We start from the raw sequence: 55,529 nt of genomic DNA on the forward strand, positions 1-55,529 counted from the left end.
ATGGTGGGGTTCCCGAGCGGCCAAAGGGAGCAGACTGTAAATCTGCCGTCACTGACTTCGAAGGTTCGAATCCTTCCCCCACCACCATCTCTTGCCCCTCCAAAAATCTAATTAAATAGCCCTCGCATCAATAAACTCAATTTATCTCCCCTTATCGCCGCTTTCACCTTGATGTTTTATCTCCTCACTCCCAGCAGTAACTTGAACTCCGGCCGACAATTCGCTATACCACTGGCTTCTTTAGTGCAGTAAGGAACAGGTGGATGCGAAACAATATTTGCGTTTTTTGTGGCGCCAGCGAAGGTGTCAATCCCGCTTATGCCGAGCAGGCTCGCCAACTGGGGCAATTGCTGGCCGCACAGGGACGCCGTTTAATCTACGGCGGCGGCAAAAAAGGACTGATGGGGATTGTGGCGGACGCGGTGTTGGCGGCGGGCGGTGAAGCTGTCGGCATTATCCCCGAGCGCCTGGTTGAAGCGGAAACGGCGCATCGCGGCCTGACTGAATTGGAAGTGGTGCCAGACATGCATACGCGCAAAGCCCGTATGGCGGCGCTGGCGGACAGTTTTATCGCCCTGCCCGGCGGCATCGGCACGCTGGAAGAGCTGTTTGAAATCTGGACCTGGGGGCAAATCGGGTATCACAACAAACCGGTCGGCCTGCTGAACGTCAACGGTTTCTACCGCCCACTGAGCCAGTTCCTCGAACACGTCGCCGATCAGGGCTTCATGCGCCACGACTATCTCGGTACGCTGCACATCAGCGAATCGGCGCAAACGCTGCTGCAACAGTTTGACGACTATCAACCCAAAAATTACGACCGCTGGGCGAAATAATGCCGGCTGCGCAGTCAGCGGGCTCGCCGCTGTCTGCGTTACATTTCCCGCCAAACTCTGCTACTATCACAGCACATTTTTCTCGTGAAAACGGCACCGCTCATGAAGTTTGTCTCTTTTAATATCAATGGACTGCGCGCGCGTCCGCATCAGCTGGCGGCAATTATCGAACAGCACCAGCCCGACGTGATCGGTCTGCAGGAAACCAAAGTTCACGATGACATGTTCCCATTGGAAGAAGTCAGCCAGCACGGCTATCACGTGTTCTATCACGGGCAAAAAGGCCATTACGGCGTGGCGCTGCTGACCAAAGCGGAGCCCCTGGCCGTGCGCCGCGGCTTCCCGACCGATGAAGAAGACGCGCAGCGTCGCATCATCATGGCCGATCTGGCTACGCCGCAGGGCACGCTGACGGTGATCAACGGCTACTTCCCGCAAGGTGAAAGCCGCGACCACCCGATCAAATTCCCGGCTAAAACACGCTTTTATCAGGATCTGCAAAACTACCTGGAGCAGCAGCTGTCGGCGGAATCCCCGGTGCTGATCATGGGCGACATGAATATCAGCCCCAGCGATTACGATATCGGCATCGGCGAAGACAACCGCAAACGCTGGCTGCGCACCGGTAAATGCTCCTTCCTGCCGGAAGAGCGCGAATGGATGGATCGCCTGCTGAACTGGGGCCTGGTCGATACCTACCGCCACGCCAACCCCGGGCGCAACGACGAGTTCTCATGGTTCGACTACCGCTCCAAAGGGTTCGACGACAACCGCGGCCTGCGTATCGATCTGCTGCTGGCCAGCACCCCGCTGGCTTCGCGCTGCATCGCCACCGGCATCGATTACCAAACCCGCGGCATGGAGAAACCTTCCGACCATGCGCCGGTCTGGGCGGAATTTACGCTGTAACCCCATCACCCCGGCGTCCGCCGGGGTTTTACTCTGTGAAGCCAATGAAAATTATCGACGTGGTAGCCGCCATTCTGGAAAAAAATGGCCGCATTTTGCTGGCCCAGCGCGGCGCAGACAGCGATCAGGCCGGTCTGTGGGAGTTTCCCGGCGGCAAAGTTGAGCCGGGTGAAAGCCAACCGCAGGCGCTGGCGCGCGAACTGGATGAAGAATTGGGGATTTGCGCCCGTATCGGCAACTATGTGGGCTGCAATCAGTGGCAGCAAGGCGAACGCCTCATCCGGCTACACGCCTGGCGAGTCGCGGAGTTCTCCGGTGAATTGCAGCTGCATTGTCACTCAGCGCTGGTGTGGGTCACGCCGCAACAGGCGCAGGAATATACCCTGGCCCCGGCCGACGTTCCACTGCTGGCGGACTATATCGCCGCGCAAGGCGATGCACGCTGAGCGCGGCGATAGGTTACATGGTCACTTCTTCAATCGCACCCAAATCAAGGGGTTGGTGCCGATGGTGTTAGGCTCACGCACGCACTGCAGCACTTCTCCTTCGACTTTGAGCACCGCGCCTTCGGAATAGTTTTGATTCTGGTAGACGCAACAGCGGTTGCAGGGTTGCGCCGGTGGCGAATTGGCGCCGTTTTTCGCCGTCCCCCAAATCTCCGGCGAAACCGGCAACACCACGTCCACATCGCCCCGGTTGGCGGCCGCCAGGCCGCAGTAGGCCAGGGCAGCGGCAGCCAGCACCCCATTGAGTCCGTGCTTCATTCACTCTTCTCCTGCGCCTTGCCGGCGCTTTTCCTGCGTTTTTTGCCTCCGCTGGAAGGCGGCGGCGGCAACCCACGGAACGCCATGCTCGCCCGGCTCTGCTTGGCCTGATAAATCAGCTCTTGCAGCGTGCCGACCAACGGCTGCATAAAGTCCTGATAACGGCAGGATTTCTCGCTGATTTGCGTCAGCGTTGCCTCCCAGTTTGCCGTCATATCAGGACGCGCAGCAAGATCCGGCAGCGAGTGAATCAACGCGCGCCCGGTTTCGCTGGAGTGAATATAGCGTCCCTTCTTGTACAGAAACGCCCGTTTGAACAGCAATTCGATGATCCCCGCTCGCGTCGCTTCCGTACCTAAACCATCGGTCGCCCGCAGGATTTTCTTTAGCGCTTTATCTTGTACGAAGCGCGCAATGCCGGTCATGGCCGACAACAGACTGGCGTCGGTAAACGGCCGCGGGGGCTGCGTCTGGCGCTCCACCACCTCACCGCGCTCACACAGCAGCTCATCATCTTTAGCCACCACCGGCAGCGGTGCGCCTTCGTTTTCTTCGTCGCGCTCCTTGCTGCCCAGCAGCGTACGCCAACCGGCTTCCGCCAGGAAACGCGCCTTGGCGATAAATTTGCCGCCGGCGATATCCAGCTCAATCACGCATTTGCGGAATACCGCATCCGGACAAAACTGCATCAGATACTGGCGCGCCACCAGCCCATACACGTTCCGTTCATCCTGAGTCAGATTAATCTTGCCGGCACGGGCGGTGGGAATGATAGCGTGGTGCGCATCGACTTTTTTATCGTCCCAGCAACGGTTGCGGCGATCGCTGTCGATCACCGGCTGCGGATACAGCTCAGGCTGGTGCACGCTGATGGCGTTCAGCACCGCGTGACGGCCGGCGAAATGTTCTTCCGGCAGGTAGCGGCAGTCGGAACGCGGATAGGTGATTAATTTATGGGTTTCGTACAACCGCTGGCAAACGTCCAGCACCTGTTGGGCGCTGAGGTTATAACGCCGGGCCGCTTCGATTTGCAGCGTGGAGAGCGAAAACGGCAGCGGCGCGGTATCTGATTCCCGTTTATCGTTATAGGACGTGACCAGCGCCGGCTGGCCCTCGATGCGCTTGACCACGTGCTCCGCCAACGGCCGGTGCAGCAAGCGCCCCTCTTCGTCCTGATAAGGCTCGCACGACTCGCTGGGCTGCCACAGCGCCACGAAACGCTCTTCTTTCGGCGTAACGATGTGCGCCTTGACCTCAAAGAAGTCTTTCGGCACGAAGTTTTCGATCTCTTCATCGCGCCGCACCACCAACCCCAGCACCGGCGTCTGCACCCTGCCCACCGACAACACGCCGTCATAACCGGCGTTGCGGCCCAGCAGCGTATAAGCGCGGGTCATATTGATGCCGTACAGCCAGTCGGCGCGTGAGCGCGCAAGGGCGGACACGCACAGCGGGATGAAGTCACGGTTGTCGCGCAGGCGTTCAACCGCGCGTTCCACCGCCTGCGGGTTGAGATCGTTGATCAGACAGCGGCGCACGTTCTGGCGTTTTTCCGGCGTCAGATCCAGGTAGTCCAGCACCTCATCCACCAGCAGCTGCCCTTCACGATCCGGGTCGCCGGCGTGAACTACTTCATCGGCTTCAAGCAGCAACTTTTTAATGGCGTTGAGCTGTTTACTGACCGAAGGCCGCGGCTGCAACCGCCATTTTTCGGGAATGATCGGCAGATCCGCCAATGACCAGCGCGCATAGCGGCTGTCATAAGCGTCAGGCTGAGCCTGCTCCAACAGGTGGCCGACGCACCAGGTCACCACATCGTTGCCGCCGCAGGCGATATACCCGTCGCCGCGGCGATGCGGCTTGGGCAATACGTCGGCAATGGCGCGCGCCAAACTCGGTTTCTCGGCTATGAACAGTCGCATTATTCACCGTTTTTCTGGCTGAACGTCATCAAGAATTCTCTTACTTCTGCATAGTTCCCACGGAAGACAATCCGCTGGGCTTTCTTTTCCAACTGATAGCAATACATCGGATCGTAGTACTGCTGCAACAGGGGCGCCAGCCACTCGCGGTGCGCCTCGCCCTGGCCGCTGAGCCGCTGTGTCCGCAGCGCCGCTTCCAGTCGTTGCGTTAGCTGCTGGAAGCGTTCCAGCCCCAGGCGGCGGCGTATGGCGAACAGGCCGTGGTGCAGATAGTCGTCGTACTGTCGCCAGCCCTCTTCCATGCCATAGGCCTGTTCGAACTGTTCGCGCATGCCGTCGATATATTCCGCCTGCAAACGCGCCAGGCGAATGTCGAACGGATCGTCGATCACCGCCACCGGCGCCTGCTGCATCCCATTGAACAACGGCAGCGGCAAATTGTTGCTGCCGATGATCCGCCCTTCGTCTTCCAGCACCCAACGGCGGCTGCCACCATGCTGTTTTTTCAGCAATAACACAGCCAGACGATTCTCAAAATCGATCTGCGAGCTCTGGCCCGCCAGCGTTCGACCAAAAGATGAACCGCGATGGCGCGCCGCACCTTCCAGATCGACGCCGTCGGCCAGTTCGTTGACCAGCAACGTCTTGCCGCTGCCGGTATTGCCGCCCACCAGGGCCATCGGCAATGCTGCGCTTTGCGCCAGCACGCCGAGCAAATAATTGCGCAGCGCCTTATAACCGCCAATGATACGCGGGTACTCGACGCCGGCCTCATGCAACCATTGCTGCACCAGCTGCGAGCGCAGACCGCCGCGGAAGCAATAGAGATAGCCTTCGGGCCGCTGCGCACAGGCCGCCAGCCAGGCGGCGGTGCGCTGTTCGCGCAGTTTGCCGTTCACCAGACTGTGGCCGAGCGCTATCGCCGCTTGCTGCCCATGCTGTTTATAGCAGGTGCCCACCGCCTGCCGCTCGCTGTCGATCATCAGCGGCAGGTTCAGCGCCTGAGCGAAGGCGCCCTGCTGAAACTCGATCGGCGCGCGCACGTCAATCAGCGGCACGTCCTGCAGGAAAATGCGTTGGTAATTGTCGCTGTCCGGCCTTCCTTGCATGTTGGACACTACACGACCTCGATCAGCGGCTTATCGGCCGATGCCACATGCAGCTCGCCGATGGCGTTGAGCGTAATGCCATGCTGTTCGGCAATCGCCAGCACCTGCGCTTCCGCCTCCGGCAATACCGCCAACAGCAAACCGCCGGAGGTCTGAGGATCGCACAGCAACTGGCGCTGCAGATCGCTCATCTCTCCCACCAGATGGCCATAGCTGTCGAAGTTGCGCCCGGTACCGCCCGGCACGCAGCCCTCGGCAATATACGCCTCGACGTCCGGCAGCTTCGGCACCCGATCGAACCAGACCGTCGCCTGCAGGCCGGAACCCTGACATACCTCGCTCAGGTGGCCCAGCAGGCCAAAACCGGTGATGTCGGTCATCGCCGTGACGCCCGCCACCTCGGCAAAGTCGGCGCCCGGCTTGTTAAGGCGGCACATCACGTCCGTCGCCAGCCCATGATGCTCGGGGCGCAGCTTGCTTTGCTTCTCGGCGGTCGTCAGCACGCCGATGCCCAGCGGCTTGGTCAGATAGAGTTTAGCCCCGGCCCGCGCGGCGCTGTTCTTCTTCACCCGCTCGGTATTGACCACGCCGGTGACCGCCAGGCCGAAGATAGGTTCAGGCGCATCGATGGAGTGGCCGCCGGCCAGCGCGATCCCCGCCTGCTGGCAGGCGAAACGCCCACCGTCGATCACCTGCTGCGCCACCTCCGGCGGCAGTTTGGCGATCGGCCAGCCGAGAATGGCGATCGCCATGATCGGTTTGCCGCCCATGGCGTACACGTCGCTGATGGCGTTGGCGGCGGCGATGCGGCCGAAATCGAACGGATCGTCGACGATCGGCATGAAGAAATCGGTGGTGCTGATAATGCCGACGCCGTTGCCGATGTCATATACCGCCGCGTCGTCGCGGGTTTCATTGCCGACCAGCAGACGCGGATCGACAAATTTCTCCCGCTCGCTGTGCAGGATGGTTTCGAGAACTTTCGGTGAGATTTTGCAGCCGCAGCCAGCGCCATGGCTGTACTGGGTTAAACGGATCGCTGGCGATGTCATAGTCCACTCCCTTCGATAACGGCACTCAAGATAACATAGGGTAGCGCTTGCCGAGGGGATTGATAAGAGCGGGCCGCCGATAAGCGAACGGCCTGCTCAGAAACCATGCAATTTTGCGGGGTTTGGCGCATTTTCGCCGCGCCCCGTCGGATAATACTTAGAAATAGCTGACGAAAGGCGTGCTGTCCGGCGGCGTCACTTTAGTGGCGGCCTTCAGCTGCGGCGTGCCCAGATAGAGGAAACCGACGATCTCGTCCTGCTCGCGGCAACCGAAGGCTTCACGCACCAGCGCATGCTCGGTCCAGGCGCCGGTGCGCCAGATGCCGTTAAAGCCCTGCGCCAGCGCCGCCATCTGCATCGCCTGCACGGCGCAACCGGCGGAAACCACCTGCTCCCAACGCGGCACCTTGGTCTCTTCAGTGCAATGCGCGATGACGGTGATGATCAGCGGTGCGCGGAACGGCGCCTTGGTGGCTTTTTCGATCGCCGCTTCATCCAACTGATCCTGCTTCGCCGCCGCCTGCAGCAGCTGACTGAAACGCTCCAGGCCCTGATTCTCGATCATCACGAAACGCCACGGCTGCAGCGCGCCGTGATCGGGCGCACGCAGGCCCGCGTTGATGATGTTTTGGCGCACTTCCCCCGCCGGCGCCGGTTCCGCCAGGCGCGAAGCCGAGCGACGATTCAATAAAAGATCCAGAGCATCCATCGTAAACTCCTGATAACAATTTTCATTCCGGCCACGTTAACATAGCTAAACGGCGAGTTACAGCCTCGGCGATAGCGTCTGTGTGCCACGATTTAAAGCTGACATTTACCCGGCCGCTCATTAGGATAACGGAACATTCTCGACTCTTGTTGGAGAGCACATGCGCACATTGTGGCAAATTATTGCCGGCATTTTCCGGTGGACATGGCGTCTGCTGAATTTTATCAGGGAACTGATCCTTAACCTGTTCCTGGTCCTGCTGATCCTGGTTGGGGTCGGCATCTATCTGTCCTTCCAAAGTTCCTCCACCTCGACGGCCCCGGCGCGCGGCGCGCTGTTGGTCGATTTAAGCGGTGTGGTGGTCGATCAGCCTTCGGTAAACAACCGAGTGCGGCAATGGGGGCGTGAACTGTTGGGCGCCTCCAGCAGCCGCCTGCAGGAGAATTCGCTGTTCGACGTGGTGGACAGCATCCGCAAGGCCAAAGACGACAAAAACATTACCGGCATGGTGTTGCAGCTAAATGACTTCGCCGGCGCCGATCAGCCCTCGCTGCGCTATATCGGCAAAGCGCTGCGCGAGTTCCGCGACAGCGGCAAACCGATCTTCGCCATCGGCGACAGTTACAATCAAACGCAATACTACCTGGCCAGCTACGCCAACAAGGTCTACCTCTCGCCGCAGGGCGCGGTCGATCTGCACGGTTTCGCCACCAACAACCTGTATTACAAGTCGTTGCTGGACATGCTCAAGGTCACCACCAATATCTTCCGCGTCGGCACCTATAAATCGGCGGTCGAACCGCTGATCCGCGACGACATGTCCCCGGCGGCGCGCGAAGCGGACAGCCGCTGGATTGGCGGCCTGTGGCAGAACTATCTGGAAACCGTGGCGGCCAACCGGCAGCTGACGCCGCAGCAGCTGTTCCCCGGCGCCGCCGGCGTGCTGAGCGGCCTGCAGGCGGCAGGCGGCGACACCGCCCGCTATGCGCTGGACAATAAGCTGGTGGACGAGCTGGCGTCGCGCACCGCGATCGAAAATCAGCTGGTCAAAACCTTCGGCTGGGACAAACAGGCGAACGATTTTAACGCCATCAGCATCTACGACTACCAGCCGAAGCCGGACGCCAACCAGGGTGGCAAGATCGCCGTGGTGTTCGCCAACGGCGCCATCATGGACGGCCCGCAGACGCCGGGCAACGTCGGGGGCGACACCACCGCCGCCGAGCTGCGTCAGGCCCGTCTGGATCCGGCCGTCAAAGCCGTGGTGTTCCGCGTCAATAGCCCTGGCGGCAGCGTCAGCGCGTCCGAAGTGATCCGCTCCGAGCTGGCCGCCGTGCGCGCCGCCGGCAAACCGGTGGTGGTGTCGATGGGCGGCATGGCCGCGTCGGGCGGTTACTGGGTCTCGACGCCGGCCGACTACATCATCGCCAGCCCGAGCACGCTGACCGGCTCCATCGGTATTTTTGGCATCATCAATACCTACGAGAAAACCCTGGATACGCTGGGCGTGCACACCGACGGCGTAGCGACATCCCCGCTGGCCGATATCGCGGTCACCAAGGCGTTGCCGCAGGAGTTCTCGCAGATGATGCAGCTGAATATCGAAAACGGGTATAAGAACTTCCTCGATCTGGTCGCCAAATCACGCAAGATGACCCCGCAGCAGGTTGACCAAATCGCGCAGGGCCACGTGTGGCTCGGCAGCGACGCCAAGGCCAACGGCCTGGTCGATCAGTTGGGCGATTTCGACGACGCGGTGAAGAAAGCCGCTGAGCTGGCGAAACTGCAACAGTGGCAGCTCGACTGGTTCGTCGACACCCCGAGCCTGAGCGATATGGTGCTCAGCCAGTTCGGCGTTTCCATTCACGCCATGCTGCCGGCGGCGATTCAGGCCATGCTGCCTGCCCCGCTGGCCTCGGTCGCCAATGCGGTGAAAGAGCAGCCGGGTTTGTTCAATAACTTGAACGATCCGCAGAACCGCTACGCGATCTGTCTGACCTGCGGAGAAGTCCGCTAACAAATAATTCTGCAGCCCGGCCTCCGCCGGGCTTTTTTTCTGCCGCCATGTCCCTATAATTCAGCCCATCTTATCTTTGTTAAAATCATAACCATGCAAAAGAAATCCATTTACGTCGCCTACACCGGCGGCACCATCGGCATGCAGCGTTCCGAGCACGGCTATATTCCGGTTTCCGGCCACCTGCAGCGTCAGCTGGCGCTGATGCCGGAATTCCATCGGCCGGAGATGCCGGATTTCACCATTCATGAATACGCGCCGCTCATCGATTCCTCGGACATGACGCCGGAAGACTGGCAGCACATCGCCGACGACATCAAACAGAACTACGATCGCTACGACGGCTTCGTGATCCTGCACGGCACCGATACCATGGCGTTCACCGCCTCGGCGCTCTCCTTCATGCTGGAGAACCTGGCCAAACCGGTGATCGTCACCGGCTCGCAGATTCCGCTGGCGGAGCTGCGCTCCGATGGCCAAACCAATCTGCTGAATGCACTGTACCTGGCGGCCAACCATCCGGTGAACGAAGTCAGCCTGTTTTTCAACAACAAGCTGTTCCGCGGCAACCGCACCACCAAAGCGCACGCCGATGGCTTCGACGCTTTCGCTTCACCCAACCTGCCGCCGCTGCTGGAAGCCGGTATCCACATTCGTCGCCAGCACGGCATCGACAGCCCGGTTTGCAACGGCGCGCTGCAGGTACATGACATCACGCCGCAGCCGATCGGCGTGGTCACTATCTATCCGGGCATTTCCGGCGCGGTGGTGCGTAACTTCCTGCTGCAGCCGGTCAAGGCGCTGATCCTGCGTTCCTACGGCGTCGGCAACGCGCCGCAGAAGGCCGAGCTGATCGACGAGTTGCGTGCGGCCTCCGAACGCGGCATCGTGGTGGTCAACCTGACGCAGTGCATCTCCGGGCGCGTCAATATGGAAGGCTACGCCACCGGCAACGCGCTGGCGCACGCCGGGGTGATCAGCGGTTTCGACATGACGGTGGAAGCCGCTCTGACCAAGCTGCACTACCTGCTGAGCCAGCCGCTGACGCCGGAACAAATCCGCGCCCTGATGCAGCAAGATCTGCGCGGCGAGCTGAGCATCAACGGTTAACCTACCGATCTTTGGAGCGGCGATGAAAACGGCCCTGTTGTTGATCGATCTGCAAAATGATTTCTGCCCCGGTGGCGCGCTGGCGGTCACGGAGGGCGACGCCGTCATCCCGGTCGCCAATCAGGCGATCGCCGCCTGCCTGGCGCGCGGCGAACCGGTGGTGGCCAGCCAGGACTGGCATCCCGCCAATCACCGCAGCTTTGCGGTGAACTCCGATGCGCAAGTCGGCACCCTCGGTGAACTGGAAGGTTTGCCGCAGGTGTGGTGGCCGGTGCACTGCGTGCAAGGGAGCCTCGGCGCCGATTTTCATCCTCAACTGCAGCGGCAACACATCAATGCCGTCTTTCGCAAAGGGCAAGATACGAACATCGACAGCTACAGCGCGTTCTTCGATAACGGCCACCGTGCGCAGACCGAACTGCACGGCTGGCTGCAATCGCAGGGCATTCAGCGGCTGGCGATCATGGGCCTGGCGACCGACTATTGCGTGAAGTTCAGCGTGCTGGATGCGCTGAGTGCCGGCTATCCGACGCAGGTGATCGTCGACGGCTGCCGCGGCGTGAATCTGCAGCCGGACGACAGTGAGCGAGCGCTGCAGGACATGGCGCGCGCCGGCGCGCAGCTAGTTACCCTGTCACAATTTCTCGCCAATTAAATCCTGCCGGGCGCTATCGGCGCCCTCTCTGGGCGGCGGCGAAAATATCGACGCCGCTCACAATGCTGTTCTTCTTCTCCTCCAGCCGCTTGTGACCGGCAGGCGCTTTTGCTGTTATGGCAGCGACGCTTTTGGCGTCAATCGGTTATACGCATCCGGGGCCCGCTGAGCCCGGCTTTATTGTGACCGCTACTGGCGGTACGGTCGGCCTTGCCGATCCCAAGGAGACAAACATGAAAATAACCCGAAAACTGCTGCCTTTGCTGGCAGCGGTGCAGTTGGCTATCGCCGGTACCGGCGCGGCTCAGGCGGCCTATCTCTCCGTCGGCTACTTCAACGGCGGCGGCGACGTCACCGCCGGCCCCGGTGGTGACATCGACAAGCTGGACGTGACGCAAATCACCCACCTCAACTATTCGTTTGGCCTGATCTACAACGACGAGAAAGACGAAACCAATGCGGCGCTGAAAGACCCTGCTCGCCGCCACCAGATCTACCTGTCACCGAAAGTCACGGCCGATCTGCAACGTCTGCCGGTGCTGCGCAAACAGAACCCCGAGCTGAAAGTGCTGTTGTCGGTCGGAGGCTGGGGCGCACGCGGTTTCTCCGGCGCCGCCGCCACCGCGGAAAACCGGGCGATTTTCATTCGCTCCGCGTTGCAGGTGATCGAACAGTACCGGCTGGATGGGATCGATCTGGACTGGGAATACCCGGTAAACGGCGCATGGGGTTTGGTGGAAAGCCAACCGGCAGATCGCGACAACTTCACCCTGCTGCTGAAAGAGCTTCATCAGACGCTGGGTAAAGGCAAACTGTTGACCATCGCCGTTGGCGCCAACGTCAAAAGCCCACGTGAATGGGTCGATGTAAAAAATATTGCGCCCTACCTCAATTACATCAATCTGATGACCTACGACATGGCTTACGGCACGCAGTACTTCAATGCCAACCTGTACGATTCAACGCGTTGGCCAACCGTAGCCGCCGCCGATCGCTACAGCGCCGATAACGTGGTAAAGCATTATCTGGCCGCCGGTCTGAAACCGGCGCAGATGAACCTGGGTATCGGTTTCTACGGCCGGGTACCGAAACGGGCGACCGAGGCGGGCATCGACTGGGACAAGCCGGACGCCGCCAAGCATCCGGTGACGCAGCCTTACTTCAGCGCGCGAGAAATCGCCCTGTTCCGCACGCTGGGATTGGATCTCAGCAAAGACACTTATTTTAAATACCGCGATATCGTCAACAAATTGCTCAACGATCCGCAGCAGCGTTTCCGCGAGCACTGGGATGACGACGCCAAAGTGCCATACCTGACGCTGCAATCCGCCGAAGGCAAGCCGCTGTTCGCCATCTCGTACGAGAACCCGCGTTCGGTGGCCATCAAGGCCGATTACATTAAAAGCCAGGGATTGGGCGGTGCGATGTTCTGGGAATACGGCGCAGACGACAACAACCGGCTGGCGCAGCAGCTGGCGGAATCGCTGGGCATAAAGGGCGAGAAACGTTGAATCGACGGGGCGATGGCAACATCGCCCCGCTTTAGGGGGGGAGCCTTACTGCGGCTTGAGTTTCACCAGCGGCTCGGCAACGAACTGCTGCTTCAGCTCTTGTTTGCTCTTCATCACGATCTGCCCGTCGGTGCCGATGCTCATATGCTGCGGATCGACGTTGTTCATCGACTGCCACAGCATCACCGCCTGCAGGCTGTTTTCCTTTTGCTCCGGCGTCAGCGCCACGCCGTCCGGCCATTTGCCCAGTTCAACCGCCTGCACCAGGCGTTGGTATATCTCGGGCGTCATCGCCGCAATCAGATCTTTCATGTCCATCAGGGCCCTTCTCGCTTACGGAAGAATAATTAGCTGAATCGATTTTGTTGGTTAAATTACCGCTTAACCGGCCGTTTGATCGCCATTTTCGCCATCGGTGAAACTCAGCGAGGCGGAATTGACGCAGTAACGGTCACCGGTCGGCTGCGGGCCATCGGGGAATACATGCCCCAGGTGCGCGTCGCAGTGGCCACAGCGGATTTCAACACGATGCATATTATGTGAATTATCATCAAGATAACGGATTGCATCGGCGGAAACCGGCTCGTAAAAGCTGGGCCAGCCGCAGCCGGAATCGTATTTGGTTTCGGAATAGAACAGCGGCTGGTTACAGCACAGACAATGGTACACGCCCTCACGCTTGTTATGCAGCAATTTGCCGCTAAACGGCGCTTCGGTGCCACGCTGTTGCGTGACATAACGTTGGATTTCATTCAGTTCCGTGACCGGATGAGCGGGGGTTGTCTCTTTAGCCATTTGTGCTTATCTCTGAATGTGGATAATGTCAACGAAAACAATGATTAATAATAACAAAAAATTAACACCGCTGCAGGGGTTTTTGGCCTAAACTGTAGCCCATAAAGGCCACGTCACGATGATATGTGATAGCGATCACACATCTTGCGTATGCTGACTTTATACTTGGCGGCTTGTCCCCATATAACGGATGAGGCCGAGCGCAAATGGACTGTGCAATAAGCGTGCAAAACCACCCTTCCGGTTTGACTTGCCGCAAGTATTGACACGATTCCGCTTGACGCTGGGTAAGGTTTTTGTAATTTTACAACCAACCTTTTATTCACTAACAAATAGCTGGTGGAATATATGACTATCAAAGTAGGTATCAACGGTTTTGGCCGTATCGGTCGCATTGTTTTCCGTGCTGCTCAAGAGCGTTCTGACATCGAGATCGTTGCAATCAACGACCTGTTGGACGCAGAGTACATGGCTTACATGCTGAAGTATGACTCTACTCACGGCCGTTTCAACGGTACGGTAGAAGTTAAAGACGGCCACCTGGTTGTTAACGGCAAAACCATCCGTGTTACCGCAGAGAAAGACCCGGCTAACCTGAAGTGGAACGAAGTGGGCGTTGATGTGGTTGCTGAAGCGACCGGTATCTTCCTGACCGACGAAACCGCACGTAAACACATCACCGCCGGCGCTAAAAAAGTGGTTCTGACTGGCCCATCCAAAGATGCGACCCCAATGTTCGTTCGCGGCGCCAACTTTGACAAATATGCCGGCCAGGACATCGTGTCCAACGCCTCTTGCACCACCAACTGCCTGGCGCCACTGGCTAAAGTCATCAACGACAACTTCGGTATCGTTGAAGGCCTGATGACCACCGTTCACGCCACCACCGCGACTCAGAAAACCGTTGATGGCCCGTCTCACAAAGACTGGCGCGGCGGCCGCGGCGCATCCCAGAACATCATCCCTTCTTCTACCGGCGCAGCGAAAGCGGTTGGCGTGGTTCTGCCAGAACTGAAAGGCAAACTGACCGGCATGGCGTTCCGCGTACCGACCCCTAACGTGTCCGTTGTTGACCTGACCGTTCGTCTGGAAAAAGCGGCTACCTACGAAGAAATCAAGAAAGCCATCAAAGACGCCGCTGAAGGCTCTATGAAAGGCGTTCTGGGCTATGTTGAAGACGACGTGGTTTCCACCGACTTCAACGGCGAAGTGCTGACTTCCGTGTTCGATGCCAAAGCCGGTATCGCACTGAACGACAACTTCGTGAAACTGGTTTCCTGGTACGACAACGAAACCGGCTACTCCAACAAGGTTCTGGATCTGATCGCTCACATCTCCAAGTAATGGCATGATGTTAAGCTGATAATGAGGGCGACATTTTTTTGTCGCCCTTTTTTTACCCGTCATCTTTCGAGTCACAGCGTTGTTCGCTGCACACACTCACCTCAGTCACTGTCTAAGCATGCGCCTGAGGGCCTGGTTGTGACCCGAAAGCTAATAGGGTCCATTTCTATTTCCGGCAAACAATAGGTTATGAAATGAACGAGAAAATTTTCACCCTGCCCGTTTCCGAACAGATTTCTCCTTATATCAGCCAGCGCCAACTCGATGAGCTGGGCGTGGTGGTCGTGTCGCACCCGAAAGTGCGCGCGGCGGTCGCACTGCAGGGTGCGCATTTGCTGGCCTGGCAGCCTAGCGGTGAGCAGCCGGTAATTTGGCTCAGCAACAACACGCCTTTCGCCAAAGGCAAGGCCATCCGCGGTGGCGTGCCGATCTGTTGGCCGTGGTTCGGCCCGGTGGCGCAACCCTCCCACGGGTTCGCTCGCAACCAGCCCTGGAGCCTGACGGCGCACGATGAAGATGACAACGGCGTCATCCTGACCTTTACGCTGAAAGACAATGAGCAGACCCGCAAGCTGTGGCCGCACGCCTTCACGCTGATTGCTCGCTTCAAGCTGGGTGAAGAGTGCGAGATCGAACTGGAATCGCACGGCGATTATCAAGCCACGGCGGCGCTGCACAGCTACTTCCAGGTTGGCGATATCGATCGGGTCAGCGTGGCGGGCCTGGGTGAACCTTATATTGATAAGGTGGCGGGCGGCGTCGAAGCGCGTCAGACGGGCGAAGTGACCTTCGTCGGCCAAACTGACCGCGTCTATACCCGTCCGGAGGCCTTCAGCCTGATCCGCGATCCGGCGCTCGCACGCACCATCGAGGTTCATCACCATCATATGAGCGACGTTATCGCCTGGAACCCCGGCGTAGAGCTTTCCTGCAGCATGGGAGACATGCCGAACGACGGTTACAAGACCATGGTCTGCGTTGAGACCGGGCGCGTCAGCAAACCGCTGGTCGCCGCCGGCGAACAACCCGCCCGTTTGGGTGTGACCTTCCGCAGCCGTAAAAAGGCCTGAAACCCCGTGCGCGCCAGCGCACTACGGATGTGCAAAAGGGGCGCTTGCGCCCCTTTTTGATGCACGCCATGCACGCTTATCGTGCAATGCGCGATTAGAAGGTGTAGCTCACACCCGTCATCAGCAAACCGGTGTAAGATTTATCCACCATCGGGCTGTCTTTCACTTCATCCGACAACTTCACATAGCGGCCGAGGAAGAAGGCGTTCCAGCTCTTGTTGATCTGGTAATTGGCGCTCAGCTCGAGATACGGCGCCCAACTATCGCTCGGGGTGTAGCTGTCCAGACCGCTGCGGCGCGATTCATTGGCGCTGACGCCATAGTAATATTTGTTCTGGTTTTTGCTGTTCCACATCACGCCTACGCCCGGAACCAGCGTCAACGCGTCCAGATCAAACTTGTACAGATAAGCCACATCGCCCACCAGCCCGTTGCTGTAGTTCAGCGTGTCGCCGGTGAAGGTGGTGCGAATGGTGCCCCACTCTGCGTTGTGTGAATAGGCCAGGCCGGCCATCAGCGTGCCGCGACGCTTGTCGAGACGCTTCATGCGATCGTCGTCGCTGTCGCCCGGACGGTAGCCCCATGGCGTGTAATACCCCATGATGCTCAGCTGATTTTCTTGATCTTTCCACAGGTAGTAACCGGCGGTCAGAGTACGGAAGTAGAAGTCGTCACCTTCATAGTCGATGACGGGCACCGGATAAACGCGATCCTGATAACCGCGATACGGGTCCGGGCTAACCAGCGCGGCAGCACCCAGTGACCAGGTTCCCGCCTGGGCACTTTGCGCACAAACCATTGCGGAAGCGATAATTGCTAGCGTTTTGAGTTTTGAAATCTTCACTGGTTCTTTTTCCATAAATTACAGGGTTAATAGCCGCAATAGTTTATGTGAAAATTTAGTTACGCGCCTAATCTTTACAATAGAAAACGACCAAGATCGAATAACTTATAGCGGAATTATGAATTAATCATGGCGGAACGGTGACGATTCATGCCGCAGGCCGCGCCAGACAAGGCATTTGGTTATCCCGGCAATAACTGAGTCATTGATATGACTTAAAAAAAGCTTTTTCTACGGCAGGAAATTTTCCGGCAAGCAAACTAAGCTTAAATCAGAAGGTGAATTTATCCTGGGCCCAGTGGCATACAGCGCAACTCGCGATAATAAGCGCACCAAGTTGGCATACGGGTTGCTGTACTCAGGCGTATTCTCATCTTTCGGGAGCCAGAACACTATCACACGCTCTCTTTAACCTGTGCTAATAACGAAAGGACGGGCATCATGAACATATTTGACCACTATCGCCAGCGCTACGAAGCTGCCAAGGACGAAGAGTTCACACTGCAGGAATTTCTTACCATTTGCCGGCAAGATCGCAGTGCCTATGCCAACGCGGCCGAACGTCTGCTGATGGCTATCGGTGAACCTGTGATGGTCGACACTGCGCTAGAATCACGCCTGTCGCGCCTGTTCTCCAACCGCGTGATCGCACGCTATCCGGCCTTCGAAGAGTTCTACGGCATGGAAGAGGCCATCGAACAGATCGTCTCTTACCTGAAACACGCCGCTCAGGGCCTGGAAGAGAAGAAACAGATCCTTTACCTGCTGGGCCCGGTGGGCGGCGGCAAGTCCTCGCTGGCGGAACGTCTGAAAGCGCTGATGCAGCGCGTGCCCATCTACACCCTCAGCGCCAACGGCGAACGCAGCCCGGTCAACGATCATCCGCTGTGCCTGTTCAATCCGCAGGAAGATGCCACGATCCTGGAAAAAGAGTTCAATATCCCAAGTCGCTATCTCGGCACCATCATGTCGCCGTGGGCGGCGAAGCGCCTGCATGAGTTCGGTGGCGATATCACCAAGTTTAAAGTCGTGAAAGTGCGCCCTTCCATTCTGGAACAGATCGCCATCGCCAAAACCGAGCCGGGCGATGAGAACAACCAGGACATCTCGGCACTGGTCGGTAAAGTGGACATCCGTAAACTGGAGAACCACGCGCAGAACGATCCGGACGCCTACGGCTATTCCGGCGCCCTGTGCCGCGCCAACCAGGGGATTATGGAATTCGTCGAGATGTTCAAAGCGCCGATCAAGGTGCTGCATCCGCTGCTGACCGCAACCCAGGAAGGCAACTACAACGGCACCGAAGGCATCTCCGCCCTGCCGTTCAGCGGCATTATTCTGGCGCACTCCAACGAATCCGAGTGGGTGACCTTCCGTAACAACAAGAACAACGAAGCGTTCCTCGACCGCGTGTATATCGTCAAGGTGCCTTACTGCCTGCGCGTGTCGGAAGAGATCAAAATTTACGACAAGCTTCTGGATCACAGTGAGCTGACCCATGCGCCCTGCGCGCCGGGCACGCTGGAAACGCTGGCGCGCTTTAGCGTGCTGTCGCGGCTGAAAGAGCCCGAAAACTCGAGCATCTACTCGAAAATGCGCGTGTATGACGGTGAAAGTCTCAAAGATACCGACCCGAAAGCCAAGTCCTATCAGGAATACCGCGACTACGCCGGGGTTGACGAAGGCATGAACGGCCTCTCCACCCGTTTCGCCTTTAAAATCCTCTCGCGGGTATTCAACTTCGATCACGCCGAGGTGGCAGCCAACCCGGTGCACCTGTTCTATGTGCTGGAACAGCAGATCGAGCGCGAACAGTTCCCGCAGGATTTGGCGGAGAAATACCTGGAGCACCTGAAAGGCTATCTGATCCCGAAATACGCCGAGTTTATCGGCAAAGAGATCCAGACCGCCTATCTGGAATCCTACTCGGAATACGGACAGAACATTTTTGACCGCTACGTCACCTATGCCGACTTCTGGATCCAGGATCAGGAGTATCGCGATCCCGACACCGGCCAGCTGTTCGACCGCGAGTCCCTGAACGCCGAACTGGAGAAAATTGAAAAACCGGCCGGCATCAGCAACCCGAAAGATTTCCGCAACGAAATCGTGAACTTCGTGCTGCGCGCCCGCGCCAACAACAACGGCCGCAACCCGAACTGGACCAGCTACGAGAAGCTGCGCACCGTGATTGAGAAAAAGATGTTCTCCAATACCGAAGAACTGTTGCCGGTGATTTCGTTCAACGCCAAAACATCGACGGACGAGCAGAAAAAACACGACGACTTCGTCGATCGCATGATGGAGAAAGGCTATACCCGCAAGCAGGTGCGCCTGCTGTGTGAATGGTATCTGCGGGTCAGAAAATCCTCATAACGCCTCAGGTAAGCGGCATTATCAGGGCCATGTCCATAGTCATGGACGTTGCAGCGCAGCCCACGGAGGGGCTGACACATTGCGCTGCCGCGGCCGGGACATGAAGAGTTGGCAACGTCGTTTGGGGGAAGTATGGCCTATTTCATTGACCGGCGGCTGAACGGCAAAAACAAGAGCACGGTGAACCGCCAGCGCTTCTTGCGCCGTTACAAGTCGCAAATCAAACAGTCGATTGCCGAAGCCATCAACAAGCGTTCGGTCACCGACGTAGACAGCGGGGAGTCAGTCTCTATCCCCACTGACGATATCAACGAACCGATGTTTCATCAGGGGCGCGGCGGCACGCGCCATCGCGTTCACCCGGGCAATGACCACTTCGTGCAGAACGATCGCGTCGAACGGCCTCAGGGCGGCGCAGGCGGTGGCGGCGGCCAGGGCAACGCCAGCCAGGACGGTGAAGGCCAGGATGAGTTCGTCTTCCAGATATCCAAAGACGAGTACCTCGATCTTTTGTTCGAGGATCTCGCCCTGCCCAACCTGAAAAAGAATCAGTACAAGCAGCTGACCGAGTTCAAAACCCACCGCGCCGGCTATACCGCTAACGGCGTGCCGGCCAACATCAGCGTCGTGCGTTCGCTGCAAAACTCGCTGGCGCGGCGTACCGCCATGACCGCCGGTAAAAGGCGCGCGTTGCACGAACTGGAAGACGCGCTGACCCAGTTGGAAAACACCGAGCCGGTGCAACTGCTGGAAGAAGAGCGGCTGCGCAAAGAGATTGCCGAACTGCGCAAGAAAATCGAAAGCGTGCCGTTTATCGACACCTTCGATCTGCGTTACAAAAACTACGAGCGTCGGCCGGAGCCCTCCAGCCAGGCGGTGATGTTCTGCCTGATGGACGTATCCGGTTCGATGGATCAGGCCACCAAAGACATGGCCAAACGTTTTTACATTCTGCTTTATCTGTTCCTGAGCCGAACCTACAAAAACGTCGAGGTGGTCTATATTCGCCATCACACCCAGGCGAAAGAGGTGGACGAGCAGGAGTTCTTCTATTCGCAGGAAACCGGCGGCACCATCGTCTCCAGCGCATTGAAACTGATGAACGACGTGGTCGAAGAGCGTTACGATCCGGCGCAATGGAATATCTACGCCGCGCAGGCGTCGGACGGGGACAACTGGGCCGACGATTCACCGCTGTGTCACGAGCTGTTGGCGAAGAAGATCCTGCCAATGGTGCGGTACTACAGCTACATCGAAATCACTCGCCGCGCTCACCAAACGCTGTGGCGCGAATACGAAGATCTGCAAGCGAAATTCGACAACTTCGCCATGCAGCATATCCGCGAACCGGACGATATCTATCCGGTATTCCGCGAACTGTTCCGCAAACAGACCGCGTGAATAATATCGCGGTAATCATAGCAGCCGGAGAACCCGTTTTCCGGCTGTTTCTTTTTCACCCTGATATATCCCTCACACATAAATTTTGACCTTCACCGGCAAAATAATAAGCCGCATTATCCCGAATGACGACCTCTATTATTATTTCTTCTGAGGTTATTCCTAAACCTTCACATCCTCCCTCATGCGTCTTGATGGGAATATTCCCATTCAGTTATCGTTAACACACGCATCGGGTTCCACCCTAAGCGAAATTTGACTCATTTTATTTTCTATGGCTTCTCAGCCCGCTTCGGCGGGCAATTTACCTGTCAGCAGGTTAGACACCATGATCGATTACACCCTCTATGGCCTCAACAAGAATGATGTTGATGAATACCATAAGCAAATCTGCTGCCTGCTCGGCAAAAGCGTGCTGCTGGTGCTCATCGCCAACAAACCGATCACCAAACAGAATCTGCTGGCCAGTCTTATTCAGGAAGTTGAACAACAGCACGACGAGTATTTTCAAAAATTGCATCGAGCGGCAATAGAAATGATCGGCGTTAACGGGCGCTAGATCGATATGCGCAAGGCGGAAATCTACGCCATTATTGCCGCCGTCGTGGTGTTGATTATGCTGTTAATAATGAACTCCGGCAGCGATATCAGCGCTTATCCCTAATGTGAAGCGCAGCACTCCTTTGCCGCAAGGTGCCTCTTTTTTGGCCCGAAGCGCGTTTCTGCCCGGGTTTTATTTTGAACCGGCCGCTTCGTCAATCAATCCCGCCACGTCATCGGCATGGGAAACCAGCGAGGCATGACTGGCCTTCAGCACCATGACTTTCTTAGCCTGCAGCCGCTGCGCCATACGCCGTTGGTTCTCCGGCGCTATCATGCGGTCGTCGCTGGAGAGTTGATACCACGACGGTTTATGTTTCCAGGCGGGCTCACCGAGGGGGTTGCCGAAGGTATCGGCCAATGGCGCCTTCTGCGTCGCCGCCATCACCAGAGCCTCGTCGGCGGTAAGATCCTGGCAAAAGCTTTCGTGAAACTTGTCGGTCTTGATCCACAGATAACCGTCGCTGTCCGGAATCAGATTCGCGACTGCCGCGGGAGGATGCGCTTGCGTAATACCACCGGGGCTTTCACCGGCACCCGGCGCAAACGCGGCAATGTAGACCAGGCCGACCACGTTAGGCTGGTTGCCCATTTCCGTGATCACCGCGCCACCGTAAGAGTGCCCCACCAACAATACCGGTCCCGCTTGCTGCGCGACCATCTTGCGCGCCCGTTCCGCATCCTCAGCCAGTGAGGTCAGCGGCATTTCCACCGCATGAATCGCCGAATAGCCCCTGCGCGACAACTCGATAATCACCTTACTCCAGTGCGCGGCGCCGCCCCAGAATCCGTGCACCAGCACGATGGTTGGTTTTGTGCTCATTGCCGACCTCTTCATCTCATTTGGAGGCGCTGTAGACTGATCAACAGCCGCCCTACAGGGACGCGCCTTGCAGCCGGCGACGTCGCGCGATCTCCATTTATATAGTTAGCACTGCGGTATTCGGCAATAGCTACGACGGGTTAAGGCGCTCGGTTTACAGGCATCGTCATGACTTGCCGAGACAGCGTACGCCGTGGCGCCAGTGCAAAAAACGGGATTAAAACTAGGATTTTTACCCATACCGATCTAAAATTCCACGCAAAAACAAAGACAAGTAAATTTGGTTCATCGGGAAAAGGAATGAAGTTGTGAAGGAAATGATCTCCATCGTATTGATGACATGCCTGCTGGCGCTGCTGTTTTCGTGGCTGTTCGTCTACGGTCTTAACATTCATTAAACCTACAGCAACACCAAACCCCCCTTCCTGGCTGACCGGCAGCGCATCCGGACGATGCGCTAAAAACCCCTCTCCCCGCATGTTTCTATCCCATCATTCGCCCGCCGACAGCTAAAAAAAAGAACCCAAAGCTCGCCGGCGCAACGCGATCTCGCCTTCGTCTGCTTGCCCACTGAAACATCAATAAAATTTATGAGTTATAACCTCGTCGCGTTTCCGGACGTCTGAATGACTATTTTCCTTCTTCACACCGTTCCCGCCTGAAATCAGGCTGACAACCTTAAAATGTTACCGGTAACTATGTTGTTGATTTCTTTTCGTAATAAGCATAAAGCCGTTAATAACCTTACATTCTTTATAGAAATAAATTATGCATTCTTATGGATAAAGGCATGAATTAACGGCCTTCGGTCATTGATTATCGCCCGCCAAGCTCCTAGAATTCGCGCGTAAAAATACAACTGGGATCGAGTTTCATGTCGTCGCTGTGGGTTGCAACGCAATACTGTTATTTTATTGGTCTGTTAGTTTCAATGATTTTCACCTACCTGGTAAGCAGGGACACCGTCAAAATTCGTTGCATCAGCGCGCTGACCATCGGGTTAACCTGGCCGTTGAGTCTGCCGGTCGTCTTGCTGTTTTCGCTGTTCTAACGCCCTAACCGGCTGTGCCGCCACGGATGCTTTTAAACAGCCGTGCTAATGGAATGGGTCAGCCGACGACGCTGCCCCTCACCAGCGAAACAAGTGACGATACGGCGCATTGTTAAATGAAAGGCCATTTCCCCGCGTAACGTTTTACTTGGGGGTAGACTATTCGCCGCGCCGCGATCGCCAACGGCGGTACAGCCGCCCCGCGCCCCATACCATCAACCATAGCAAAATATTCCCCCCCAACCAAAGCATCAGCAGGTAGAGGAAAGTCTGATAACCGGGTATGCCCCGATCGGCGAAGAACGGATTAAAGTGCAAGAATTTGACGATCGCGAAGGGATTAAGATTGAAACGGGTGAAGACGCAGGCGGTCAGCACAGGCGGCAACAGGATGTAAAAAGCCAGGGTGAATATCAGCAGCAGCCTGGTGCCATGCGTGTTTTTATAATCTTTCATATCAGCGTATTGCTTGCTTCATCTCAGTGCGAGAATCGCCTGGCGATCGCTCGCCAATCGACCCTGCGGGCCAAAAATAGTTCCGCGCAAACGCGGGAATAAAGCCGGTTCAGCGTTTAATTCTCATTTAGCGCTCGGGTGATATATACCCTGTGGATTATAAATTACGATGCCGACGCGCCGTCTTCAACTGCAGCGTTTGCGTGGCGTCATCAGGAGGCCCTAATGAAACCGGACGCACTCTCCCTGCCGCCGAGCGCCAAAAAACTCAAAGTGATCTACGGCTGGTATATTTACGTGATCTATATCCTGCTGGTTTTCAACATTTACATGGCGGTCTACAACGTCTGCGTTCGGCATCCGATCGAAGCCCCGCTGCTATCGCTGTTTCACAGCCTGTTTCTCGCGCTGATGTTGCAACAGGTGCTCAAGAAAAACGTCGTTTTCGCCTGGATCTTGTTGGGCTATTTTATTCTGATGCGCCTGTATTACGCCAATGTGCTGCACATTGAGTTCACGCTGGTGAGCCGTGGCCTGGTGCTGCTGATTCTGACGCTGCTGCTGACCGGCACCGTGGCCGTCGGGCAGCTGGCCACGCCGCCACAGCGGCATGACTGGCTGGCTCGCCTAGGCTGGCGGCAATGGACGACGCTCGCGGCGCTGGCGGCGATCCTGACCCCGCTGATCACCACCGATTACCTCGGTTAAACGCGGTGCTATCTGGGGATATGGGGCTCTGAAATGTCTACGATGCGGCATATTTTGGTGTAGTTGCCTGCCTTCTCACAGATCTTGTCCGTGACGAACACGCTAAGGTAGCCCAGCAGCAGCAAGTAGCCAACCATGCACAAAATAAAGATAAGCGTTCTCACCGATAGCGACCAACCTGACAAGAGTATCTCCAGCATCATAACCTGAACGAGGCGCTTTAAAAGGATTTCATGTGCGCACTGGCCGCATCGGCGCACGTTCTGTAGTAACATTAAACCACCACGCCAACCACCGGAAACGCCGATGCACCATCTGATGTTAGACATTGAAACCCTGGATATAAAACCCTGCGCCGTGATTTTGGTGGTCGCGGCGGTGTTTTTCGATCCCCGCACCGGGGAACTTGGCGCCGAATTCGAGGCCGCCGTCAGCAGCCAGAAAGATCAGCCGGGGCGAACCATAAGCCTGGACACGGTTGCCTGGTGGGCGAAACAATCCGATGAAGCGCGCAAGCTGGCCTTCGGCGGCACCGAGAGCCTCAAGCGCGTGCTGAGCAGTCTCAGCCGTTTTATCCATATGAACAGCACCGATACGGTAAAGGTCTGGGGTAACGGTAAAGAGTTCGACTGCGCGATCCTCGAACACGCCTTCCAGCAGTTGGAGATGCCCTGTCCGTGGAAATTCTGGGATACCCAGGATGTGCGCACGGTGATAACGCTGGCGGAACTGCACGGCTTTAACCCGAAAAAGACCCGTCCGTTCGAAGGCATGCCGCATCGCGCGTTGGATGACGCTCGCCATCAGGCCCGTTATGTGGCCGATACCGTCTCGGCGCTTTATCTCCGCCCGGGAGCGCAGCGCTGACCCGCTTTGCCCCTTTTCATTTGCCGCCAGAATCTCTACTCTAGCCCTCTTTGTCACTAGGACGTGCCTTTCCTGCTATGCAAAAGTTCCTGTTTCTGCTTCTCAGCCTGGTGCTGCTCGGCCCATTGGGCATCGATCTCTATCTGCCCACCATTCCCGCCATCGCCGCCGGCCTGGGCAGCAGTGAAGCGCTGATCCAATCCACCATTTCGCTGTTTATTCTGGTGCTCGGCCTCGGTCAAATCATCGCCGGTCCGTTGGTGGATAACTATGGCCGCAAACCGGTGGCGCTGGCCGGCATTATTCTCTACACGATCGGCGCGGCAATGGCGGCACTGGCCACCAGCCCGACGATCTTCATCGCGTCGCGCCTGTTGCAAGGGGTTGCGGTCTGTTGCACCGCCGTCGTCGCCTTCAGCGGCGTGCGCGATCGGCTGAATGGCGACGACGCCGCCCGCGCCTTCGGCTTTCTCAACGGCACGCTGAACATCATCCCGGCATTGGCGCCGCTGCTCGGCGGCCTGCTCGCCGAAGCCTTCGGCTGGCGCGCGCCCTTTTGGTTCCTGGCCAGTTACGCGCTGCTGGTGTTGGTGCTCATCGCGCTGCGCCTGCCGGAAACTCGCCCCGCCGACACCGTGCCGGTCAAAGGGCTGCCGGTGCGCCAATACGCGCGCATCCTCAGCGAACGGCGTTTCCTCTCTTTCGCGGTGGTGAACTCCGGGGCGATGGGCATGGCGCTGACCTACGTTTCTCTGGCGCCTAACGTGCTGATGGGCACCGCGGGCCTGACTCCGCTGCAATTCTCGTTGGTGTTCGGCGCCAACGGCTTCTGGATCATGTTGGTCAGCTTCTTCGCTAACCGCATCATCCACAAAGTCGGCCGCCCGGTTTGTCTGGCGACCGGCGGCATTTTGATGGGGTTGGGCTGCCTGGGCCTGCTGCTGGGCGTCATGTGGCTTCCCGCGGCGGCGCAAGCGCACTGGCTGGCGTATATGCTGCCGGTCGCCAGCGCCTGCGCCGGGTTGGCGTTCGTAATGGGCCCGGCCACCAGCTATGCGCTGGAACCGTACTCCAATGAGGCCGGCGTCGCGTCCGCGCTGGTCGGTTTCGTACAGATGGCCGGCGGCGCCGCGCTGGGACTGCTGGCGATGGCGCTGCCGCTGCAACCGAAGCTGTCTCTGGCCTTGGTTATGCTGGCGGGCTGCCTGCTGGCGCTGCACGCGCGGCGGCTCAGCAAGCAGATTAAAGGACAGATCAGAAAAGTCGCCTGAGCCGCGGCTCAGGCTTCGGTAACAACCGGCACCCGTGCCGCCAACGCCGACAACAGTTCATAGCCTAACGTCCCTGCCGCCGTGGCCACCTCGTCCACCGGCAGGCGTTTTCCCCACAGCTCCACCTCGGCGCCCAGTTCAACGTGGGGACTGGGCGTCAAATCCACCGCCAGCATATCCATCGATACCGTTCCCAGGGTGCGTGTCAGCACGCCATCGACCCATACCGGCGTTCCGGTCGGCGCATGACGCGGATAGCCGTCGGCATAACCGCAGGCCACCACGCCGATACGCTGCGCGCCGGCGGCGCTGTAACGGCCACCGTAGCCCACGCGATCTCCAGACTTCAGCTGCTGAATGCCGATGATCTCGCTGCTCAGCGTCATCGCCGGCTGCAACCCCGTCGATGCGATATCGTTCCAGCATCCGCTCGGCGAAGCGCCATAGAGAATGATCCCAGGGCGCACCCAGCTGCCGTGGGTCGCAGGATGCCACAGCGTAGCGGCCGAGTTGGCCAGGCAACGCGGCAGCGGTACATCGGCCGCCGCCGCCTCGATGGTGGCCATCTGCTGAGTTACGCCTTCCGGCCCGTCGGCGGTGGCGAAGTGACTCATCAGCGTAAGCTCGGCAATATTGGCGACAGCCTGCGCCCTGCGCCACACCTCATGCAGGCGCTCGGGCGCAAACCCCAGCCGATTCATGCCGCTGTTCACTTTCAGATAGACATCAAGCGGCGCACTCAGCTTTGCGTCGGCGATCGCCGCCAGTTGCCAGTCGCTGTGCACCGCCGTCGTCAGGCGATAACGATCGAGCAAGGCCAGATCCTGTCGCTGGAAGAAGCCTTCCAACAACAGGATCGGCCCCTGCCAACCGGACTCGCGCAGCAACACCGCTTCGGCCAGATCCAGCATGGCGAAGCCGTCGGTGTGCGCCATGCTGCGCCAAACGTGTTTGATGCCGTGGCCATAGGCGTTGGCCTTGACCACCGCCCAGACTTTGGCGCCGGGGGCGAAACGGCGCACCACCTGCAGGTTGTTTTCAATTGCACCGAGATGCATCGTGGCGGTTATCGGACGGGGCATCGCTTCTCCTTGGGGCAGCGTACAGCGGCCACGCGCGCCTGCGCGTGGCCGAAAAAGTCTATGACAGCGTCGACGATTAACGTGCGGGATGCACGTCGTTCAGCGGAACCGCGTGTTGCTGGCGAAATCCGGCGCTGTAACGCGCCACCGCCAGGTCATCGGAAGGGATTGCCGGCGTAATGCCGGACATCAGATCGGACAACAACTGCCCGGAACCGCAGGCCATGGTCCAGCCGAGCGTGCCATGCCCGGTGTTGAGGTACAGGTTTTTCAACGAGGTGCGGCCGACGATCGGCGTGCCGTCCGGCGTCATCGGGCGCAAGCCGGTCCAGAACGTCGCGTCTTCCACTCTGCCGCCGTTCGGGTAGAGATCGCGCACCACCATCTCCAGCGTTTCTCGCCGCTTTTGCTCCAGCTGAGTATTGAAACCGACGATCTCCGCCATGCCGCCGACGCGAATGCGCTGGTCGAAGCGCGTGATGGCGATTTTATACGTCTCATCCAGTACCGTAGAGAATGGCGCCGCCGCCTCATCGACGATAGGGATCGTCAGCGAATAGCCCTTCAGCGGGTAAACCGGAATAGACACCAGGCCGCGCAGCAGCGCCGTGGAGTACGAACCGAACGCTACCACATAGCTATCGGCTTTGAACACTTCCTCGCCGCACTGTACGCCGGCGATCTTGTCCCCCTCCACCAACAGACGGTCGACGCTGCGGTTGAACAGGAAGGTCACGCCCGCCTGCTCAGCCATCTTCGCCAACTGTTGCGTAAACAGTTGGCAATCGCCGGTTTCGTCGTTCGGCAACTGCAGGCCGCCGGTCAGCTTGTGCGCCACCTGCGCCAGCGCAGGCTCAACGCTGCCGAGTTGGCCGGCCTCCAGCAATCGGTAAGGCACTCCGGCATCTTCCAATACCGCAATATCTTTCGCGGCGTTTTCGAACTGTTGTTGGGTGCGGAACAGCTGCAGCGTGCCGCCCTGACGGCCTTCGTACTGGATGCCGGTTTCCTGCCGCAGCGCCTTGATGCAGTCGCGGCTGTATTCCGCCAGGCGCACCATGCGGCCTTTGTTGGTCATGTAGTGTTCGGTGTTGCAGTTTTTCAGCATCTGCCACATCCAGTTCAGCTGGAAGCTGCTGCCGTCGAGACGGATCGCCAGCGGCGCATGGCGTTGGAACATCCACTTAATGGCCTTCAGCGGCACGCCCGGCGCCGCCCAGGGAGCGGCATAGCCCGGTGAAATCTGCCCGGCGTTCGCCGCGCTGGTTTCCAGTGCCGGGCCAGGCTGACGATCTATCACCGTCACCTCATGCCCAGCCTTCGCCAAATACCAGGCACTGGCTACGCCCACCACTCCACTACCTAAAATTACCACTCGCATCGCTGACTCCAGCCCAAGGCTTCACAAAGCACAATCTTCTGCTAACAGGAAATTAACTCAGTGAAAAAATCCGTCCAACAACTTCGTCATCAAACGTGACAATATTCACAATTAATTTATCGTCGATGGCCCGCGCATTTGCAATAGCCGCCAGAAAATAGCGATAAGATACGGTTTAAGGGGGTTTATGGCGCGAGGTCACCCCTGATTCGCTAGCATTGCTATCATTGATGTCATGGAAAATTGGCGTGATAAGCAACATGGATTTAACAGAATATAAAAATATCAGCTAACCTATAAATAGAATAAAAAACCACAAAAACAAAAAATACCAAAACAACTGGCAAATAACGGCACCACCCGCTGCAGCAGAAAAATCGCGTAAATTTTCAGCCCTTAATAGCCTTATTTTTACTGTTGGAATAAAGCGGCGTTCACTGTGGCGCCATCTTGTTTTCGCTGCAGCACGATATGAACGTTCAAGCCCCCAGCCGCGCCTAGAGTTCATACTGTCGCTATTCAGGAGAACCTCGCATGTTCATCGCTCTCTATCAGTTCTCAGTCAAAACCGGACACGAACACGCTTTTCGCCAGGCCTGGCTTGAATTGACGCAGGGCATCTATCAGCAACGCGGCAGCCTGGGCTCGCGCCTGCATCGGGAGGTGAACGGCAAATATATCGGCTATGGGCAGTGGCCAAGCCGCTCGGCATGGGAAAACGCCGGTGATATTCAGCTGGATGAACGGTACCGAGCGGCTCGGGATCGTATGCGCGCCACTTTATTGGCGGATGAAACGCTATTTGAAATGGACGTCACGGACGATTACCTGCAAATCAGGTCGTTCGACTGACCACAAGCCCACGCGTGCGGGCTTGTGGTGGCAGAAGAGAGAAGCATCAATGATGCAGCATCTCGTCCACGACTTCTTTGGTCTGCAGCTGGAATGGGTAGTAGGTCGGCCAGTTATCCATCTCTTTCAGCAACGCCTCCTGCGACGTGTTGCCCATAAAGATATGGAAATGCGCCGATTTGCGCGGCCCGATAATGTGATCGCTGAACTGTACGAATTTCGGCGCCTGGCTGTCGGCATCCTGGCACTCGAACAGATAACGCACGCCTTTCTTACCGGAGACATACGTCAGGATCTTATGCCCGGCGTACTTGTACTGACAGGCGCTGGATTGGTCGCCACGGTGAAATTCCATGACACCGTTCTCAATGCCAATGGTATCCACATCGGTGGCGTAACCTTGGCGGTAATACGCCTTCACCTCTGCGAAGGTTTTGCTCTTATCCTGCGCCGCTTTCTTCTTGAACACCGGGTCAAGATCCCCATTGATCAGATACGGATACACGGATTGCCATACGCCCTCCCAATCAGTCAGGTCGCGATCTTTGACGTCTTTATCGTCGAACACGCCTCCCTCCGCCTTTTTTTCCACTTCCGTCAGCGGCTTGCCATGTGAATGATGCCCGTGAGCCAACGTTTGCCCACTGATGAACAGCGCCGCCAGCGCCACTGCCAATTTGCCCAAATGCCTCGTCAAAACGCGCTCCTTGTCCGTTATTGAGAAAAATGAAAAGTTACAATATAACATAACAGTTTTCAATCCCTGTCGCACAGCAGGCAATGTGTTGCACGCCCCTGCCGCAGGGCTATACTCGGAGAAGATGCGCGGTGTTGCACCGCCTTCTGCCGGGACGGGCGCCGGATCGACCGCCGTTCGCCCCTTTGCGTACCGGCATTTTTATTTCACTGATTTGCAATGGTTAATTATGACTTGAACTATGCTTGTTACAGGGTCTGCCGTTTGAGCAAGGCCCGTGAATAATGAGGGTGCGCTGATGACTACTTCAACACATGACAAGGTTAAGGATGATAAACGTCTGAGCGATGGACCGGACTGGACGTTCGAACTGCTGCAGGTGTATTTGGAGCAGATCGACCGCGTCGCCAAGCATTACCGGCTCGACACCTACCCCCATCAGATCGAGGTGATCACCTCAGAACAGATGATGGACGCCTATTCGAGCGTCGGCATGCCGATCAACTATACCCATTGGTCCTTCGGCAAAAAATTCATCGAAACCGAGCAGCGCTACAAACAGGGCCAGCAAGGGCTGGCGTATGAAATCGTCATCAACTCCAATCCCTGCATCGCCTACCTGATGGAGGAGAACACCATCACCATGCAGGCGCTGGTGATGGCGCACGCCTGCTATGGCCACAACTCGTTCTTCAAGAATAACTACCTGTTCCGCAGTTGGACCGACGCCAGCTCCATCGTCGATTACCTGCTGTTTGCTCGCCACTACATCAGCCAGTGCGAAGAACGCTACGGCGTCGAAGAAGTGGAACGGCTGCTGGACTCCTGCCATGCGCTGATGAACTACGGGGTCGACAGGTACAAACGCCCGCAAAAAATCTCTTTGGTGGAAGAAAAAGCGCGCCAGAAAAGCCGCGAAGAGTATCTGCAAAGCCAGGTGAATACGCTGTGGAAGACCCTGCCACGCGTCGAGCGCGAAGAGTCGCCTGAGCAGGCGCGCCGATATCCGAGCGAACCGCAGGAAAATATCCTCTATTTTATCGAGAAGAATGCGCCGCTGCTGGAACCGTGGCAGCGTGAGGTGCTGCGCATCGTGCGCAAAGTCAGCCAATATTTCTACCCGCAAAAACAGACCCAGGTAATGAACGAGGGGTGGGCGACCTTCTGGCACTACACCATCCTTAACCATCTTTACGACGAAGGCCGGGTGACCGAGCGGTTCATGCTGGAGTTTTTGCACAGCCACACCAACGTGGTTTATCAGCCGCCGTACAACAGCCCATACTATAACGGCATCAACCCGTACGCTCTGGGCTTCGCCATGTTCCAGGACATCAAGCGCATCTGCCAATCGCCGACCGAGGAAGATCGCTACTGGTTCCCGGACATCGCCGGTAAAGACTGGTTGGACACGTTGCACTTCGCCATGCGCGACTTTAAGGATGAGAGCTTTATCAGCCAGTTCCTGTCGCCCAAAGTGATGCGCGACTTCCGCTTGTTTACCGTGCTGGACGACGATCGCAACAACTACCTGGAAATTGCCGCGATCCATAACGAAGCGGGCTACCGGGCAATCCGCCAGGAGCTGTCGGCTCAATACAATCTGAGCAACCACGAGCCGAACATTCAGATCTGGAACGTAGACCTGCGCGGCGACCGTTCGCTGACGCTGCGCTACATCCCGCAGGAGCGCGCGCCGCTCGATAAGAGCCGCCGCGACGTGTTGAAGCACCTGCATCGCCTGTGGGGCTTCGACGTGATCCTCGAGCAGCAAAACGAAGACGGCAGCGTGGAATTGCTCGACCGCTGCCCGCCGCGGCCTACGCCGCTGTAACCGCCATAACGACAAAGGGCGCCAACACGGCGCCCTAATTATGTCATTCGCACGGCATCAGCGGCGCGCTTCGGTCAGATCGCTCGGCATGGTGCCCTGCATGCTCTGCCAAATCGCCCCGCTGTCTTTACCGTAGTTGCGCACGGTGTCCATCACCTGGTCGTACAGCTTCTCATGGCAAAGCGTAGACAGCTTGCTGTAGAAGGTCAGCGCCAGCTTGCGCGCTTCCGGGTTGGAGAAGTAGTAACGACCCACGCGGGTGTACAGCCCTTTCAGGCCGTTGAAAATCAGGCCATAGATCGGGTTGCCGGAAGCGAACGCCAGACCACGGAAGATCTCATAGTCCAAGACATTGAAGGCATCCGCCTGATCTTCCACCTCGGCGGCTTTCGCCAGCACTTCCTGCGCCTGCTCAGGATGATTGCGCACCGCAGCGCGAATAAAGATCGACGCGATATTGGTACGCACGGACAGCAGGTTATCGATCAGCTGCGGGACGCTTTTGTGATCGAGACGAGCCACGGTCTCAAGGATATTGAGGCCGGACGTTTCCCAGAAATTGTTCACTTTGGTCGGTTTACCATGCTGAATGGTCAACCAGCCATCGCGGGCAAGACGTTGCAACACTTCACGTAACGTAGTGCGCGTGACGCCAATCAACTCCGAAAGCTCACGCTCCGCGGGCAAAATAGAGCCAGGGGGGAAGCGATTATTCCAAATACTCTCAATAATGTACTCTTCCGCGAAACCGGCAGGACTCTGCGCCTTTATGACCATGTGTTTGACGTTCCGTTGCGACGATAAAATCAGTAAAAGTAATCAGCTCATCATACCAGATCACACAGACATGACATAGCGTGAGCGAAAAACAATAAACGAAAGTGTGCATAAAGTGGCAAAAAACGCGCAAAAACACCGGCCCTGAGAAATTTGCCGCCGTAAAACAAGCTCCGGTTGCGCCCGCCCCCGCCGCGTTGTTAGGGTACGTGCTACGACTGATTTAAGGATGCATAAAGGACAATGGAAACAACCCTGCGCAGCGCCCTGCTCAAAAACTTCCTGGGGCAATCTCCCGACTGGTACAAACTGACCATTCTCATTTTCCTGGCGATCAACCCGCTGGTGTTCTTTTTCGCCAGCCCGTTTCTCGCGGGTTGGCTGTTGGTGATCGAGTTCATCTTTACCCTGGCGATGGCGTTGAAATGTTACCCGCTGCTGCCGGGCGGCCTGCTGGCGCTGGAGGCCGTGGCCATCGGCATGACCAGCCCGGCGCAGGTTTCGCAAGAAATCGAACACAATCTGGAAGTGCTGCTGCTGCTGGTCTTTATGGTGGCCGGCATCTACTTTATGAAGCAACTGCTGCTGTTCGTGTTCACCAAGCTGCTGCTCAATATCCACTCGAAAACGCTGCTGTCGCTGGCGTTCTGCCTGGCGGCCGCCTTCCTTTCCGCCTTCCTCGATGCGCTGACGGTCGTCGCGGTAGTGATCAGCGTCGCCACGGGGTTCTATTCCATCTATCACAATGTGACGTCGAACCGCTCCGACGGCGACATCGGCGATGACAGCGATTTCACCGGCGAAGAGCGCAAGCAGACGCTGGAGCAATTCCGCGCCTTTCTGCGCAGCCTGCTGATGCACGCCGGCGTCGGCACCGCGCTCGGCGGAGTCATGACCATGGTGGGCGAGCCACAGAACCTGATCATCGCCAAAAGCGCGGGCTGGGGCTTTATCGACTTCTTCCTGCGGATGGCGCCGGTCACTTTGCCGGTGCTGGCATGCGGCCTGCTGGTCTGCTGGCTGGTAGAGCGTTTTCGCCTGTTTGGATACGGCACGCCACTGCCGGAAGCGGTGCGTGAGGTGCTGAAAGAGTATGATCGCAAGGCCACCGCAGGCCGCAGCAAGCAAGAAAGGCTCAAGCTGGTGATGCAAGCCCTGATCGGCGTTTGGCTGGTGCTGGCGCTGGCCTTCCACCTGGCGGAAGTCGGGCTGATCGGCCTGTCGGTCATCATTCTCGCCACATCGCTGTGCGGCGTGAACGACGAACACGCCATCGGCAAAGCGTTCCAGGAGGCGCTGCCGTTCACCGCCCTGCTGACGGTATTTTTCACCGTGGTGGCCGTGATCATTGAGCAACACCTGTTCAGCCCGGTGATCCAGTTTGTACTGCGCGCCGAGCCCGCTTCTCAGCTTTCGCTGTTCTACCTGTTCAACGGTCTGCTGTCGTCGGTTTCCGACAACGTATTCGTCGGCACGGTTTACATCAACGAAGCGCGCACCGCGCTGGAAACCGGCGCCATTGCGCTGAAACAGTTCGAACTGTTGGCGGTCGCCATCAATACCGGCACCAACCTGCCTTCGGTCGCGACCCCTAACGGCCAGGCGGCGTTCCTGTTCCTTTTGACGTCGGCCTTGGCGCCGCTGGTGCGTCTGTCGTATGGCCGCATGGTGTGGATGGCCCTGCCTTATACGATCGTATTGACCGTGGTCGGCCTGCTGTGCGTACAGTTCACGCTGGAGCCGGCGACCGAACTGTTGACACAGTGGCACTGGCTGACGCTGCCGCCTGTCGACGCCATCGGCCACTGATGCGGCGCCGGCAGGGTAAACCGACTATTTTTACGCTGAAACCGGCCCAGGTGGCTGGCAGCGAGGGGGAATTGGTTTACACTGCCGGTTCAATTGCTTACTGCATGGAAGAATCTAGATATGTTGCAATTCTTTAACCGCTGTTCACAAGGACGCGGCGCCTGGCTGCTGATGGCCCTGACAGCGTTGGTGTTGGAACTGGTCGCGCTCTATTTCCAGCACGTTATGCTGCTGCAGCCCTGCGTCATGTGCATTTACGAGCGTTGCGCGCTGTTCGGCATCCTCGGCGCCTCACTGGTGGGCGCCATCGCGCCGAAAACGCCGCTGCGCTATGTGGCGATCCTGCTGTGGATCTACAGCGCCTGGGAAGGCGTACAGCTGGCGTGGAAACACACCATGATCCAACTGCACCCCTCGCCGTTCAATACCTGCGATTTCTTCGTCAGCTTCCCGTCCTGGCTGCCGCTGGATAAATGGCTGCCTGCGGTGTTCCACGCTTCCGGTGACTGTTCCGTGCGTCAATGGCAGTTCCTGACGCTGGAAATGCCACAGTGGCTGGTGGGTATCTTCGGTGCCTATCTGCTGGTGGCGCTGATTGTGCTGATCGCGCAATTTGTTCGCCCACGCCGCCGCGATTTGTTCGGCCGCTGATAGGCCAACAAACAAAAAACGGCGCCTCAGGGCGCCGTTTTTTTAGGGTATTACTGTTGAATTCAGAGATAACCCCATTTCAGGTATGTGTAAGGAAGTAAACGAGCACGATCAGTGCCCCAGCTACGGCAAACAGACGGACCATTTTCATTGTTATGCTCTCGAACTTGCGGGAGAGCGGCCAAATTACCCAACTTATCGTTTAAAAAGAAGCATCCTGGCTCGATTAAGCGCGTAATTTACATAACATTAAACTTCTGCGTTGCCAGCGGGCCAACACATGCTGTGCAGGCACTTTCCTCACGGCCTGCGGGCATCAATAAATTACCGTTATTTATGAACGACTGCGTCTTTGTCACATTCAGAGCACAATATTTTGGTGAAGTTTGCCCATAAAATCCTTATAGTATCGGCAAAGTGAGTACTACCGATTTCCCTGGTGTTGTTGTGTGTCTTGCCCCTCATCTTTGCAGGGGCTTTTTTCCTTCTCCCCCCAACCGTCAGTCCCCGCTGCCTTTAAATAAATCATTCAAATTTAACTCTGCGCGGTATCACTCATCGGCCATCGCTCGCGCACTAATGATTAAAATCGTTCGTGATTCTTTCCTTATGCTGAATGCAGTAGGCCAATGATATCAAGGACACGATTTATGCCGGATAGCACCTTTCCCCCCACGTCTCAGCGCCCGTTCCTGCGGCGCATGCTGCTCAAAGCAGGGAAAAAATTCCTGCGCTGGAACGGCGAATTTCAGACTCGCCATTCGCTCATCTCCACCACGCCGCGGATCGGTAATCATGAATTTAATTGGGTGGCGGCGCTGGAAGCCCGTTGGCCTGCCATTCGCCAGGAGTTGGATCGGTTACTGGAGCACCCGGAGGACATCCCCGCGTTCCACCAAATATCACCGGATCAGAAACGCATCTCCAAAGGGGATAATTGGAAAACCTTCGGGCTATTTGTCTACGGGCAGCGCGTTGATGAGAACTGCGCCATTTGTCCGCACACCGCACAGGCGGTCAGCGAGATCCCCGGCATGCGCACCGCCATGTTTTCGATCCTTAAGCCGCACTATCACATCGTCCCCCACAAAGGCCCGACTCGTGCCGTGGTGCGCGCGCATTTGGGATTGATCGTGCCAAAGGATCGGGAAAAGCTCTGGATCCGCGTCGACGATCAGATCCTGCACTGGGATGAAGGCAAGGTCATTTTATTTGATGACTCTTATGAACACGAGGTGCGCAATGATACCGACGAACTGCGTGCGGTGCTGTTTCTCGATATCGACCGGCCGATGGACAAAGTGGGGACGGCGGTAAATAAACTGCTGTTCAGCCTGATTAAAGCCAGCCCTTACGTGAAGCAGCCGCTGAAAAATCTGGCCAACTGGCGCCGCCGCGACAAAAAAGAGTGAAGTGACGGCTTGCCTGCCGGTTAGCGCAATTGCAGAGGGCGGCGTGTCCTGACACGCCGCCCTCTTGCATGAAAACGCGTCTTGCTGCGCAAGGGGGCCGGCGTTATCTGGCCCAGTCCGGTTTGTTGAGGATATGGTCCTGCCAGTCCACCACTTCGCTCTCGCGCACCGCGATATGCCGCACCGTGATGCGCTCACCGTGCATCGCCGCCTTGGAGCCGCTCAGCAACGGGTGCCAGGGGAACAGCGGCTTGCCTTCGCCGATCAGGCGATAGGCGCAGGTCGGCGGCAACCAATCGAAGGTGGTGAGGTTTTCGCGCGTCAATTTGATGCAGTCCTCTTCCAGCTCGAAGCGCCGCTCGTAGTTACGGCATTGGCAGGATTTGATGTTGAGCTGGTTGCAGGCTACGTTGGTAAAATAAATCTCGTCGGTATCTTCGTCGATCAGCTTATTCAAACAGCATTGCCCGCACCCGTCGCACAGCGATTCCCACTCTTGTTCTGACATTTCCGCCAGCGTTTTCTGTTGCCAAAAAGCGAGTTGTGACATGTTAGCGTCCGGTTTCGGTAAATGGATAACTCACCTGCGCACAGGTTCGAGGGGGGACTATATAGACATTTTAGCCGCGAGATGCAAGTTTTGCCGCCGACGATGCCGGCGGCCAACAGCGATCAGATCACCCGGGTGCTGAGCGCTTTACCGTTCAGACTGATTTTCAGCATGTCGCCGGAAGCCATCGGGCCTACGCCCTGCGGCGTGCCGGTCAGGATGATGTCGCCGGCGCGCAGCGTGAAGAAACGGCTCATGTAGCTGATTAGCGGCAGGATCGGCGTGATCATGTCACGCGTATTGCCCTGCTGGCGCAGTTGATCGTTGACGGTCAACGACAGCTCGGCGTTTTGCGGATCGCCGAATTCCGCCACCGGGATAAATCCCGACATCGGGCAGGAACCGTCGAAGGCCTTGGCCTTTTCCCACGGCTGACCGGCTTTTTTAAAACCGGCTTGCAGATCGCGCAGCGTCAGATCAAGCGCCACGCCGTAACCGGCAATCGCACGCGCCACGCGATCTTCGTTGGCCTGCTTCAACGGCGTGCCGATCAGTACCGCCAGCTCTACCTCATGATGCACCGCACCGAACTCTTTAGGGATGGCCACCGGCTGGCGGATATCGCATAGCGCCGTCTCCGGTTTGATAAACACCACCGGCTCGACGGACACCGCACTGCCCATTTCCTTGATGTGATCGGCGTAGTTGCTGCCGACGCAGACCACCTTGTTCACCGGGAAATCGAGCAGCGAACCCTGCCAGTCTCTGTGTTGATACATACCGCTTCTCCCAAACTGTAGAGGCTTGGCGCGCCAAGCCGATTATTGGTGTGCCGGATCAATGCCCGATCGCGTCTGCCATCATACCCACGGCGATAGCGAAATAGTAAGAGCGATTCCAGTGCATCAGGGTGCGGAAATTATCATAGACCAGGAAGGTCCGCCCCTGCAGATCATCCGGCGCGATGATCCAGCCGCGCTGCACGGCGTGCGGCAACGCGCGGCCATCCGCACGGCGCACGCCGCGTTTCTGCCAGTCGTTGACGCTGCGCGCCTGCGCGTCTTTCAGGCCCAGTTCGGCTCGATTGAAGCCGGCGGGCAGTTTGACCTCGCGCCCCCAACCGATGCCGGGCTGCCAGCCCTCTTTGGACAGGTAGCTGGCCGTGGACGCGAAAACGTCGTCAATGTTATTCCAGATATCGATGCGCCCGTCACCGTCGCCGTCCGCCGCATAGCGCAGGAAGGAGCTTGGCATAAACTGACATTGCCCCATCGCGCCGGCCCAGGACCCTTTGAGCGACGTATCGCCAACGTGCCCCTGTTCGACTATCTGCAACGCCGCCAGCAGCTCCCGGCTGAAAAAGGCCTCGCGGCGCCCTTCGAACGCCAGCGTCGCCAGCGCGGACACCACGTCCTCCCGCCCCTGGATCTTGCCATAGGCGCTCTCCATGCCCCACAGCGCGATGATATAGCGCCCCGGCACCCGATAGCGTTCGCTGGCCCGCAGCCATTGCGCATGGCGCTGCCGGTACAGTTCGCGCCCCTGCCGCACCTTGGCGGGCGACATCACCCGCCGCAGGTAATCATCCAAAGTGATCTTCTGCTCCGGCTGATTGCGGTCGGCCTTGATCACCCGATCGACGAAGTGGATTTGCGCAAAGGCGCGGTCAAGGGTGGCCTGACTGATGCCCTGTTCCCGCGCCCGGCGCTTCAGTTGCTCGACATACGCCGGGAACTGCGCCGGATCGCGCCCGCTGGTCGCCAGCGTCGTCTCCTGCGCCGCCTGCGGTGCGCCCGGCATCATCGCACCGCCCAGCGCCAGCCAAACGGCCAACGCGGTACTTCTCGCCGAACGTGTCATCATGCCTCCCCTGACCGTGGCGGCGGTCTCAGGCCTTGTCGCCCGCCAAATGCTGATTGAGCAGGTTTTCCACCGGCGGCGGGAACTGCAGGTAATAACCTTCGTCTTTCAGCGCCTGTTTCACCTTTTCGATATCCGCCGAGGCCAATTTCTTGCGTTCATCGAGTGAAAGCATCATGGCGAATTGCGGTACGCCGAAACTTTTCATCAGCGCTTCCGGCACACGAGAGAAATCGTCTTTTTTTTCGACATAAAGATAAGTTTGATCGCGTTTCGGGCTTCTATAGATCACACAAAGCATTTTTTTAACTCTATTTAATTGAGGGAGCGTCTTGCCTGGATATAACTCTGACTATAACATGCTTATAGTACATCGGAATATCGCACCCCGAGTGGTATTCCGGGGATTTAAAGTTGCTGAGACTGAGTCAGGATAGATGTCACAATCGCCAATTGAGCTAAAAGGCAGCAGTTTTACCCTATCGGTTGTTCATTTGCATAATTCGCAGCCCGAGGTAATACGCCAGGCGTTACAAGAAAAAGTTGAGCAAGCGCCCGCTTTTCTGAAAAACGCCCCTGTTGTTATCAACGTCGCAACGCTGGATGGCGATGCGAACTGGAAAGAACTTCAACAGGCTGTCGCGGCGGCAGGTCTGCGCGTTGTGGGTATCAGCGGTTGCAGAGATGAGCGTCAGAAGCGCGCGATAGCCCGTGCCGGGCTGCCGTTGCTGAGCGAAGGCAGAGGCCAGAAAATGGCGGCGCCGGAGCCTGCACCTGCGCCCGTGGTGGCGGACAACGCCCCCGCCAAAACGCGTATCATCAGCACCCCTGTCCGTTCCGGCCAACAGATTTACGCCCGCAACTGCGATCTTATCGTGACCAGCAGCGTCAGCGCCGGCGCCGAACTGATTGCCGACGGCAACATTCATGTCTACGGCATGATGCGCGGTCGCGCGCTGGCAGGCGCGTCAGGCGACACGCAATGTCAGATTTTTTGCACCCACCTGGCGGCTGAGCTAGTCTCTATCGCAGGGCAGTACTGGTTGAGCGACCAAATCCCGTCCGATTACGTCGGGCAGGCCGTACGACTCAGCCTGTTGGATAACGCTTTAACCATACAACCTTTAAATTAAGCCCTTTTGACAAGGAATCCATTTCATGGCACGCATTATTGTTGTTACATCGGGTAAAGGGGGCGTTGGCAAGACCACTTCGAGCGCGGCCATCGCTACCGGCCTGGCCCAGAAAGGCAAGAAAACCGTCGTGATCGATTTCGATATCGGCCTGCGTAATCTTGACCTGATCATGGGCTGCGAACGTCGGGTAGTTTATGATTTCGTGAACGTGATTCAGGGCGACGCCACGCTGAATCAGGCGTTGATCAAAGACAAACGCACTGAAAACCTCTATATCCTGCCGGCTTCGCAGACACGCGACAAAGACGCGTTAACCCGTGAAGGCGTTGAAAAAGTCCTCAACGATCTCGGCGAGATGGATTTTGACTTCGTGGTCTGCGACTCACCGGCCGGTATCGAAACCGGTGCGCTGATGGCGCTGTATTTCGCCGACGAAGCTATCATCACCACCAACCCGGAAGTCTCTTCGGTACGCGACTCCGACCGTATCCTGGGCATCCTTTCCTCCAAATCGCGCCGCGCCGAGAAAGGCGAATCGCCTATCAAGGAACACCTGCTGCTGACCCGTTACAACCCGGGCCGCGTCAGCCGTGGCGACATGCTGAGCATGGAAGACGTGCTGGAAATCCTGCGCATTCCACTGGTGGGTGTGATCCCGGAAGACCAGTCCGTACTGCGTGCTTCCAACCAGGGTGAGCCTGTCATTCTGGATGCCGAGTCAGACGCCGGTAAGGCGTATGACGATACCGTTTGCCGCTTGTTGGGGGAAGAACGCCCATTCCGCTTCATTGAAGAAGAGAAGAAGGGTTTCCTGAAACGCCTTTTTGGGGGATAAACCATGGCCTTATTAGACTTCTTTCTGTCCCGCAAAAAACAGACAGCCAATATAGCCAAGGAACGGCTGCAGATTATCGTCGCAGAGCGTCGTCGCGGGGACAGTGAGCCCCCGTATCTGCCTGATTTGAAACGCGATATTCTGGCGGTTATTTGCAAATACATTCAGATCGATCCTGAAATGCTGCATGTGCAGTTCGAGCAGAAAGGGGACGATATTTCGGTACTTGAACTTAACGTGACATTACCGGAATCGGAAGAAGCAGCTAAATGATTGCGACGCATTAATTACCCCCTGTATATTTTATGCAGGGGGTAACTGTATGTGTATCCAGTTATTAAGCATTATCGGCAGCAAAAAATCGATTTTTCCCTTTGGGACAATTCCCAATTAACTTTGCCACCACCTCGTTTAAAGTAAATTCTGGCCAGATTTACCTTCAACGCATTATTTCCTGCCTATATTCACCCGAGCAGAGTTTCCCTACCCTGCCCTGGTGATAACCAGCGATTAATAATCTTTCAGTATGTCCTGCAACGGCGCCATTAATAAATCGCCGCGCCAGCCGCTGATTAATTCAGGGCGACTCTCGCCGTCCTTCAGTTTCCAATGCCAGTTCAACAATTGGTTAATTTGGCGACGGGATGCCAGCAGCTCGCTGCTCAACCCGCTTTGCTCGCTGACGGTTGCGATAGCGGCCTTGATGTCCTTAAACACCTTCTTGTAGCCCGGCTGATCGATAAGGTTAGCCAACGGCGCCGGCAACTCGGACTCCTCCAGCGCTTCGGCTTCGGCCACCAGCGCCAACAGCGTTTTGCCGTGATAACGGATCTCCGGCCCGCTCAGGCCCAGCGAATCCAGTTCTCCCAGCGAAGACGGCATAAAGCGCGCCACCTGCCACAGGTTCTCCTCGCGAACCACGAAGTTCACCGCCAGATCGCGCTCGCGCGCCTGGCGCAACCGCCATTCCGCCAACTTCTGCAGGCACCCCAGCTGACGCGGGCGCAACTGCCAGGCATTGCTGATTTCGCGATAGGCCACTTCCGGCGCCAGCGCCTCGCTACGGCGTTGGCACAGCAGCAAGCACTCGTTATTGGCCGCAGCGGTCCAGCCGGCCTCTTCGGTCTCCTGCACCAGCTGTTTGGCCATCGGCAGCAGGTAGAACACGTCGGCGGCCGCATACACGCACTGTCTTTCAGTCAGCGGGCGCGCCAGCCAATCGGTGCGCGACTCGCTCTTGTCCAGTTCAACCTTCATGTACTCCGCCACCAGCGTCGCAAAGCCGCAGGAGAGCGGCCGACCGGTAAAGGCCGCCAGGATCTGAGTGTCGATCATCGGCGTCGGCAGCGTTTTAAAGGCGTTGAGAAACACTTCAAGATCTTCACTGCCGGCATGCAGAAACTTCACCACGGCGGTGTCGGCCAGCAGCTCGACAAACGGTTGCCAGTGCTTGATCGGCAGAGGATCGATAAGGGAGAGTTGTTCACCGTCGTAAAGCTGGATCAGGCCCAGCTGCGGATAGTAGGTACGCGTTCTGACAAACTCGGTGTCCAGCGCAACCTGGGCATGCTTTCTCGCCTGCTCGCAGACCTGCTGCAATCCGGCATCGGTAGTGATCAACTGATAATTCAAAACATCATTCTCTTGTAGGATTCAAACACAACAACGCCGGCATTCACCGGCGTTGTTGATAGGCTGACGCGAGAGCGAAACCTAGGCGGCATCGGCCGGCTTAGGCGCTTTTTGCTCATCGCGCAATTCTCGCCGCAAAATCTTGCCGACGTTCGACTTCGGCAGTTCATCGCGGAACTCAACAATTTTAGGCACTTTATACCCGGTCAGGTGGCGTCGGCAATGGGTCAACAGCTCTTCCTTGGTCAGCGAGGCGTCTTTCTTCACCACGCAGATCTTCACCGTTTCGCCGGAGGCCTCGCTGGGCACGCCGATTGCCGCACATTCCAGCACTTTCGGGTGCTGGCTGACCACATCTTCAATCTCGTTCGGATACACGTTGAAACCCGAGACCAGGATCATGTCTTTCTTGCGGTCGACGATGCGCACAAATCCCTGATCGTCCACGGTCACCACATCACCGGTCGCCAGCCAGCCGTCTTTCAGCACTTCGTCGGTGGCATCCGGACGCTGCCAATAGCCTAACATAACTTGCGGCCCTTTGACCCACAGTTCGCCCGGCTCGCCCGGCGGCACGTCATGGCCGTTGTCGTCCACCAACCGAATGTCCGTCGACGGCACCGGCAGACCGATGCTGCCGCTGTAGTGTTTAAGATCGTAAGGGTTGCCGGCCACCAGCGGCGCGCACTCCGTCAGGCCGTAACCTTCCAGCAGGTGTTTGCCGGTGGTTTTCTCCCACTTCTCGGCCACCGATTTTTGCACCGACATGCCGCCGCCGACCGAGAAACGCAGCGTAGAGAAATCGAGCTTGTGGAAGTCTTCGTTGTTCAGCAACGCATTGAACAGCGTATTTACCCCGCTCATGGCGGTGAACGGGTATTTGCCCAATTCTTTCACCAGGCCCGGAATGTCACGCGGGTTGGTGATCAGCAAATTGCGCCCGCCCAGATCGATAAACAGCAGGCAGTTCACCGTCAGCGCGAAAATGTGATACAGCGGCAGCGCCGTCACCACCAGCTCCTGCCCTTCACGGAACAGCGGCGAATAGGCGGCCTTGGCCTGCTCAAGGTTGGCCTGCATGTTGCGGTGCGTCAGCATCGCCCCCTTCGCCACCCCGGTGGTGCCGCCGGTGTATTGCAGGAAAGCCAGATCGGCATTAATGATGTCCGGTTTTACATATTGCAAACGGCGGCCGCGCTGCAGCGCGCTGCGGAAGGAAATGGCGTCCGGCAGGTTGTATTTCGGCACCAGACGCTTAACGTATTTGACCACGAAGTTGACCAACGTGCCCTTGGCAGCCGACAGCTGATCGCCCATGCGCGTCAGGATCACGTGTTTGACCTGGGTGTTGAACACCACTTTTTCCAGCGTATGGGCAAAGTTGGAGACGATGACGATGGCACTGGCGCCGCTGTCGTTCAACTGGTGCTCCAGCTCGCGCGGGGTATACAGCGGGTTGACGTTGACCACCACCATGCCGGCACGCAGAATGCCGAACAGGGCAATGGGGTATTGCAACAGGTTAGGCATCATCAGCGCGACGCGGTCGCCCTTCTTAAGGCCCAGCTCATTTTGCAGGTAAGCCGCGAAAGCCCGGCTGCGTTCTTCCAGTTTGCGGAAGGTCATCACCTCGCCCATATTGATAAAGGCGGGCTGATCGGCATAGCGCTGCACGGCATGCTCAAACATTTCGATCAACGACGAATAGCGATCGGCATCAATCTCTGCGGGCACATCTGCCGGATACCGTTTTAACCAGACCTTATCCAAGGTATTACTCCTGAAATCATTACTAATTATCATCGCAGCCCTCAAACTCGCAGCCTAACCATAACAATATTTTAACTCAGCAGACCAGTTCGGGTTTTAAACATTACTCAGGTTGCGATGTACGTCACTAATTGTCGGATATTCCTTATCCCAAAAAACAAAAGGGCGGCCTGAGCCGCCCTGTCAAATTTGTTCACATCAAGCGTATGTTACTCGGTTACGATGGTTTGCACCTGTGCCGGGCCGGGGTTGTACCAGCCATAGCCGGCGCCCCAGCCGGGTCCCCACGGGCCACCGCGCCAGCCCCAAGGGCCCATCGGCGCAGGCGGCATCACCACCTGCTGTACCAGATGCCAGCGCTTGAAACCGGTCACGTTCATCGTTACGAAGCGATATGGCGTCATGCCGATCCGCCCCTCTTTCAGGCCGGTGATAGGGCCGACGACGGTCACCAGTTGGCCTTTGAAATCGACCGGTTCGAGGAAGCCGTTCACCGTGGCCAGCAAGCGGCCGTTCGACGGTTCACCCAGTATCGGCCGCGCACCGCTGTCGAGCGGCACCGCCGCGATCTCCAGCAGCGTGCGCCCTTGTTCGTTGGCGACGTTCACCACGGTGCCGCCAAAGCGGGCTTCCGCGCCGGTAAACAGGTTCGGTGCATTTTGTACCGAGGAAAGCTGAGTCACCGGCGAAGGGCTGGAGCCTTTGATCGCATCCGGTACGGTGACGCACCCGGTCAGAACCAGCGCGCCGCAGGCGACGGCCAGCAGCGACAGCTTTTTACTTGCAGTGCGGATTAACATGGTCGCAATCTCCTGAAATGCCTGTAACTTTGACCGCGTTTCAGCGCTCAAGTTGCAGGCCTTCATCGCCCGGCATCAACATCAGCACAATAACACCGCGATTACTCGCGGCCCGGCAGTTTTTTCCAGGTCACTTCATTGCGCAGGTAGGTCGGCTCGGCGTTTTCCACCGCCACCGCCAGCCCCTGTTGCCAGGCGTGCAGCGCCAGCGGCAGCATGTCTTCCGCCTGCGGCAACAGCATCTGGCCGTCGCGCACGCTCAGCGTGGAACCGTTGACCAGATCGGGGTAGGTTTGCCAGCCGGTGCCGACGTGGGCCCATTCGCCCTGCAGGCGCTGTGCACGCTCGAGCGCCTGCGCCGGCGACAGCACCGCCTCGCCTTCGCTTTCCAACCAGCGGCCGTCGGCCTGACGTTCGAACTGCCCCCAGTAGACCTCGCCCATACGCGCATCGATCGCCGCCAGCACACGCTCCGCGCCGCTGACGCGCCAGGCGCCCTGCGCCATGGTTTGCAGCGTAGAAACGCCGATCATCGGCAGATCGGCGCCCAGCGCCAGGCCCTGAGCGATGCCGATGCCGATGCGCACCCCGGTAAAACTGCCGGGGCCGCGGCCGAAGGCCAGCGCATCGAGCTGGTTGAGCGCCAGGCCGGATTCCGCCAGCACCTGCTGCACCATAGGTAAAATACGTTGCGTATGCTCGCGTGGGCACAGCTCAAACAGGGCGTGGATTTCGCCTTGATTCCAGACGGCGACGGAACAGGCTTCCGTCGCGGTATCGATCGCTAAAATTCGCGTGGACATGCCAACCTCTGGCGGGAATAAAACTGGGTTTTTCATACAGGGCGCGCATTGTAGCACAGCCCCGTAAGCCCTTCATCTTTCACGTGGCCGACGTATCAGCGGCCTGCAAGAAGGCGATCGCCTGCTTCAGATCGCGGGTACGCGGCGTAGGCGGCAGGCTATTGAGGAACACCTCGCCATAAGGGCGCATCACCAGACGGTTATCGCAGATCACCAGCACGCCGCGATCGTCGGTATCGCGGATCAAACGGCCCACCCCCTGTTTCAGGGTGATGACCGCATCCGGCAACTGCACGTCATTGAACGGATCGCCGCCGCGCAGGCGACAATCTTCAATGCGCGCCTTCAGCAGCGGATCGTCCGGTGAGGTAAACGGCAGCTTATCGATGATCACGCACGACAGCGCATCGCCACGCACGTCCACCCCTTCCCAGAAGCTGCTGGTCGCCACCAACAGCGCGTTACCGGCGGCGACGAACTGTGCCAACAGCTGCCCTTTGCTGGTTTCCCCTTGCAATAAGACCGGCAGCGTCATCGTGGCACGGAACTCTTCCGCCAGCTCGCGCATCATCTGGTGCGACGTGCACAAGAAGAAGCAGCGGCCGTTGTTGGCTTCGATTAATGGGCGCAGCATGCGCGCCAGCTGGCGCGCCCCGCCGGGCTGATTCGGCGAAGGCAAAAAGCGCGGCACGCACAGCAACGCCTGTTTGGCATAGTCGAACGGGCTCGGCAACAGCAGCGTTTTGGCCTTGGTCAGCCCCAGCCGTTCGGTGAAGTGACCCAACTGATCGTTGACCGACAGCGTCGCCGAGGTAAAGATCCAGCTGCCCGGCTTCTCGTCCAGCATTTCGCGGAAACGATCGGCCACCGTCAGCGGCGTCAGCGCCAACACGAAGTGGCGCGAATTGCACTCATACCAATAGCTGTAGCCCGGTTCCGTCACCGCCTTGAGGCGTTTGAGACGCGCGCGATACAACGTGGCGCGCTCAAAGGCGGCATCCAGCAGCGCCGAACGCCCCAGCGACAGTTTCATGACGTCATAACACAGCTCCAGCGCGTCATCGAGCAGCAACAAAGCGCGCTGCACGTTCGGTTCGCCGAGCACATCCCGCAGGTTGCCGCGAAAACCCGGCTCCCCCAGATTCAGACGGAAATCTTGCGTGCTCAGGCTGAGACGGTCGGCGCTTTTTTGCAGTTGGGCGGCATCGCGCACCTCGGTGCGGTAGGCGATGGTGATGTCCTTCGCCAGATCCAGCAGTTGGCGGCTGGTGAGCTGCTGGCCGAAATACTGGCTGGCGATGTCGGGAATTTGGTGCGCCTCATCGAAAATCATCACCTCGGCTTCCGGGATCAGCTCGGCGAAGCCGCCCTCTTTCACCACCATATCCGCCAGGAACAGGTGATGGTTCACCACCACCACATCCGCATCCATCGCGCGGCGGCGCGCTTTGACCACGAAGCAATCCTGATACAGCGGGCAGTCGCTGCCGAGACAGTTGTCATTGGTGCTGGTCACCAATGGCCAGACGAAGCTGTCTTCCGCCACTTCGCTGCAGGTGCTGATATCACCCTCTTTGGTCTGCGACGACCACTTGCGCAGTTGCACCAGATCGATCAACGTCTGCCCCGCCAGCTCCCCGCCGGCCATCGACTGTTGCTCAAGACGCTCCAGACACAGGTAGTTGGAGCGCCCCTTCAGCAGCGCCAGCTTGCCTTTGTACTTCAGCGCCTTGGCGACGGTGGGCAGATCGCGCGCATACAGCTGATCCTGCAGCGCTTTCGAACCGGTGGAGATGATCACTTTGCGATCGGCACGCAGCGCCGGCGCCAGATAAGCGAAGGTTTTGCCGGTGCCGGTGCCGGCTTCCACCACCAGTTCCTGCTTGAAATTGATCGCTTCGGTAACGGCTTGCGCCATCTGCCGCTGCGGCTCACGCGGTTTGAATCCCTTGATAGCCTGCGCCAATGCGCCGTCTGTTGCAAAATCGTCTGTCACGCTGTCTCTCTGCCGGTGTCATTCAGCGGTGATTATGCCAAGCCTGCCGCCCGGCTACCACCCACTTTATCGCCGCGCTTTTTCATCACCGGCTGTGCTACCCTTAGCGGGACTATGATATGGAGATAAGCAAATGAATATCGAAAGAATTGATCCCGATCAGCGCTGGTCCGAAGCCGTGGTGCACAACGAGACCGTTTACTACACCAGCGTGCCGGAGAATCTGGACGATGACGCGACCGCGCAGACCGCCAACGCCCTTGCCGCCATCGACGTGCTGCTGGAACGTGTAGGGTCGGACAAAAGCCGTATTCTGGATGCCACCATCTTCCTGGCCAATACCGCCGACTTCGCCGCGATGAACGCCGCCTGGGACGCCTGGGTTGTCGCCGGCAGCGCGCCGGTGCGCTGCACCGTGCAGGCTCAGCTGATGAATCCGAAGTACAAGGTGGAAATCAAAATCATCGCCGCGCTGTAAGCCTCGCGCAGACGAAAAAAAACCGCAGACGGCAACGCCTGCGGTTTTTTATTGCCCGCTATCAGGACAGTTTGAGGATCACCATCCCCGTCAACAGCAGCGCCAGGCCAATCCAGCCTTTGGCGTTCAACCGCTGGCCGAACATGATCCAGCCTGCGGCGATGGTGGCGGCGATACCGAAACCGCCCCACAACGCGTAAGCGATTGACAGATCGATGCCCTTTACCGCCTGCGCCAGGGCGCTGAACGCACCGAGTACCGACAGCAGCGACAGCAATCCCAGCCAAATTTTACGGAAACCGTCCGACATCTTCAGGAAGATGTTGGCGATGATTTCCAGCACGATGGCCAATCCCAGGAACCCAATGTGGTACAACTCAAACTGTTGCATGGTTGTCACCTCGCGGGCTGACCTGTTTTCGCTCTTTGCGGGTACCGGATTTCACCAGCATGATACCGGCGATCAGCGTAGCCAGACCCAGTACCTTCAGCGCCGAAATGGGCTCGTCGAACCACAGCACGCTGAACAGGGTAATGAACAGAATGCCGATACCTTCCCACAGCGCATAAGCTACGCCCAACGCCACGCGTTTTACCGCTACTGACAGCAACACATAAGACGCGGTGATCATCACGTACATCACGATATGCCCGATCATGCCGCCATTGACGCTGGCGTATTTCATCGACAAGGTGCCGATGATTTCGGTCATGATGGCCAAACCTAAAAAGATCCAATAAATCATAATTTTTCTCCCAAACGGCGAATAACGCACGCCAAGGCATATTTATCCCGATTTATCTCGTCGAACGGCCGCAGTACGGCGCGCAAGACGCAGAGATCCCTGGGGATAAACTGACCCAAACGCAAAAAGAATGTTTGCCCGGCTGAACGGTAGAGCGAAGGCGTAAGCCCGCTACCAGCACCGGTTAAGGGAGAAAGACGCTATAGCTCGCTGCACCAGTGATGCTCACTGGCAAGGATCGCAGACAGGAAGAGTTGGCACGTAGAGGTTCTGAGGGTAGTTCCGTTAATAGTCATCATAATAGTTCTCTATTATCAGCCGCACACCGTGCGATTTGCCCAATATCCTCATAAAAGTAAAATTTTCAACTGAGATATTTTTACCATAGCCAAAATAAGAAAGCAAACTGCCGTTTTCATAAAAAAGCAGAAAAAAACGGGTTAAAAATAAGAAAGTTAATCGCGATAAAAATTAAAAAAGGCCCAACGGAGCGTTGAGCCTTGCGAGATCCGCGGGTGAGCAAATAAGCGCCAACCCCAGGCCTGGCGCGGGTTACAACGCGGCGCCGCTGACGGCGCTGCGCGCCAGTTCAGTGATGCGCGCGTAGTCGCCGCTTTCGAGCGCATCGGCCGGCGCCAGCCAGGAGCCGCCGATGCACAGCACGCTTTTTAGCGCCAGATAATCGCGGTAATTGTTCGGCGTAATGCCGCCGGTCGGGCAAAAGCGCACCTGCGGGAACGGGCCGCCGATCGCCTGCAGCGCCTTCACGCCGCCGTTGGCTTCCGCCGGGAAGAATTTGAATTCGCGCAGGCCGTAATCCATGCCCAGCATCAGTTCAGATACGGTGCTGATGCCCGGGATCAACGGGATTGACCCCGCCGTCGCCGCCTGCAGCAAAGCGTCGGTCAGCCCCGGGCTGATGGCGAACTGCGCCCCGGCCTCGGTCACCTCCCGCAGCTGCTGTGGATTGATCACCGTACCGGCGCCGATGATCGCCTCCGGCACCTCTTTGGCGATAGCGCGAATAGCCTCCAGCGCACAGGCGGTGCGCAGCGTCACCTCCAGTACCCGCACGCCGCCGGCAACCAACGCTTTCGCCAGCGGCACCGCCTGTTCCAGCGTGTTGATCACGATAACAGGCACCACCGGCCCCGCCGTCAGGATCTGTTCAGCGCTGGTTTTCCAGTTTGTCATCATTCTTTCTCCATTACTCGCGGTTAACAATGGCACGCCCCTGCCACAGGGCTCCGCGCAAACGCGCGAACGTCCGGCCGTACCGTAAGTGATGTGGCCCACGCGCAGATCGCAGGCAAAAAAAAGCCGGCAGACGGGCTGCCGGCATTGCGCATTACTCGAACTCGTTCCAGGAACGGCCGTCGCGGGTGATCATCGCCACCGAGGCCACCGGCCCCCAGGTGCCCGCCTGATAAGGCTTAGGCGCTTCGTTGTCGGCTTTCCACGCGTCCATGATGGAGTCGACCCACTTCCAGGCCTCTTCCACTTCGTCACGGCGCACGAACAGCGCCTGAATGCCCCGCATGGTCTCCAGCAGCAGGCGCTCGTAGGCGTCCGCCACGTGCTCCTGGTTGAAGGTTTCCGAGAAACTCAGATCCAGCTTGGTAGTCTGCAGGCGGTGCTTGTGATCCAGCCCCGGCACCTTGTTCAATACCTGAATTTCGATGCCTTCGTCCGGTTGCAAACGAATGGTCAGCTTGTTTTGCGGCAGCTGCTGATAAGAGTCGCTGAACAGGTTAAGCGGCGGATTCTTGAAGTACACCACCACTTCCGAGCATTTGGTCGGCAGACGTTTACCGGTACGCAGATAGAACGGCACCCCGGCCCATTGCCAGTTGTCGATGTCCACGCGGATGGAAACGAAGGTCTCGGTGCTGCTGCTCTTGTTCGCCCCTTCTTCTTCCAGATACCCCGGCACTTTCTTGCCCTGAACGAAACCGGCGGTGTACTGACCGCGCACGGTGGTTTCCCGTACATTGGTCTGATCGATGCGGCGCAGCGAACGCAGCACCTTCACCTTCTCGTCGCGGATGCGGTCGGTGGTCAGATCCGCCGGCGGCGACATGGCGATCATGGTCAGGATCTGCAGCAGGTGGTTCTGGATCATGTCGCGCATCTGGCCGGCCTGATCGAAGTAGCCCCAGCGCCCTTCGATGCCCACCTCTTCCGCCACGGTGATCTGCACCGAATCGATGGTGCGGTTGTCCCAGTTGGACGCGAACAGCGAGTTGGCGAAACGCAGCGCCAACAGGTTCAACACCGTCTCTTTGCCGAGGTAGTGGTCGATGCGGTAGACCTGGGACTCGTTGAAGAACTCCGCCACCTGATCGTTGATCACGCGGGAGGACGCCAGATCGGTGCCCAACGGTTTCTCCATCACCACGCGCGCCGGCTCATGGTTCAGCTTGGCTTCGCCCAACCCTTTGCAGATGGCGCCGAAGGTGCTTGGCGGCATGGCGAAGTAGTTGATGGTGGTGCGGTGCTTCTGGTCCAGCATTTTACCGAGTTTGGTAAAGTTCTTGCTGTCGTTGACGTCCAGATTGCAGAAGTCCAGGCGCGCGCTCAGCGTGGCCCAGAGTTCGTCATCCAGCTTTTCCTTCATGAAGGTGCCAAGCGCTTCCTTGACCACTTCGGTATAGGCTTTTTTATCCCACTCCGCGCGGCCGACGCCGATGATCCGCGTATCCGGGTGGATGTGTCCGGCTTTCTCTAACTGGTACAGGGAAGGCAGCAGCTTACGGCGCGCCAAATCACCTTTCGCGCCGAAAATAACCAGGTCACACGCCTGGGCTGTAGAGGTTACCGCCATGTTCATCTCCTCGTTGCAGGATATTTGTAATTTTCTTACATTACTAATGTACTCTGTTTGACTACGGCCAGCAAACCCGGCGCAGAAGCAGAAAAAAGACGTTAAGATCTCAGTGGTAGCGCCACTGCGCGCCGGCGCCCTCACAGGCGGGCAAAACTGTAATTTTTCGTCTTTTTTGACGCTCTGTTACCATTATGAAAGTTAGACACAGGTCATATTCTGGTGAAAAAAGCCTGCATACGCCCTGTCGAGACTGCCAACGGTTACCAGCACGTAGTATATTTTCACTAAACCGGCATTGATTTCTCCTTTGTTTGCAATCGACATACCCTATCGATTTCAGGTTACAGCCGCTCGTTTGGCGTCTGCTTGCACGGCGAACACGGGCGAAATTCGGCGCTGTTGCTTGAAAGCCACAGGGATAAAACCATGAGTGACTCTCGTTATATGAATACGCTGGACAAAATCCAGAGCCATCTGGAGCTCCTGAGCAAATCTGAAAGGAAAGTCGCCGAGGTGATCCTGGCCTCCCCGCAGACCGCCATTCACTCCAGCATCGCCACGCTGGCGCGCATGGCCGACGTCAGCGAACCCACCGTCAACCGTTTTTGCCGTCGCCTTGATACCAAAGGCTTTCCCGACTTCAAACTGCATCTCGCCCAAAGCCTGGCTAACGGCACGCCCTACGTAAACCGCAACGTCGAGGAAGATGACAGCGTCGATTCCTACACCAGCAAGATCTTCGAATCGGTGATGGCCAGCCTGGATACAGTAAAGGCAAATTTGGATATTGCCGCAATCAATCGTGCGGTTGACCTGCTCACCCAGGCAAAAAAGATCTCTTTCTTCGGTCTGGGCGCCTCCGCCGCCGTGGCCCACGACGCGATGAACAAATTTTTCCGCTTCAATATTCCGGTGGTCTACTTCGATGACATCGTCATGCAGCGCATGAGCTGCATGAACTCCGGCGAGGGCGACGTGGTGGTGTTGATCTCTCACACCGGCCGCACCAAGAACCTGGTGGAAATGGCCCACCTGGCGCGAGAAAACGACGCCACGGTACTGGCTATCACCTCGCGCGATACCCCGCTCGCCCAGGCGGCGACCCTCGCGTTGCTGCTCGACGTGCCTGAAGACACCGACGTTTACATGCCGATGGTGTCGCGGATCGCGCAATTAACGCTCATTGACGTGCTCGCCACCGGATTTACCTTGCGCAGAGGGGCTAAATTCAGAGATAACTTGAAGCGGGTCAAAGAAGCGCTCAAAGAATCGCGCTTTGATAAAGGCGTAGTCATTCCCAACAGTTTTGACTCGTAACCCGACGAAGAAAAAAGTCGCCGTTCAACAGACATTTGAATGGCGACATCAGAGGCTGTACCCTGTTAATACGCTCATGCGGGTAACCCGGGTGAAATATCAGTGTTGTAAAATTACATTTCACGCCTGGTTTCGTTATCCGACGTTATCGCAACACCAATATTTGCTTCACCAGTCAACGGAGTAATACATGTCCAGACGGCTCAGAAGAACCAAAATCGTTACCACCCTGGGTCCGGCTACAGACCGCGACAATAATCTGGAAAAGATCATTGCCGCCGGCGCCAACGTAGTTCGGCTTAACTTCTCCCACGGCAGCCCGGAAGATCACCAGGCTCGCGCAGACAAAGTTCGCGAAATCGCTGCCAAACTGGGACGTCACGTCGCTATCCTTGGCGATCTGCAAGGGCCGAAAATCCGCGTTTCCACCTTCAAGGAAGGCAAAATCTTCCTCAACGTGGGCGATAAATTCCTGCTGGACGCCAACCTGTCAAAAGGCGAAGGCGATAAAGAAAAAGTCGGTATCGACTATAAAGGCCTGCCTGCCGACGTCGTGCCGGGCGACGTCTTGCTGCTCGACGACGGCCGCGTTCAGCTGAAAGTGCTCGAAGTTCAGGGCATGAAAGTGTTTACCGAAGTGACCGTTGGCGGCCCGTTGTCCAACAACAAGGGCATCAACAAACTCGGCGGCGGCCTGTCGGCCGAAGCGCTGACCGAAAAAGACAAGGCGGACATCGTCACCGCCGCCAAGATCGGCGTCGACTACCTGGCGGTCTCCTTCCCGCGCACCGGTGAAGACCTGAACTATGCTCGCCGCCTGGCGCGCGACGCAGGCTGCAACGCCAAGATCGTGTCCAAGGTTGAGCGCGCCGAAGCGGTCTGCAGCGACGAAGCGATGGACGACATCATTCTGGCCTCCGACGTGGTGATGGTCGCCCGTGGCGATCTGGGCGTCGAAATCGGCGATCCGGAACTGGTCGGGATCCAGAAGAAACTGATCCGCCGCGCCCGTACTCTGAACCGCGCGGTGATCACCGCGACTCAGATGATGGAGTCGATGATCACCAACCCGATGCCGACCCGCGCCGAAGTCATGGACGTGGCCAACGCCGTGCTGGACGGCACCGACGCCGTCATGCTGTCGGCGGAAACCGCTGCCGGCCAATACCCGGCGGAAACCGTGGCGGCGATGGCGCGCGTTTGTCTGGGCGCCGAGAAGATCCCGAGCATCAACGTTTCCAAACACCGTCTGGACGTGCAGTTCGACAATATCGAAGAGGCGATCGCCATGTCTTCGATGTATGCGGCCAACCACCTGAAAGGCGTCACCGCGCTGATCGCCATGACCGAGTCCGGCCGCACCGCGCTGATGATGTCACGCATCAGCTCCGGCCTGCCGATCTTCGCCATGTCGCGGCATGAGCACACGCTTAACCTGACCGCGCTGTATCGCGGCGTGACGCCGGTGTATTTCGACAGCCACAAAGACGGCGTCATCGCCGCCAACGAAGCCGTCAATCGCCTGCGCGACAAAGGCTTCCTGGTCTCCGGCGATCTGGTGATCGTCACCCAGGGCGACGTGATGGAAACCGTCGGCACCACCAATACCAGCCGTATCCTGCGCGTCGAGTAATTCACGCCGCAGACGAAATGCCGGCCGGCTCACCTAGGCCGGCATTTTTTTTGCTCTGACACTGCCATTACGACGGAGAACGCCATGCTCCACCAGCACAATCCCGCCTCGACCTATGATGAGCTCGAGCTCGATGGACGCGGCCTGACGCAGCTCGACGAATCGCTGTTTGCCGGCCACGCGCTGCGCAAGGTCAGCCTGTACAACAATCAGCTGACGGCCTTCCCTACTCCCCTATTCCGGCACCAGAATCTGCGGGTGCTGAACATCTCTTGCAATCAGCTCGAGCGTCTGCCGCCGGAGATAGGTCAGTTGCAACAGCTCGAGATGTTCGATTTTGGTCACAACCGCGCGAGCGAACTGCCTGAAACATTGGGGCAGCTGCACCGGCTGAAATACCTCTACCTGAGCGATAACGGTTTTAGCGACCTGCCGCGTGCGCTGGCGCAAC

Annotated in this window: 56 protein-coding genes and 1 tRNA gene (1 of these 57 running past the window's edge); 29 read left to right on the forward strand and 28 right to left on the reverse strand. The window is 57.7% G+C overall.

Going from position 1 to position 55,529, the window contains the following annotated elements:
- Positions 1 to 2: 2 nt before the first annotated feature.
- The 4 genes from HWW83_RS23475 to HWW83_RS23490 all read left to right on the forward strand — a co-directional run bounded on the left by HWW83_RS23475 (position 3) and on the right by HWW83_RS23490 (position 2,191).
- A tRNA-Tyr gene (locus tag HWW83_RS23475) sits at positions 3 to 87 on the forward strand.
- Positions 88 to 263: 176 nt separating this feature from the next.
- Positions 264 to 836, forward strand: coding sequence for an LOG family protein (locus HWW83_RS23480; RefSeq protein ID WP_004932190.1), 573 nt, complete (start codon positions 264 to 266; stop codon positions 834 to 836).
- 102 nt (positions 837 to 938) lie between these two features.
- Positions 939 to 1,745: an exodeoxyribonuclease III gene (xthA, locus tag HWW83_RS23485; protein WP_004932192.1), complete on the forward strand. Its 807-nt coding sequence runs from the start codon at positions 939 to 941 to the stop codon at positions 1,743 to 1,745.
- A gap of 44 nt (positions 1,746 to 1,789) precedes the next feature.
- On the forward strand, positions 1,790 to 2,191 hold the full coding sequence (locus tag HWW83_RS23490) for a pyrimidine (deoxy)nucleoside triphosphate diphosphatase (RefSeq protein ID WP_033643307.1): 402 nt from the start codon (positions 1,790 to 1,792) through the stop codon (positions 2,189 to 2,191).
- Positions 2,192 to 2,212: 21 nt separating this feature from the next.
- Here HWW83_RS23490 and HWW83_RS23495 read toward each other — a convergent pair whose 3' ends face one another.
- The 5 genes from HWW83_RS23495 to HWW83_RS23515 form a co-directional block, all read right to left on the reverse strand.
- Positions 2,213 to 2,509, reverse strand: coding sequence for a YnjH family protein (locus tag HWW83_RS23495; RefSeq protein ID WP_033643308.1), 297 nt, complete (start codon positions 2,507 to 2,509; stop codon positions 2,213 to 2,215).
- The gene (locus HWW83_RS23500; RefSeq protein WP_033643309.1) at positions 2,506 to 4,431 is read right to left on the reverse strand and encodes a DNA topoisomerase III; all 1,926 of its coding nucleotides are present in this window, start codon (positions 4,429 to 4,431) and stop codon (positions 2,506 to 2,508) included. Before HWW83_RS23500 ends, HWW83_RS23495 begins: the two co-directional genes overlap by 4 nt.
- A complete protein-coding gene (gene mnmH / locus HWW83_RS23505) occupies positions 4,431 to 5,540 on the reverse strand; it encodes a tRNA 2-selenouridine(34) synthase MnmH (protein WP_033644287.1) in 1,110 nt (369 codons plus the stop codon). The genes HWW83_RS23500 and mnmH overlap by 1 nt, the downstream gene beginning before the upstream one ends.
- Before the next feature lie 8 nt (positions 5,541 to 5,548).
- Positions 5,549 to 6,592: a selenide, water dikinase SelD gene (gene selD, locus HWW83_RS23510; protein WP_033643310.1), complete on the reverse strand. Its 1,044-nt coding sequence runs from the start codon at positions 6,590 to 6,592 to the stop codon at positions 5,549 to 5,551.
- Between the two features lie 157 nt (positions 6,593 to 6,749).
- A complete protein-coding gene (locus HWW83_RS23515; RefSeq protein WP_004932204.1) occupies positions 6,750 to 7,301 on the reverse strand; it encodes an NAD(P)H nitroreductase in 552 nt (183 codons plus the stop codon).
- A 160-nt stretch (positions 7,302 to 7,461) separates the two neighbouring features.
- On the opposite strand from HWW83_RS23515, the gene sppA reads away from it, so the two are divergent.
- From sppA to chiD, 4 genes are all read left to right on the forward strand, one after another.
- Positions 7,462 to 9,318, forward strand: coding sequence for a signal peptide peptidase SppA (gene sppA / locus HWW83_RS23520; RefSeq protein ID WP_033643311.1), 1,857 nt, complete (start codon positions 7,462 to 7,464; stop codon positions 9,316 to 9,318).
- Between the two features lie 93 nt (positions 9,319 to 9,411).
- Positions 9,412 to 10,428 (forward strand): asparaginase, encoded by a 1,017-nt coding sequence (gene ansA, locus HWW83_RS23525; RefSeq protein ID WP_033643312.1) that lies wholly within the window; start codon positions 9,412 to 9,414, stop codon positions 10,426 to 10,428.
- A gap of 22 nt (positions 10,429 to 10,450) precedes the next feature.
- Positions 10,451 to 11,083: a bifunctional nicotinamidase/pyrazinamidase gene (gene pncA, locus HWW83_RS23530; RefSeq protein ID WP_176589631.1), complete on the forward strand. Its 633-nt coding sequence runs from the start codon at positions 10,451 to 10,453 to the stop codon at positions 11,081 to 11,083.
- Positions 11,084 to 11,316: 233 nt separating this feature from the next.
- Positions 11,317 to 12,594, forward strand: a complete 1,278-nt coding sequence (chiD, locus tag HWW83_RS23535; RefSeq protein WP_101452914.1) for a chitinase ChiD — start codon at positions 11,317 to 11,319, stop codon at positions 12,592 to 12,594.
- A gap of 45 nt (positions 12,595 to 12,639) precedes the next feature.
- On the opposite strand, the gene HWW83_RS23540 is transcribed toward chiD, so the two are convergent.
- Positions 12,640 to 12,912 (reverse strand): YeaC family protein, encoded by a 273-nt coding sequence (locus HWW83_RS23540; RefSeq protein ID WP_176589632.1) that lies wholly within the window; start codon positions 12,910 to 12,912, stop codon positions 12,640 to 12,642.
- 63 nt (positions 12,913 to 12,975) lie between these two features.
- Positions 12,976 to 13,389 (reverse strand): peptide-methionine (R)-S-oxide reductase MsrB, encoded by a 414-nt coding sequence (gene msrB / locus HWW83_RS23545; protein WP_033643315.1) that lies wholly within the window; start codon positions 13,387 to 13,389, stop codon positions 12,976 to 12,978.
- A 348-nt stretch (positions 13,390 to 13,737) separates the two neighbouring features.
- Here msrB and gapA point away from each other — a divergent pair, with 348 nt between their 5' ends.
- Together gapA and HWW83_RS23555 are read left to right on the forward strand one after the other, a co-directional pair.
- Positions 13,738 to 14,733, forward strand: a complete 996-nt coding sequence (gene gapA / locus HWW83_RS23550; protein ID WP_004932222.1) for a glyceraldehyde-3-phosphate dehydrogenase — start codon at positions 13,738 to 13,740, stop codon at positions 14,731 to 14,733.
- 194 nt (positions 14,734 to 14,927) lie between these two features.
- Positions 14,928 to 15,803, forward strand: coding sequence for a D-hexose-6-phosphate mutarotase (locus HWW83_RS23555; RefSeq protein WP_033643316.1), 876 nt, complete (start codon positions 14,928 to 14,930; stop codon positions 15,801 to 15,803).
- Positions 15,804 to 15,897: 94 nt separating this feature from the next.
- Here the strand turns inward: HWW83_RS23555 and HWW83_RS23560 are convergent, their stop codons facing one another.
- A complete protein-coding gene (locus HWW83_RS23560; RefSeq protein WP_033643317.1) occupies positions 15,898 to 16,662 on the reverse strand; it encodes a MipA/OmpV family protein in 765 nt (254 codons plus the stop codon).
- A 426-nt stretch (positions 16,663 to 17,088) separates the two neighbouring features.
- Here HWW83_RS23560 and yeaG point away from each other — a divergent pair, with 426 nt between their 5' ends.
- The 3 genes from yeaG (at position 17,089) to HWW83_RS23575 (ending at position 20,983) form a co-directional block, all read left to right on the forward strand.
- The gene (gene yeaG, locus HWW83_RS23565) at positions 17,089 to 19,023 is read left to right on the forward strand and encodes a protein kinase YeaG (RefSeq protein ID WP_016927472.1); all 1,935 of its coding nucleotides are present in this window, start codon (positions 17,089 to 17,091) and stop codon (positions 19,021 to 19,023) included.
- A gap of 132 nt (positions 19,024 to 19,155) precedes the next feature.
- Positions 19,156 to 20,424, forward strand: a complete 1,269-nt coding sequence (locus HWW83_RS23570; RefSeq protein ID WP_033643318.1) for a YeaH/YhbH family protein — start codon at positions 19,156 to 19,158, stop codon at positions 20,422 to 20,424.
- A 328-nt stretch (positions 20,425 to 20,752) separates the two neighbouring features.
- Positions 20,753 to 20,983, forward strand: a complete 231-nt coding sequence (locus HWW83_RS23575; protein WP_033643319.1) for a biofilm development regulator YmgB/AriR family protein — start codon at positions 20,753 to 20,755, stop codon at positions 20,981 to 20,983.
- A gap of 174 nt (positions 20,984 to 21,157) precedes the next feature.
- Here HWW83_RS23575 and HWW83_RS23580 read toward each other — a convergent pair whose 3' ends face one another.
- Positions 21,158 to 21,847, reverse strand: coding sequence for an alpha/beta hydrolase (locus HWW83_RS23580; protein WP_101452913.1), 690 nt, complete (start codon positions 21,845 to 21,847; stop codon positions 21,158 to 21,160).
- A gap of 140 nt (positions 21,848 to 21,987) precedes the next feature.
- Positions 21,988 to 22,326: a hypothetical protein gene (locus tag HWW83_RS23585; RefSeq protein ID WP_144236169.1), complete on the reverse strand. Its 339-nt coding sequence runs from the start codon at positions 22,324 to 22,326 to the stop codon at positions 21,988 to 21,990.
- A gap of 395 nt (positions 22,327 to 22,721) precedes the next feature.
- On the opposite strand from HWW83_RS23585, the gene HWW83_RS23590 reads away from it, so the two are divergent.
- Positions 22,722 to 22,898, forward strand: coding sequence for a GhoT/OrtT family toxin (locus HWW83_RS23590; protein ID WP_033634815.1), 177 nt, complete (start codon positions 22,722 to 22,724; stop codon positions 22,896 to 22,898).
- A 159-nt stretch (positions 22,899 to 23,057) separates the two neighbouring features.
- Here the strand turns inward: HWW83_RS23590 and HWW83_RS23595 are convergent, their stop codons facing one another.
- Positions 23,058 to 23,354, reverse strand: coding sequence for a hypothetical protein (locus tag HWW83_RS23595; protein WP_033643321.1), 297 nt, complete (start codon positions 23,352 to 23,354; stop codon positions 23,058 to 23,060).
- A gap of 225 nt (positions 23,355 to 23,579) precedes the next feature.
- On the opposite strand from HWW83_RS23595, the gene HWW83_RS23600 reads away from it, so the two are divergent.
- The 3 genes from HWW83_RS23600 (at position 23,580) to HWW83_RS23610 (ending at position 26,200) form a co-directional block, all read left to right on the forward strand.
- Entirely contained in the window at positions 23,580 to 24,062 is a 483-nt protein-coding gene (locus HWW83_RS23600; RefSeq protein WP_033643322.1) for a hypothetical protein, read from the forward strand.
- Between the two features lie 306 nt (positions 24,063 to 24,368).
- Complete coding sequence (locus HWW83_RS23605) at positions 24,369 to 24,929, forward strand: 3'-5' exonuclease (RefSeq protein WP_101452912.1); 561 nt, start codon at positions 24,369 to 24,371, stop codon at positions 24,927 to 24,929.
- Between the two features lie 77 nt (positions 24,930 to 25,006).
- Complete coding sequence (locus HWW83_RS23610) at positions 25,007 to 26,200, forward strand: Bcr/CflA family efflux MFS transporter (protein ID WP_033643326.1); 1,194 nt, start codon at positions 25,007 to 25,009, stop codon at positions 26,198 to 26,200.
- 8 nt (positions 26,201 to 26,208) lie between these two features.
- Here the strand turns inward: HWW83_RS23610 and dadX are convergent, their stop codons facing one another.
- Both dadX and HWW83_RS23620 read right to left on the reverse strand, forming a co-directional pair.
- Entirely contained in the window at positions 26,209 to 27,282 is a 1,074-nt protein-coding gene (dadX, locus tag HWW83_RS23615; protein WP_176589633.1) for a catabolic alanine racemase DadX, read from the reverse strand.
- Between the two features lie 76 nt (positions 27,283 to 27,358).
- Positions 27,359 to 28,663 (reverse strand): D-amino acid dehydrogenase, encoded by a 1,305-nt coding sequence (locus HWW83_RS23620; protein ID WP_033643328.1) that lies wholly within the window; start codon positions 28,661 to 28,663, stop codon positions 27,359 to 27,361.
- 534 nt (positions 28,664 to 29,197) lie between these two features.
- Between HWW83_RS23620 and HWW83_RS23625 the strand changes: the two genes are divergently transcribed.
- Positions 29,198 to 29,515: an antibiotic biosynthesis monooxygenase family protein gene (locus tag HWW83_RS23625; RefSeq protein ID WP_047574897.1), complete on the forward strand. Its 318-nt coding sequence runs from the start codon at positions 29,198 to 29,200 to the stop codon at positions 29,513 to 29,515.
- 46 nt (positions 29,516 to 29,561) lie between these two features.
- Here the strand turns inward: HWW83_RS23625 and zinT are convergent, their stop codons facing one another.
- On the reverse strand, positions 29,562 to 30,212 hold the full coding sequence (gene zinT / locus HWW83_RS23630; RefSeq protein ID WP_101452910.1) for a metal-binding protein ZinT: 651 nt from the start codon (positions 30,210 to 30,212) through the stop codon (positions 29,562 to 29,564).
- Positions 30,213 to 30,510: 298 nt separating this feature from the next.
- Here zinT and HWW83_RS23635 point away from each other — a divergent pair, with 298 nt between their 5' ends.
- Positions 30,511 to 32,046: a SpoVR family protein gene (locus HWW83_RS23635; protein ID WP_033643331.1), complete on the forward strand. Its 1,536-nt coding sequence runs from the start codon at positions 30,511 to 30,513 to the stop codon at positions 32,044 to 32,046.
- Between the two features lie 57 nt (positions 32,047 to 32,103).
- Here the strand turns inward: HWW83_RS23635 and fadR are convergent, their stop codons facing one another.
- Positions 32,104 to 32,823: a fatty acid metabolism transcriptional regulator FadR gene (fadR, locus tag HWW83_RS23640; RefSeq protein ID WP_033643333.1), complete on the reverse strand. Its 720-nt coding sequence runs from the start codon at positions 32,821 to 32,823 to the stop codon at positions 32,104 to 32,106.
- 243 nt (positions 32,824 to 33,066) lie between these two features.
- Between fadR and nhaB the strand changes: the two genes are divergently transcribed.
- The 3 genes from nhaB (at position 33,067) to HWW83_RS23655 (ending at position 36,695) form a co-directional block, all read left to right on the forward strand.
- Positions 33,067 to 34,632 carry a sodium/proton antiporter NhaB gene (nhaB, locus tag HWW83_RS23645; protein WP_069100693.1) on the forward strand — a complete coding sequence of 522 codons (1,566 nt, stop codon included), beginning with the start codon at positions 33,067 to 33,069 and terminating at the stop codon, positions 34,630 to 34,632.
- A gap of 120 nt (positions 34,633 to 34,752) precedes the next feature.
- Positions 34,753 to 35,283 carry a disulfide bond formation protein DsbB gene (dsbB, locus tag HWW83_RS23650; RefSeq protein WP_033643335.1) on the forward strand — a complete coding sequence of 177 codons (531 nt, stop codon included), beginning with the start codon at positions 34,753 to 34,755 and terminating at the stop codon, positions 35,281 to 35,283.
- A 650-nt stretch (positions 35,284 to 35,933) separates the two neighbouring features.
- On the forward strand, positions 35,934 to 36,695 hold the full coding sequence (locus tag HWW83_RS23655) for an aspartyl/asparaginyl beta-hydroxylase domain-containing protein (protein ID WP_033650953.1): 762 nt from the start codon (positions 35,934 to 35,936) through the stop codon (positions 36,693 to 36,695).
- A 103-nt stretch (positions 36,696 to 36,798) separates the two neighbouring features.
- Here HWW83_RS23655 and ycgN read toward each other — a convergent pair whose 3' ends face one another.
- The 4 genes from ycgN to HWW83_RS23675 form a co-directional block, all read right to left on the reverse strand.
- Positions 36,799 to 37,245, reverse strand: coding sequence for a cysteine cluster protein YcgN (gene ycgN, locus HWW83_RS23660; RefSeq protein WP_025159803.1), 447 nt, complete (start codon positions 37,243 to 37,245; stop codon positions 36,799 to 36,801).
- Between the two features lie 122 nt (positions 37,246 to 37,367).
- Complete coding sequence (locus tag HWW83_RS23665; RefSeq protein ID WP_033643338.1) at positions 37,368 to 38,024, reverse strand: fumarylacetoacetate hydrolase family protein; 657 nt, start codon at positions 38,022 to 38,024, stop codon at positions 37,368 to 37,370.
- Positions 38,025 to 38,082: 58 nt separating this feature from the next.
- Positions 38,083 to 39,105 carry a lytic murein transglycosylase gene (locus HWW83_RS23670; RefSeq protein ID WP_046687238.1) on the reverse strand — a complete coding sequence of 341 codons (1,023 nt, stop codon included), beginning with the start codon at positions 39,103 to 39,105 and terminating at the stop codon, positions 38,083 to 38,085.
- A gap of 28 nt (positions 39,106 to 39,133) precedes the next feature.
- A complete protein-coding gene (locus HWW83_RS23675; protein WP_033643340.1) occupies positions 39,134 to 39,406 on the reverse strand; it encodes a YcgL domain-containing protein in 273 nt (90 codons plus the stop codon).
- A 136-nt stretch (positions 39,407 to 39,542) separates the two neighbouring features.
- Here HWW83_RS23675 and minC point away from each other — a divergent pair, with 136 nt between their 5' ends.
- The 3 genes from minC to minE are packed head-to-tail and all read left to right on the forward strand — an operon-like array spanning position 39,543 to position 41,349.
- Complete coding sequence (gene minC, locus HWW83_RS23680) at positions 39,543 to 40,238, forward strand: septum site-determining protein MinC (RefSeq protein ID WP_033650952.1); 696 nt, start codon at positions 39,543 to 39,545, stop codon at positions 40,236 to 40,238.
- 25 nt (positions 40,239 to 40,263) lie between these two features.
- On the forward strand, positions 40,264 to 41,076 hold the full coding sequence (minD, locus tag HWW83_RS23685) for a septum site-determining protein MinD (RefSeq protein WP_004932300.1): 813 nt from the start codon (positions 40,264 to 40,266) through the stop codon (positions 41,074 to 41,076).
- A gap of 3 nt (positions 41,077 to 41,079) precedes the next feature.
- Complete coding sequence (gene minE / locus HWW83_RS23690) at positions 41,080 to 41,349, forward strand: cell division topological specificity factor MinE (RefSeq protein ID WP_004932303.1); 270 nt, start codon at positions 41,080 to 41,082, stop codon at positions 41,347 to 41,349.
- 237 nt (positions 41,350 to 41,586) lie between these two features.
- On the opposite strand, the gene rnd is transcribed toward minE, so the two are convergent.
- The 5 genes from rnd to yoaA form a co-directional block, all read right to left on the reverse strand.
- A complete protein-coding gene (rnd, locus tag HWW83_RS23695; RefSeq protein ID WP_046687239.1) occupies positions 41,587 to 42,708 on the reverse strand; it encodes a ribonuclease D in 1,122 nt (373 codons plus the stop codon).
- Positions 42,709 to 42,789: 81 nt separating this feature from the next.
- The gene (fadD, locus tag HWW83_RS23700; RefSeq protein WP_033643344.1) at positions 42,790 to 44,478 is read right to left on the reverse strand and encodes a long-chain-fatty-acid--CoA ligase FadD; all 1,689 of its coding nucleotides are present in this window, start codon (positions 44,476 to 44,478) and stop codon (positions 42,790 to 42,792) included.
- Positions 44,479 to 44,687: 209 nt separating this feature from the next.
- Positions 44,688 to 45,278: a Slp family lipoprotein gene (locus tag HWW83_RS23705; protein WP_021503867.1), complete on the reverse strand. Its 591-nt coding sequence runs from the start codon at positions 45,276 to 45,278 to the stop codon at positions 44,688 to 44,690.
- Between the two features lie 101 nt (positions 45,279 to 45,379).
- On the reverse strand, positions 45,380 to 46,081 hold the full coding sequence (gene tsaB, locus HWW83_RS23710; protein WP_033643345.1) for a tRNA (adenosine(37)-N6)-threonylcarbamoyltransferase complex dimerization subunit type 1 TsaB: 702 nt from the start codon (positions 46,079 to 46,081) through the stop codon (positions 45,380 to 45,382).
- Positions 46,082 to 46,160: 79 nt separating this feature from the next.
- Positions 46,161 to 48,077: a DNA repair helicase YoaA gene (gene yoaA, locus HWW83_RS23715; protein WP_004932318.1), complete on the reverse strand. Its 1,917-nt coding sequence runs from the start codon at positions 48,075 to 48,077 to the stop codon at positions 46,161 to 46,163.
- A 133-nt stretch (positions 48,078 to 48,210) separates the two neighbouring features.
- On the opposite strand from yoaA, the gene HWW83_RS23720 reads away from it, so the two are divergent.
- Positions 48,211 to 48,555: a RidA family protein gene (locus HWW83_RS23720; protein WP_004932322.1), complete on the forward strand. Its 345-nt coding sequence runs from the start codon at positions 48,211 to 48,213 to the stop codon at positions 48,553 to 48,555.
- A gap of 61 nt (positions 48,556 to 48,616) precedes the next feature.
- Here the strand turns inward: HWW83_RS23720 and mdtI are convergent, their stop codons facing one another.
- From mdtI to zwf, 4 genes are all read right to left on the reverse strand, one after another.
- Positions 48,617 to 48,946 (reverse strand): multidrug/spermidine efflux SMR transporter subunit MdtI, encoded by a 330-nt coding sequence (mdtI, locus tag HWW83_RS23725; protein ID WP_016927446.1) that lies wholly within the window; start codon positions 48,944 to 48,946, stop codon positions 48,617 to 48,619.
- A complete protein-coding gene (gene mdtJ / locus HWW83_RS23730) occupies positions 48,933 to 49,301 on the reverse strand; it encodes a multidrug/spermidine efflux SMR transporter subunit MdtJ (RefSeq protein WP_004932327.1) in 369 nt (122 codons plus the stop codon). Before mdtJ ends, mdtI begins: the two co-directional genes overlap by 14 nt.
- Before the next feature lie 552 nt (positions 49,302 to 49,853).
- Positions 49,854 to 50,495, reverse strand: coding sequence for a bifunctional 4-hydroxy-2-oxoglutarate aldolase/2-dehydro-3-deoxy-phosphogluconate aldolase (locus HWW83_RS23735; protein WP_046688494.1), 642 nt, complete (start codon positions 50,493 to 50,495; stop codon positions 49,854 to 49,856).
- Between the two features lie 154 nt (positions 50,496 to 50,649).
- On the reverse strand, positions 50,650 to 52,125 hold the full coding sequence (gene zwf, locus HWW83_RS23740) for a glucose-6-phosphate dehydrogenase (protein WP_033643346.1): 1,476 nt from the start codon (positions 52,123 to 52,125) through the stop codon (positions 50,650 to 50,652).
- Between the two features lie 447 nt (positions 52,126 to 52,572).
- Between zwf and HWW83_RS23745 the strand changes: the two genes are divergently transcribed.
- The 3 genes from HWW83_RS23745 to HWW83_RS23755 form a co-directional block, all read left to right on the forward strand.
- On the forward strand, positions 52,573 to 53,445 hold the full coding sequence (locus tag HWW83_RS23745) for a MurR/RpiR family transcriptional regulator (protein WP_033643347.1): 873 nt from the start codon (positions 52,573 to 52,575) through the stop codon (positions 53,443 to 53,445).
- 190 nt (positions 53,446 to 53,635) lie between these two features.
- Entirely contained in the window at positions 53,636 to 55,078 is a 1,443-nt protein-coding gene (gene pyk / locus HWW83_RS23750) for a pyruvate kinase (RefSeq protein ID WP_019452801.1), read from the forward strand.
- 84 nt (positions 55,079 to 55,162) lie between these two features.
- Positions 55,163 to 55,529, forward strand: partial view of a leucine-rich repeat domain-containing protein gene (locus HWW83_RS23755; protein ID WP_176589634.1) — the 5' end (the start) only. 515 nt of this gene lie beyond the right edge of the window; the window shows 367 of its 882 coding nt (coding positions 1-367); it begins with the start codon at positions 55,163 to 55,165; its stop codon lies beyond the right edge, outside the window.

Origin of the sequence: Serratia ureilytica (assembly GCF_013375155.1) — a bacterium.
GTDB classification, from domain to species: Bacteria; Pseudomonadota; Gammaproteobacteria; order Enterobacterales; family Enterobacteriaceae; genus Serratia; species Serratia ureilytica.

What these genes read in the sequence shown, in the direction of transcription:
- HWW83_RS23480 (WP_004932190.1), top strand. Translation starts at nt 264, where the DNA reads ATGCGAAACAATATTTGCGTTTTTTGTGGCGCCAGCGAAGGTGTCAAT.
- xthA (WP_004932192.1), top strand. Translation starts at nt 939, where the DNA reads ATGAAGTTTGTCTCTTTTAATATCAATGGACTGCGCGCGCGTCCGCAT.
- HWW83_RS23490 (WP_033643307.1), top strand. Translation starts at nt 1,790, where the DNA reads ATGAAAATTATCGACGTGGTAGCCGCCATTCTGGAAAAAAATGGCCGC.
- HWW83_RS23495 (WP_033643308.1), bottom strand. Translation starts at nt 2,509, where the DNA reads ATGAAGCACGGACTCAATGGGGTGCTGGCTGCCGCTGCCCTGGCCTAC.
- HWW83_RS23500 (WP_033643309.1), bottom strand. Translation starts at nt 4,431, where the DNA reads ATGCGACTGTTCATAGCCGAGAAACCGAGTTTGGCGCGCGCCATTGCC.
- mnmH (WP_033644287.1), bottom strand. Translation starts at nt 5,540, where the DNA reads ATGCAAGGAAGGCCGGACAGCGACAATTACCAACGCATTTTCCTGCAG.
- selD (WP_033643310.1), bottom strand. Translation starts at nt 6,592, where the DNA reads ATGACATCGCCAGCGATCCGTTTAACCCAGTACAGCCATGGCGCTGGC.
- HWW83_RS23515 (WP_004932204.1), bottom strand. Translation starts at nt 7,301, where the DNA reads ATGGATGCTCTGGATCTTTTATTGAATCGTCGCTCGGCTTCGCGCCTG.
- sppA (WP_033643311.1), top strand. Translation starts at nt 7,462, where the DNA reads ATGCGCACATTGTGGCAAATTATTGCCGGCATTTTCCGGTGGACATGG.
- ansA (WP_033643312.1), top strand. Translation starts at nt 9,412, where the DNA reads ATGCAAAAGAAATCCATTTACGTCGCCTACACCGGCGGCACCATCGGC.
- pncA (WP_176589631.1), top strand. Translation starts at nt 10,451, where the DNA reads ATGAAAACGGCCCTGTTGTTGATCGATCTGCAAAATGATTTCTGCCCC.
- chiD (WP_101452914.1), top strand. Translation starts at nt 11,317, where the DNA reads ATGAAAATAACCCGAAAACTGCTGCCTTTGCTGGCAGCGGTGCAGTTG.
- HWW83_RS23540 (WP_176589632.1), bottom strand. Translation starts at nt 12,912, where the DNA reads ATGGACATGAAAGATCTGATTGCGGCGATGACGCCCGAGATATACCAA.
- msrB (WP_033643315.1), bottom strand. Translation starts at nt 13,389, where the DNA reads ATGGCTAAAGAGACAACCCCCGCTCATCCGGTCACGGAACTGAATGAA.
- gapA (WP_004932222.1), top strand. Translation starts at nt 13,738, where the DNA reads ATGACTATCAAAGTAGGTATCAACGGTTTTGGCCGTATCGGTCGCATT.
- HWW83_RS23555 (WP_033643316.1), top strand. Translation starts at nt 14,928, where the DNA reads ATGAACGAGAAAATTTTCACCCTGCCCGTTTCCGAACAGATTTCTCCT.
- HWW83_RS23560 (WP_033643317.1), bottom strand. Translation starts at nt 16,662, where the DNA reads ATGGAAAAAGAACCAGTGAAGATTTCAAAACTCAAAACGCTAGCAATT.
- yeaG (WP_016927472.1), top strand. Translation starts at nt 17,089, where the DNA reads ATGAACATATTTGACCACTATCGCCAGCGCTACGAAGCTGCCAAGGAC.
- HWW83_RS23570 (WP_033643318.1), top strand. Translation starts at nt 19,156, where the DNA reads ATGGCCTATTTCATTGACCGGCGGCTGAACGGCAAAAACAAGAGCACG.
- HWW83_RS23575 (WP_033643319.1), top strand. Translation starts at nt 20,753, where the DNA reads ATGATCGATTACACCCTCTATGGCCTCAACAAGAATGATGTTGATGAA.
- HWW83_RS23580 (WP_101452913.1), bottom strand. Translation starts at nt 21,847, where the DNA reads ATGAGCACAAAACCAACCATCGTGCTGGTGCACGGATTCTGGGGCGGC.
- HWW83_RS23585 (WP_144236169.1), bottom strand. Translation starts at nt 22,326, where the DNA reads ATGCGGGGAGAGGGGTTTTTAGCGCATCGTCCGGATGCGCTGCCGGTC.
- HWW83_RS23590 (WP_033634815.1), top strand. Translation starts at nt 22,722, where the DNA reads ATGTCGTCGCTGTGGGTTGCAACGCAATACTGTTATTTTATTGGTCTG.
- HWW83_RS23595 (WP_033643321.1), bottom strand. Translation starts at nt 23,354, where the DNA reads ATGAAAGATTATAAAAACACGCATGGCACCAGGCTGCTGCTGATATTC.
- HWW83_RS23600 (WP_033643322.1), top strand. Translation starts at nt 23,580, where the DNA reads ATGAAACCGGACGCACTCTCCCTGCCGCCGAGCGCCAAAAAACTCAAA.
- HWW83_RS23605 (WP_101452912.1), top strand. Translation starts at nt 24,369, where the DNA reads ATGCACCATCTGATGTTAGACATTGAAACCCTGGATATAAAACCCTGC.
- HWW83_RS23610 (WP_033643326.1), top strand. Translation starts at nt 25,007, where the DNA reads ATGCAAAAGTTCCTGTTTCTGCTTCTCAGCCTGGTGCTGCTCGGCCCA.
- dadX (WP_176589633.1), bottom strand. Translation starts at nt 27,282, where the DNA reads ATGCCCCGTCCGATAACCGCCACGATGCATCTCGGTGCAATTGAAAAC.
- HWW83_RS23620 (WP_033643328.1), bottom strand. Translation starts at nt 28,663, where the DNA reads ATGCGAGTGGTAATTTTAGGTAGTGGAGTGGTGGGCGTAGCCAGTGCC.
- HWW83_RS23625 (WP_047574897.1), top strand. Translation starts at nt 29,198, where the DNA reads ATGTTCATCGCTCTCTATCAGTTCTCAGTCAAAACCGGACACGAACAC.
- HWW83_RS23635 (WP_033643331.1), top strand. Translation starts at nt 30,511, where the DNA reads ATGACTACTTCAACACATGACAAGGTTAAGGATGATAAACGTCTGAGC.
- fadR (WP_033643333.1), bottom strand. Translation starts at nt 32,823, where the DNA reads ATGGTCATAAAGGCGCAGAGTCCTGCCGGTTTCGCGGAAGAGTACATT.
- nhaB (WP_069100693.1), top strand. Translation starts at nt 33,067, where the DNA reads ATGGAAACAACCCTGCGCAGCGCCCTGCTCAAAAACTTCCTGGGGCAA.
- dsbB (WP_033643335.1), top strand. Translation starts at nt 34,753, where the DNA reads ATGTTGCAATTCTTTAACCGCTGTTCACAAGGACGCGGCGCCTGGCTG.
- HWW83_RS23655 (WP_033650953.1), top strand. Translation starts at nt 35,934, where the DNA reads ATGCCGGATAGCACCTTTCCCCCCACGTCTCAGCGCCCGTTCCTGCGG.
- ycgN (WP_025159803.1), bottom strand. Translation starts at nt 37,245, where the DNA reads ATGTCACAACTCGCTTTTTGGCAACAGAAAACGCTGGCGGAAATGTCA.
- HWW83_RS23665 (WP_033643338.1), bottom strand. Translation starts at nt 38,024, where the DNA reads ATGTATCAACACAGAGACTGGCAGGGTTCGCTGCTCGATTTCCCGGTG.
- HWW83_RS23670 (WP_046687238.1), bottom strand. Translation starts at nt 39,105, where the DNA reads ATGACACGTTCGGCGAGAAGTACCGCGTTGGCCGTTTGGCTGGCGCTG.
- HWW83_RS23675 (WP_033643340.1), bottom strand. Translation starts at nt 39,406, where the DNA reads ATGCTTTGTGTGATCTATAGAAGCCCGAAACGCGATCAAACTTATCTT.
- minC (WP_033650952.1), top strand. Translation starts at nt 39,543, where the DNA reads ATGTCACAATCGCCAATTGAGCTAAAAGGCAGCAGTTTTACCCTATCG.
- minD (WP_004932300.1), top strand. Translation starts at nt 40,264, where the DNA reads ATGGCACGCATTATTGTTGTTACATCGGGTAAAGGGGGCGTTGGCAAG.
- minE (WP_004932303.1), top strand. Translation starts at nt 41,080, where the DNA reads ATGGCCTTATTAGACTTCTTTCTGTCCCGCAAAAAACAGACAGCCAAT.
- HWW83_RS23705 (WP_021503867.1), bottom strand. Translation starts at nt 45,278, where the DNA reads ATGTTAATCCGCACTGCAAGTAAAAAGCTGTCGCTGCTGGCCGTCGCC.
- tsaB (WP_033643345.1), bottom strand. Translation starts at nt 46,081, where the DNA reads ATGTCCACGCGAATTTTAGCGATCGATACCGCGACGGAAGCCTGTTCC.
- HWW83_RS23720 (WP_004932322.1), top strand. Translation starts at nt 48,211, where the DNA reads ATGAATATCGAAAGAATTGATCCCGATCAGCGCTGGTCCGAAGCCGTG.
- mdtI (WP_016927446.1), bottom strand. Translation starts at nt 48,946, where the DNA reads ATGCAACAGTTTGAGTTGTACCACATTGGGTTCCTGGGATTGGCCATC.
- mdtJ (WP_004932327.1), bottom strand. Translation starts at nt 49,301, where the DNA reads ATGATTTATTGGATCTTTTTAGGTTTGGCCATCATGACCGAAATCATC.
- HWW83_RS23735 (WP_046688494.1), bottom strand. Translation starts at nt 50,495, where the DNA reads ATGACAAACTGGAAAACCAGCGCTGAACAGATCCTGACGGCGGGGCCG.
- zwf (WP_033643346.1), bottom strand. Translation starts at nt 52,125, where the DNA reads ATGGCGGTAACCTCTACAGCCCAGGCGTGTGACCTGGTTATTTTCGGC.
- HWW83_RS23745 (WP_033643347.1), top strand. Translation starts at nt 52,573, where the DNA reads ATGAATACGCTGGACAAAATCCAGAGCCATCTGGAGCTCCTGAGCAAA.
- pyk (WP_019452801.1), top strand. Translation starts at nt 53,636, where the DNA reads ATGTCCAGACGGCTCAGAAGAACCAAAATCGTTACCACCCTGGGTCCG.